57 protein-coding genes (2 of these 57 only partly in view) are annotated in these 55,642 nt (G+C 67.2%); 30 read left to right on the top strand and 27 right to left on the bottom strand.

The genetic code is table 11. The features are described from left to right. From L2D01_02010 to thpR, 4 genes are all read right to left on the bottom strand, one after another. Window positions 1–312, bottom strand: the beginning of a protein-coding gene (locus L2D01_02010; GenBank protein WBQ10561.1) for a cytochrome c1. The gene continues 510 nt to the left of window position 1, outside the view; the window shows 312 of its 822 coding nt (coding positions 1–312); the start codon lies at window positions 310–312; its stop codon lies beyond the left edge, outside the window. A gap of 10 nt (window positions 313–322) precedes the next feature. After that, window positions 323–1,627 (bottom strand): cytochrome b/b6, encoded by a 1,305-nt coding sequence (locus tag L2D01_02005; protein WBQ10560.1) that lies wholly within the window; start codon window positions 1,625–1,627, stop codon window positions 323–325. 11 nt (window positions 1,628–1,638) lie between these two features. Beyond that, on the bottom strand, window positions 1,639–2,250 hold the full coding sequence (gene petA / locus L2D01_02000) for a ubiquinol-cytochrome c reductase iron-sulfur subunit (GenBank protein ID WBQ10559.1): 612 nt from the start codon (window positions 2,248–2,250) through the stop codon (window positions 1,639–1,641). Between the two features lie 245 nt (window positions 2,251–2,495). Continuing rightward, the gene (gene thpR / locus L2D01_01995; protein ID WBQ10558.1) at window positions 2,496–3,044 is read right to left on the bottom strand and encodes an RNA 2',3'-cyclic phosphodiesterase; all 549 of its coding nucleotides are present in this window, start codon (window positions 3,042–3,044) and stop codon (window positions 2,496–2,498) included. 205 nt (window positions 3,045–3,249) lie between these two features. On the opposite strand from thpR, the gene L2D01_01990 reads away from it, so the two are divergent. Then, a complete protein-coding gene (locus L2D01_01990) occupies window positions 3,250–4,011 on the top strand; it encodes a Bax inhibitor-1/YccA family protein (GenBank protein WBQ10557.1) in 762 nt (253 codons plus the stop codon). A gap of 58 nt (window positions 4,012–4,069) precedes the next feature. Here the strand turns inward: L2D01_01990 and L2D01_01985 are convergent, their stop codons facing one another. From L2D01_01985 to mutM, 10 genes are all read right to left on the bottom strand, one after another. Beyond that, window positions 4,070–4,858 carry a dienelactone hydrolase family protein gene (locus L2D01_01985; GenBank protein WBQ10556.1) on the bottom strand — a complete coding sequence of 263 codons (789 nt, stop codon included), beginning with the start codon at window positions 4,856–4,858 and terminating at the stop codon, window positions 4,070–4,072. A gap of 2 nt (window positions 4,859–4,860) precedes the next feature. Beyond that, complete coding sequence (gene purH / locus L2D01_01980) at window positions 4,861–6,438, bottom strand: bifunctional phosphoribosylaminoimidazolecarboxamide formyltransferase/IMP cyclohydrolase (protein WBQ11614.1); 1,578 nt, start codon at window positions 6,436–6,438, stop codon at window positions 4,861–4,863. Between the two features lie 85 nt (window positions 6,439–6,523). Continuing rightward, window positions 6,524–8,266 carry a heparinase II/III family protein gene (locus tag L2D01_01975; GenBank protein ID WBQ10555.1) on the bottom strand — a complete coding sequence of 581 codons (1,743 nt, stop codon included), beginning with the start codon at window positions 8,264–8,266 and terminating at the stop codon, window positions 6,524–6,526. 29 nt (window positions 8,267–8,295) lie between these two features. Next, window positions 8,296–8,958, bottom strand: coding sequence for a ribulose-phosphate 3-epimerase (rpe, locus tag L2D01_01970; protein WBQ10554.1), 663 nt, complete (start codon window positions 8,956–8,958; stop codon window positions 8,296–8,298). A gap of 46 nt (window positions 8,959–9,004) precedes the next feature. Continuing rightward, entirely contained in the window at window positions 9,005–10,354 is a 1,350-nt protein-coding gene (locus tag L2D01_01965) for an RsmB/NOP family class I SAM-dependent RNA methyltransferase (protein ID WBQ10553.1), read from the bottom strand. Between the two features lie 61 nt (window positions 10,355–10,415). After that, window positions 10,416–11,825, bottom strand: coding sequence for a chromosomal replication initiator protein DnaA (gene dnaA, locus L2D01_01960; protein WBQ10552.1), 1,410 nt, complete (start codon window positions 11,823–11,825; stop codon window positions 10,416–10,418). Between the two features lie 507 nt (window positions 11,826–12,332). Further along, window positions 12,333–12,602 (bottom strand): 30S ribosomal protein S20, encoded by a 270-nt coding sequence (rpsT, locus tag L2D01_01955; GenBank protein ID WBQ10551.1) that lies wholly within the window; start codon window positions 12,600–12,602, stop codon window positions 12,333–12,335. Window positions 12,603–12,735: 133 nt separating this feature from the next. Further along, window positions 12,736–13,512, bottom strand: coding sequence for an enoyl-CoA hydratase (locus tag L2D01_01950; GenBank protein ID WBQ10550.1), 777 nt, complete (start codon window positions 13,510–13,512; stop codon window positions 12,736–12,738). 143 nt (window positions 13,513–13,655) lie between these two features. After that, window positions 13,656–14,591 carry a TraB/GumN family protein gene (locus L2D01_01945; protein ID WBQ10549.1) on the bottom strand — a complete coding sequence of 312 codons (936 nt, stop codon included), beginning with the start codon at window positions 14,589–14,591 and terminating at the stop codon, window positions 13,656–13,658. A 183-nt stretch (window positions 14,592–14,774) separates the two neighbouring features. Further along, entirely contained in the window at window positions 14,775–15,635 is an 861-nt protein-coding gene (gene mutM, locus L2D01_01940) for a bifunctional DNA-formamidopyrimidine glycosylase/DNA-(apurinic or apyrimidinic site) lyase (protein ID WBQ10548.1), read from the bottom strand. Between the two features lie 140 nt (window positions 15,636–15,775). Here mutM and L2D01_01935 point away from each other — a divergent pair, with 140 nt between their 5' ends. Both L2D01_01935 and L2D01_01930 read left to right on the top strand, forming a co-directional pair. Continuing rightward, on the top strand, window positions 15,776–16,129 hold the full coding sequence (locus L2D01_01935) for an MliC family protein (protein ID WBQ10547.1): 354 nt from the start codon (window positions 15,776–15,778) through the stop codon (window positions 16,127–16,129). A 52-nt stretch (window positions 16,130–16,181) separates the two neighbouring features. After that, entirely contained in the window at window positions 16,182–16,949 is a 768-nt protein-coding gene (locus tag L2D01_01930; protein WBQ10546.1) for a class I SAM-dependent methyltransferase, read from the top strand. Window positions 16,950–17,005: 56 nt separating this feature from the next. Here the strand turns inward: L2D01_01930 and L2D01_01925 are convergent, their stop codons facing one another. Continuing rightward, complete coding sequence (locus tag L2D01_01925) at window positions 17,006–17,176, bottom strand: hypothetical protein (GenBank protein ID WBQ10545.1); 171 nt, start codon at window positions 17,174–17,176, stop codon at window positions 17,006–17,008. Between the two features lie 257 nt (window positions 17,177–17,433). On the opposite strand from L2D01_01925, the gene L2D01_01920 reads away from it, so the two are divergent. The 18 genes from L2D01_01920 (at window position 17,434) to recF (ending at window position 31,541) form a co-directional block, all read left to right on the top strand. Beyond that, the gene (locus tag L2D01_01920; protein ID WBQ10544.1) at window positions 17,434–17,787 is read left to right on the top strand and encodes a YciI family protein; all 354 of its coding nucleotides are present in this window, start codon (window positions 17,434–17,436) and stop codon (window positions 17,785–17,787) included. Between the two features lie 3 nt (window positions 17,788–17,790). Next, window positions 17,791–18,132: a YciI family protein gene (locus L2D01_01915; protein ID WBQ10543.1), complete on the top strand. Its 342-nt coding sequence runs from the start codon at window positions 17,791–17,793 to the stop codon at window positions 18,130–18,132. After that, a complete protein-coding gene (locus L2D01_01910) occupies window positions 18,122–19,357 on the top strand; it encodes a hypothetical protein (protein ID WBQ10542.1) in 1,236 nt (411 codons plus the stop codon). Before L2D01_01915 ends, L2D01_01910 begins: the two co-directional genes overlap by 11 nt. A gap of 50 nt (window positions 19,358–19,407) precedes the next feature. Continuing rightward, on the top strand, window positions 19,408–20,949 hold the full coding sequence (ubiB, locus tag L2D01_01905) for a 2-polyprenylphenol 6-hydroxylase (protein ID WBQ10541.1): 1,542 nt from the start codon (window positions 19,408–19,410) through the stop codon (window positions 20,947–20,949). Window positions 20,950–20,987: 38 nt separating this feature from the next. Continuing rightward, on the top strand, window positions 20,988–21,278 hold the full coding sequence (locus L2D01_01900; GenBank protein WBQ10540.1) for a hypothetical protein: 291 nt from the start codon (window positions 20,988–20,990) through the stop codon (window positions 21,276–21,278). Continuing rightward, window positions 21,275–21,694 (top strand): Fic family protein, encoded by a 420-nt coding sequence (locus tag L2D01_01895; protein ID WBQ10539.1) that lies wholly within the window; start codon window positions 21,275–21,277, stop codon window positions 21,692–21,694. The genes L2D01_01900 and L2D01_01895 overlap by 4 nt, the downstream gene beginning before the upstream one ends. 44 nt (window positions 21,695–21,738) lie before the next feature. After that, on the top strand, window positions 21,739–22,281 hold the full coding sequence (locus L2D01_01890; GenBank protein ID WBQ10538.1) for a phosphopantothenoylcysteine decarboxylase: 543 nt from the start codon (window positions 21,739–21,741) through the stop codon (window positions 22,279–22,281). Continuing rightward, the gene (locus tag L2D01_01885) at window positions 22,281–22,916 is read left to right on the top strand and encodes a hypothetical protein (GenBank protein ID WBQ10537.1); all 636 of its coding nucleotides are present in this window, start codon (window positions 22,281–22,283) and stop codon (window positions 22,914–22,916) included. Before L2D01_01890 ends, L2D01_01885 begins: the two co-directional genes overlap by 1 nt. A gap of 69 nt (window positions 22,917–22,985) precedes the next feature. Next, the gene (locus tag L2D01_01880; GenBank protein ID WBQ10536.1) at window positions 22,986–23,429 is read left to right on the top strand and encodes a hypothetical protein; all 444 of its coding nucleotides are present in this window, start codon (window positions 22,986–22,988) and stop codon (window positions 23,427–23,429) included. Between the two features lie 76 nt (window positions 23,430–23,505). Then, window positions 23,506–23,952: a dUTP diphosphatase gene (gene dut / locus L2D01_01875; protein ID WBQ10535.1), complete on the top strand. Its 447-nt coding sequence runs from the start codon at window positions 23,506–23,508 to the stop codon at window positions 23,950–23,952. Between the two features lie 93 nt (window positions 23,953–24,045). Next, window positions 24,046–24,807 (top strand): hypothetical protein, encoded by a 762-nt coding sequence (locus tag L2D01_01870; GenBank protein WBQ10534.1) that lies wholly within the window; start codon window positions 24,046–24,048, stop codon window positions 24,805–24,807. Window positions 24,808–24,882: 75 nt separating this feature from the next. Further along, the gene (locus L2D01_01865) at window positions 24,883–25,077 is read left to right on the top strand and encodes a hypothetical protein (GenBank protein ID WBQ10533.1); all 195 of its coding nucleotides are present in this window, start codon (window positions 24,883–24,885) and stop codon (window positions 25,075–25,077) included. 145 nt (window positions 25,078–25,222) lie between these two features. Beyond that, window positions 25,223–25,606 (top strand): 30S ribosome-binding factor RbfA, encoded by a 384-nt coding sequence (gene rbfA / locus L2D01_01860; protein ID WBQ10532.1) that lies wholly within the window; start codon window positions 25,223–25,225, stop codon window positions 25,604–25,606. Next, complete coding sequence (gene truB / locus L2D01_01855) at window positions 25,606–26,571, top strand: tRNA pseudouridine(55) synthase TruB (GenBank protein ID WBQ10531.1); 966 nt, start codon at window positions 25,606–25,608, stop codon at window positions 26,569–26,571. The genes rbfA and truB overlap by 1 nt, the downstream gene beginning before the upstream one ends. Window positions 26,572–26,574: 3 nt before the next feature. Then, complete coding sequence (rpsO, locus tag L2D01_01850) at window positions 26,575–26,844, top strand: 30S ribosomal protein S15 (GenBank protein ID WBQ10530.1); 270 nt, start codon at window positions 26,575–26,577, stop codon at window positions 26,842–26,844. A gap of 103 nt (window positions 26,845–26,947) precedes the next feature. Then, a complete protein-coding gene (gene pnp / locus L2D01_01845; GenBank protein ID WBQ10529.1) occupies window positions 26,948–29,071 on the top strand; it encodes a polyribonucleotide nucleotidyltransferase in 2,124 nt (707 codons plus the stop codon). A gap of 179 nt (window positions 29,072–29,250) precedes the next feature. Beyond that, window positions 29,251–30,369: a DNA polymerase III subunit beta gene (gene dnaN / locus L2D01_01840; protein WBQ10528.1), complete on the top strand. Its 1,119-nt coding sequence runs from the start codon at window positions 29,251–29,253 to the stop codon at window positions 30,367–30,369. Continuing rightward, window positions 30,366–31,541 carry a DNA replication/repair protein RecF gene (recF, locus tag L2D01_01835; protein ID WBQ10527.1) on the top strand — a complete coding sequence of 392 codons (1,176 nt, stop codon included), beginning with the start codon at window positions 30,366–30,368 and terminating at the stop codon, window positions 31,539–31,541. The genes dnaN and recF overlap by 4 nt, the downstream gene beginning before the upstream one ends. 21 nt (window positions 31,542–31,562) lie before the next feature. Here the strand turns inward: recF and L2D01_01830 are convergent, their stop codons facing one another. Together L2D01_01830 and L2D01_01825 are read right to left on the bottom strand one after the other, a co-directional pair. Beyond that, window positions 31,563–33,611 carry an ATP-binding protein gene (locus L2D01_01830; GenBank protein WBQ10526.1) on the bottom strand — a complete coding sequence of 683 codons (2,049 nt, stop codon included), beginning with the start codon at window positions 33,609–33,611 and terminating at the stop codon, window positions 31,563–31,565. A gap of 127 nt (window positions 33,612–33,738) precedes the next feature. Next, window positions 33,739–34,200, bottom strand: a complete 462-nt coding sequence (locus tag L2D01_01825; protein WBQ10525.1) for a metallopeptidase family protein — start codon at window positions 34,198–34,200, stop codon at window positions 33,739–33,741. A gap of 86 nt (window positions 34,201–34,286) precedes the next feature. On the opposite strand from L2D01_01825, the gene L2D01_01820 reads away from it, so the two are divergent. Further along, complete coding sequence (locus tag L2D01_01820) at window positions 34,287–34,793, top strand: MmcB family DNA repair protein (GenBank protein WBQ10524.1); 507 nt, start codon at window positions 34,287–34,289, stop codon at window positions 34,791–34,793. 198 nt (window positions 34,794–34,991) lie between these two features. Here the strand turns inward: L2D01_01820 and L2D01_01815 are convergent, their stop codons facing one another. Continuing rightward, window positions 34,992–35,330, bottom strand: coding sequence for a hypothetical protein (locus L2D01_01815; GenBank protein WBQ10523.1), 339 nt, complete (start codon window positions 35,328–35,330; stop codon window positions 34,992–34,994). Next, entirely contained in the window at window positions 35,330–38,473 is a 3,144-nt protein-coding gene (locus L2D01_01810) for a hypothetical protein (protein WBQ10522.1), read from the bottom strand. Before L2D01_01810 ends, L2D01_01815 begins: the two co-directional genes overlap by 1 nt. A 183-nt stretch (window positions 38,474–38,656) precedes the next feature. Here L2D01_01810 and L2D01_01805 point away from each other — a divergent pair, with 183 nt between their 5' ends. Further along, a complete protein-coding gene (locus tag L2D01_01805; protein WBQ10521.1) occupies window positions 38,657–40,798 on the top strand; it encodes a DUF3857 domain-containing protein in 2,142 nt (713 codons plus the stop codon). A gap of 4 nt (window positions 40,799–40,802) precedes the next feature. Here L2D01_01805 and L2D01_01800 read toward each other — a convergent pair whose 3' ends face one another. Next, window positions 40,803–41,435, bottom strand: coding sequence for a hypothetical protein (locus L2D01_01800; protein WBQ10520.1), 633 nt, complete (start codon window positions 41,433–41,435; stop codon window positions 40,803–40,805). A 611-nt stretch (window positions 41,436–42,046) separates the two neighbouring features. Here L2D01_01800 and L2D01_01795 point away from each other — a divergent pair. Beyond that, window positions 42,047–43,513 (top strand): PH domain-containing protein, encoded by a 1,467-nt coding sequence (locus tag L2D01_01795; protein ID WBQ10519.1) that lies wholly within the window; start codon window positions 42,047–42,049, stop codon window positions 43,511–43,513. Window positions 43,514–43,521: 8 nt separating this feature from the next. Here L2D01_01795 and L2D01_01790 read toward each other — a convergent pair whose 3' ends face one another. Next, window positions 43,522–44,067: an ActR/PrrA/RegA family redox response regulator transcription factor gene (locus L2D01_01790; GenBank protein WBQ10518.1), complete on the bottom strand. Its 546-nt coding sequence runs from the start codon at window positions 44,065–44,067 to the stop codon at window positions 43,522–43,524. Window positions 44,068–44,178: 111 nt separating this feature from the next. Next, entirely contained in the window at window positions 44,179–45,516 is a 1,338-nt protein-coding gene (locus L2D01_01785; protein ID WBQ10517.1) for an ActS/PrrB/RegB family redox-sensitive histidine kinase, read from the bottom strand. A gap of 264 nt (window positions 45,517–45,780) precedes the next feature. Here L2D01_01785 and L2D01_01780 point away from each other — a divergent pair, with 264 nt between their 5' ends. From L2D01_01780 to L2D01_01770, 3 genes are all read left to right on the top strand, one after another. After that, complete coding sequence (locus tag L2D01_01780) at window positions 45,781–46,449, top strand: SCO family protein (protein WBQ10516.1); 669 nt, start codon at window positions 45,781–45,783, stop codon at window positions 46,447–46,449. Window positions 46,450–46,506: 57 nt separating this feature from the next. After that, window positions 46,507–47,790 (top strand): polyhydroxyalkanoate depolymerase, encoded by a 1,284-nt coding sequence (phaZ, locus tag L2D01_01775; GenBank protein ID WBQ10515.1) that lies wholly within the window; start codon window positions 46,507–46,509, stop codon window positions 47,788–47,790. Window positions 47,791–47,902: 112 nt separating this feature from the next. Further along, window positions 47,903–48,478, top strand: coding sequence for a sel1 repeat family protein (locus tag L2D01_01770; protein ID WBQ10514.1), 576 nt, complete (start codon window positions 47,903–47,905; stop codon window positions 48,476–48,478). Between the two features lie 163 nt (window positions 48,479–48,641). Here the strand turns inward: L2D01_01770 and L2D01_01765 are convergent, their stop codons facing one another. The 5 genes from L2D01_01765 to L2D01_01745 form a co-directional block, all read right to left on the bottom strand. Then, a complete protein-coding gene (locus L2D01_01765; GenBank protein WBQ10513.1) occupies window positions 48,642–49,487 on the bottom strand; it encodes a restriction endonuclease in 846 nt (281 codons plus the stop codon). A 220-nt stretch (window positions 49,488–49,707) separates the two neighbouring features. After that, the gene (locus tag L2D01_01760; GenBank protein ID WBQ10512.1) at window positions 49,708–51,339 is read right to left on the bottom strand and encodes a hypothetical protein; all 1,632 of its coding nucleotides are present in this window, start codon (window positions 51,337–51,339) and stop codon (window positions 49,708–49,710) included. A gap of 81 nt (window positions 51,340–51,420) precedes the next feature. Beyond that, window positions 51,421–53,394 (bottom strand): PBP1A family penicillin-binding protein, encoded by a 1,974-nt coding sequence (locus L2D01_01755; GenBank protein WBQ10511.1) that lies wholly within the window; start codon window positions 53,392–53,394, stop codon window positions 51,421–51,423. Window positions 53,395–53,493: 99 nt separating this feature from the next. After that, window positions 53,494–53,688, bottom strand: a complete 195-nt coding sequence (locus tag L2D01_01750; GenBank protein ID WBQ10510.1) for a type II toxin-antitoxin system HicA family toxin — start codon at window positions 53,686–53,688, stop codon at window positions 53,494–53,496. Window positions 53,689–53,697: 9 nt separating this feature from the next. Beyond that, a complete protein-coding gene (locus L2D01_01745; GenBank protein ID WBQ10509.1) occupies window positions 53,698–53,967 on the bottom strand; it encodes a DUF1902 domain-containing protein in 270 nt (89 codons plus the stop codon). A 159-nt stretch (window positions 53,968–54,126) separates the two neighbouring features. Between L2D01_01745 and L2D01_01740 the strand changes: the two genes are divergently transcribed. The 3 genes from L2D01_01740 to L2D01_01730 all read left to right on the top strand — a co-directional run. Beyond that, window positions 54,127–54,369, top strand: a complete 243-nt coding sequence (locus L2D01_01740; GenBank protein ID WBQ10508.1) for a hypothetical protein — start codon at window positions 54,127–54,129, stop codon at window positions 54,367–54,369. 104 nt (window positions 54,370–54,473) lie between these two features. Further along, the gene (locus L2D01_01735) at window positions 54,474–54,710 is read left to right on the top strand and encodes a hypothetical protein (protein ID WBQ10507.1); all 237 of its coding nucleotides are present in this window, start codon (window positions 54,474–54,476) and stop codon (window positions 54,708–54,710) included. A 108-nt stretch (window positions 54,711–54,818) separates the two neighbouring features. Then, on the top strand, window positions 54,819–55,642 hold the 5' portion of the coding sequence (locus L2D01_01730; protein WBQ10506.1) for a hypothetical protein. 208 nt of this gene lie beyond the right edge of the window; only the first 824 of its 1,032 coding nucleotides appear in the window; the start codon lies at window positions 54,819–54,821; its stop codon lies off the right edge, out of view.

Raw genomic sequence — 55,642 nt, 5'->3', positions numbered from 1 at the left:
CGCGGCCACGACCGGATTGTCGTTGGGATTGTCGAAGCGCTGCACTTCGCCGTCAATCGTCACTTCCTCGAACGGCCCGCCGGGCTGGCCAAGGTGACGGAAAGCGAGGTGTTTCAGGCCGTGACAGGCCGAGCAGACCTGCTGGTAGACTTGGAAGCCGCGCTGGACGGCCTGACGGTCGTATTCGCCGAACGGGCCGTCGAAGGACCACTCGTGCTGCTCGGGCGTGCGGTAATAGCTCGCGGCCAGAACCGGCGCTGCGATCATGACGGCCAGTGTGGCGGCGGCGAGGAGCCTGGTGGTGGTTTTCATCGTCATGCTCCTATTCAGCCGGTTGCGCCGCAGGCGCTGCGCCGGACCCGGTTTTCACCGGTTTGTCGCCGTGCAGCACCGCATCCTCGATGGAGGCCGGCCGGGCGGTCGGCTTTTCGACAAAGCCCAGCACCGGCAGGATCACGAGGAAATAGGCGAAGTAGTAAAGGGTCAGCACCCGGCCCAGCAGCAGGAAGTCAACGCCGATCGCGCCCAGCACCGGCACTTTGGTGTCGGGCAGTTCCGCGCCGGCCCAGCCCAGACCCAGGCAGGCGACCACGAAGAAGCCGAAGAACCAGCGCGCCATCGGACGGTAGCGCATGGAGCGCACTTTGGAGGTGTCCAGCCAGGGCAGCACGAACAGCACGCCGATGGCGGCGAACATCAGGATGACCCCGCCCAGCTTGTCCGGCACGGCGCGCAGGATGGCGTAGAAGGGCAGGAGATACCATTCGGGCACGATCATCGCCGGGGTCACCAGCGCGTTGGCCTCGATATAGTTGTCGGCATGGCCCAACACGTCGGGGGCGTAGAACACGAAGCCGGCGAAGATCAGCAGGAACACCACGATCGCGAAGCCGTCCTTCACCGTGTAGTACGGGTGGAAGGGCAAGGTGTCGGCGGCGGTCTTCACGCTGATGCCGGTCGGGTTGTTATTGCCCGGCACATGCAGCGCCCAGACGTGCAGGCCCACGACGCCCGCGATCAGGAACGGGATCAGATAGTGCAGCGAGAAGAAGCGGTTCAGCGTTTCGTTGCCGACCGTGAACCCGCCCCACAGCCATTGGGTCACCGGCTCGCCGATCAGCGGCAGGGCGCCGAACAGATTGGTGATCACCATGGCGCCCCAGAAGGACATCTGGCCCCAGGGCAGCACATAGCCGAGGAAGGCCGCGGCCATCATCAGCAGGTAGATCACCACGCCGAGGATCCACAGGATCTCGCGCGGCGCCTTGTAGGATCCGTAATACAGGCCCCGGAAAATGTGCATGTAGACGGCCAGGAAGAACATCGACGCGCCCACGGCGTGGATCGACCGGATCAGCCAGCCGAAATTCACGTCGCGGTCAATCCGCTGAACGCTGGCGAACGCGTAGTCGATATTGGGCACGTAGTGCATGGCCAGCACGATGCCGGTGATGATCTGCACCATCAGGCAGACGGTGAGAATGCCGCCGAACGTGTACCAGTAGTTCAGGTTCCGCGGGGTCGGGAAATCGATGAAGGAGTCCGAGGCCAGGCGCACGATCGGAAGGCGCGCATCGAGCCAGCGTGTGAACGCCGTTTTCGGTTCGTAAGTGCTGTTGCCGCTCATCGTCTACGCTCCTAGCCAAGCCGAAGGGTGGTGGCCGAGATGAAAGTCATCGGCGGGACGGGCAGGTTTTCCGGGGCCGGACCCCGGCGGATGCGGCCCGACGAGTCATAGTGCGAGCCGTGGCACGGGCAGAACCAGGCGCCGTAATCGCCCGAGCCTTCCGTGGGCACGCAGCCCAGATGGGTGCAGTTGGCGCTGGTCACCAAAAGGGCGGCGCGCAGGCCGGCGTCGATGGACTGTCCTTCTGCGACCGCGGCGCTCATGGCCGACCGGTTTTCGTCGGTCGCCGGCGCGCTGTCTTCCAGATTGGCGTTGCGGGCCATGCGGTCCGGCAGGCTGGCCACGTTCACGTCGCGCGCCGCCGTCACTTCCGACTCGGTGCGCATGCGCACGAAATGCGGGCGGTTGCGGAACATCACGGTGATCTCGTCGCCCGGGCTGAGCTGGTTGAGCTCCACATCCGTGGTGCCCAGCGCCAGCGTGTCGGCGGCCGGGTTCATCTGGTCGATGAAAGGCCACAGCACCGCCGCGCCGCCGAGCGCGGCCATGCCGGCCGCGGCGATGTGGATGAAATCCCGGCGGGTTTCGCCGCCCTCGTCGGGATTGGAATTATTGTCCGTCACGTGCCGACCTCATAATTCTCGCCGCCGTCCGGCCACGCCCGGCTGGAACGTGGCGGCGGCGGCAGCCTGACAAGACTTAGCGCGGAATGTCTGCACGTCCGTGCGTCGCGCTGACGCATACGGAATCGCAATGACACACCCCGTCAGGAGGCGGGAGTAATCCGCCCCCCTTCATTTTTCAACCGGATTATCCGCTTTGCGACGTGATAGCGCAGGCAGGACTGCAGTTTGCGGACGGCCCGGCCTCAGGGATAAAGCGGGTACTCCGCCTCAACCTGATAGATATTGGGCCGGCCCGGCTGGGTCTGGAGGCTGGAATACAGATAGAAGCGGTCGTTCAGCATGGGCGCAGACCGGTAGAGATTGAGGCGCTGCTCATACCGGGCAAGACGCACCGGATCGGTCCAGGGCTTGAGATAGGCCAGCGTCAGGTGCGGGGTGAAGACGCGGCGCTCAGGTTCCACGCCCACGCGCCGCGCCGCCTGGACGCACCCCTTCGCCAGAGCCGACAGCGCCGGATTATCCTCGACCCCGAGCCAGAGCGAACTGGGCTCGGCCCTGCCGAAATGATTGACGCCCTTGAACACCAGATCGAACGGCGCGCAGCGTATGCGGGCGAGCTCAGCGTCCAGTTCTGCGATCACGGCTTCGTCGAGCTCGCCGTAGAAGGCCAGTGTGACGTGGAAATTCTCCAGCGGGCGCCAAGCCGCGCCGGGCACGCCCTTCATCAAAGGCTCAATGCGCTGCGCGATGGCGGGGTCGACAGGCAGGGCGGCGAACACGCGAAGGGTCATGGGCCCAGCATGTCCGCATGCCGCCCCGGCCCGTCAAGAGGCCGGGCCCGGCGCCTCATCTGCGCATCCGCACCGGTTTTGCTTGAACGCACGGCCCTGAATCCTCATATATGGTTGCGAAATCCGGCACGGTCATACCGTCCGGGCGAAGTGACCTGCCGGTTCGACACAGGGCCGCAGGGTTGCAGAACTCAGGAAGGAAGACATGAACCAGCTTAATCGCACCGCCTATGGCGCGCGCACGCTCGACACCTCGGTGGATGCGGGCCTGCGCAGCTTCATGCTTGGCGTCTACAACAAGATGGGCCTCGGCCTCGTGCTCTCGGCCGCGCTCGCCTACATCGTCGGCACCGTCGCGCCCGTCAGCGCCATCGTCCTGACCGCGCCGGTCATCTATATCGTCCAGTTCGGACCGCTGGTCTTGCTGTTCGGCTCCATGTTCTTCATGCGCAACCCCTCGCCCATGGGCGCGGCGGTGCTGTACTGGTCGGTGGTGACGCTGATCGGCTCCGGCCTCGGCGTCTGGGTCTACATCGCCGCCAACGCGGCGACCGTGAGCGCGCTGACCGGCGATATCAGCCTGACCTTCGGCACCATCGCCCAGGCGTTCGTGATCACGGCGGCGGCCTTCTTCGGCCTGTCGATCTGGGGCTATACGACGAAGACCAATCTGCAGCCGATCGGCTCCTTCCTGATCATGGCCGTGATCGGGATCGTGGCGATCAGCCTGATCAACGTCTTCTTCGTGGAATCCTCGGGCCTGCAGTGGCTCATCCAGTTCGCGATCCTCGGCCTGATGGCCGGCATCGTGGCCTGGCAGACCCAGGGCCTCAAGCTGATGTACGCTGACATCGCGGGCGACCAGCGCTCGATGGCCGTGATGACCTATTACGGCGCGCTGAACCTCTACATCGCCTTCGTGAACATGTTCCAGGTCATCCTGATGATGCTGGGCAATCGCGAGTAACACCCGGTCTGATCGCCGGACCAAAAACCCCCGGAGCCCCTGGCTCCGGGGGTTTTTCTTATTCGGCGGCGGCTGATAACCGGCGCAGGAAGCGGCGGAACAGGGCGTGCGCCTCGGCGGCCTGGCCGGCGTCATAGCGCATGCGCGGGTCCCAGGGCTGGTCCTGCGCGTCGAAGGCATGGGTGGCCTCGCTCAGCAGCACAGACGGACGGATGACCGCGCCCGAGGCCCGCTGACGCTCGAACAGGCGCTCGCAGGCCCGGTGGTCGGCAATCGCGTCGCGGCCCGCCAGAATGCTCTCCACGGGGAAGGACGCGCCGATAGGGTCGCGCCGGGCGCGGATGACCGGCCCGCAATAGGGGTAGATGAGGAAGGCCCCGCGCACGCCCTCGAACGGGGCGGCGCCCTGCTCGCCCGCCTGCGCCGACGCCATGGCGTCCAGCACGGTCCAGCCGCCATGGCTCCAGCCGGTCAGGGCCAGACGCTGCGCGTCAATGCGCGGATCGGCGCGCAGCAGCTCCAGCGCCGCGAACACATCGGCGGCGCGGTCCTGCCCGCGCATGGACAGGCCGGTGCATACCAGCAGGCGCGAACCGGTCGGGCCGATGCCGCGGGCGGCATGGGAATCCACGATCAGCGCCGCCCAGCCTTGAGCATTGGCCTCACGCGCATAGACGTCCTGCACCTCGCGCACGCCGCCGCAGCCCGACAGAAAGATCACAGCCGGGACCGGGCCCTCTGTGCCGTCGGGCAGGCGCAACGTGCTGTGAGCGGTGATGTCCACCTGCGCGGGCGCGCCAGCGGCCAAAGTCAGCGCCGCCATCAGCCCTGTGACCAGCGTCCGCATGGTCAGTGCCGGAAATGGCGCATGCCGGTGAACACCATGGCGAGCCCGGCCTCGTCGGCCGCGGCGATCACCTCTTCGTCCCGTACCGAGCCGCCCGGCTGGATGATGCAGCGCGCCCCGGCCTTGGCCGCTTCGCGCACACCGTCAGGGAAGGGGAAGAAGGCGTCCGACGCGCAGGCCGAGCCTTCCGTGCGCGGGGCGTCCCAGCCGTTTTCCTTGGCCGCATCCTTGGCCTTGCGCACGGCCAGGCGCACGGCTTCCACCCGGCTGGTCTGGCCCATGCCGATCCCGGCCGAGCGGCCGTCGCGGGCGAACACGATGGCATTGGACTTCACATGTTTGACCAGGCGCCAGGCGAACAGGAGGTCAGCCATTTCGCCTTCGTCGGGCGCCCGGGCGGTGACGACTTTGAGCTGGGATTCGGTGATCCTGCCCGTGTCGCGCGACTGCACTAAGAGCCCGCCCGCCACCGATTTGAGCGTCCAGCCCGGGCCTGACGGGTCGGCCAGCGCGCCGGTGAGCAGCACGCGCACATTCTTCTTCGCCGACAAAATGTCCAGCGCCGCGTCTTCAGCGTCCGGCGCAATGACGACCTCGGTGAAATTGCGGCTGATGGCGTCGGCGGTGGCGGCGTCGAGAGGGCGGTTGAACGCCGCGATGCCGCCAAAGGCCGAGAGGGGATCGGCGGCGAAGGCGCGCTCATAGGCGGCGGCCAGAGACTCGCCTTGCGCCGCGCCGCACGGATTGGCGTGCTTGATGATTACGGCCGCGGCGCAATCTTCGGGATCAAACTCGCTGACCAGTTCGAACGCCGCGTCGGCGTCGGCGATATTGTTGTAGGACAATTCCTTGCCCTGGACCTGGCGCGCTGACGCGACGCCGGCGCGCGCTTCCGGCGTGGCGTAGAGCGCCGCGTCCTGGTGCGGGTTCTCGCCATAGCGCAGCTTCTGCAGGCGCGGCCCGCCCAGCGTGAACCAGCTGCGCGCAGGCTTTTCCGCCTCCGCTTCCAGCCGCCCGGCGATGGCGCTGTCATAGGCGGCGGTGCGCGCAAACGCCTTGGCCGCCAGATGACGGCGCACCGACAGCGGCGTGGCGCCGTCATGGCGGCCCATCGCCTCGAGCACCTTGTCGAGATCGCGCATGTCGACGCACACCGCGACATAGCGATGGTTCTTGGCGGCGGCGCGGATCATGGCGGGGCCGCCCACATCGATCTTCTCGATACAGGCCTCGATCCCGGCGCCGGAACGCGCGGTTTCCTCGAACGGGTAGAGATTGACCACCAGAAGGTCGATGCCGGGAATGCCATGAGCCTCCATGGCCGCCAGATCATCCTCGCGCTCGCGGCGGGCCAAGAGGCCGCCATGGACGCGTGGATGCAGGGTCTTGACCCGTCCGTCCATCATTTCGGGATAGCCTGTGATGTCGGCGACGTCGCGCGCCTCCAGGCCCGCATCGCGCAGCGCCTGCAGCGTGCCGCCGGTGGACACCAGCTCCACGCCGGAATCGGTCAGCGCCTTGGCGCGTTCGGCGAGGCCCGCCTTGTCGGACACCGAGATCAGCGCGCGCCGGATCGGCACAAGGTCTGTGTCGGCCATGAGGGGAAGCTCCTGCAGGAAACAAAAGGGACCATGGCGCCGCGCGCCGGGTTGAAACAGGTCTCGGTCAGCCGCTCGCGGCGCCGACACGGCCCAGGCGCTGGAACGCCCAGCGCACGCGATTGGGCGGACGATCACCGCCGCCGAAGGGTTCCGCCTCGCCCGCCACCACCAGCTGGGTCGAACGGCGCGGCGGCGCCCCGGCGGCCAGATACACCGACCGGTCCAATCTTACAGGTCCGCCGTCGGTTCGGAAACGCCAACCGTCGCCGCTGGGCAGCACGAGCAGCGCGCTCAAGGAGTCGCGCGACAGCGAGGCGCGCACATCGGGATGCAGGTGAAAGCGGATGGAGAAGCTCAGGCGCGCTTCGGGATTGGCGGGCGGGCCGTCCTCCACCGGACGGAACAGACCGTCCTCGCCGCGCAGATCCGCCCCGTCCATGGCCAGGAAAATCCGGCGGCGCAGGCTGAGGCCAAACGCCTTGCGGTAGCCGTCATGGCTGGCTTCCAGCCAGACGCCGAGATCTTCCTCATTGCGCCGCACGCGCACAGGGTCCGGCCCGTGCGCCATGCGCGGCCCCACCAGATTGCGCCGCCAGCCCGGCTCCAGAAGCCGCGCCGAGGAGGTCTCCTCCAGCGTCAACGCCGAATGGGCGGCCGTGGCGCGCACCGCCTCGCGCCAGCGCGCGCCCTGATCGGACGACCAGCCGCAGCTGACCACGATGCGCGCGCCCGAGGCCGCAAACTCGAAGGCCAGCGCGCTGGCGTGGCTTTCTGCGCCATGCAGACCTGCCGGCGGCTCGGCGGCGTCCACAATGACGACGCTGCCGCCCGCTTCAGCCCGGTGGTATCCGGTGTGGGGCGCGACGTTGAAGACCTTGCCTGTGGGCGCCTTGCCGCCGCCGGCATGGGCCAGGGCTGCGTCCAGGGCGCGCCGGTCGCCCTCTCCCCCGCCATGAAACCCGGGCAATGCGCCGCCGGGCAGGCGCGCAAAACGGACAAATCCGGTGAGCCGGTCCATGGCCCGGCGCACTTCGGCCGGCAGAGCCGCGCCGCCCGCTGCCGCCGCGGCGTCCAGCTCGCACAGCGCGATGAGGATGTCGGCTGCGGCTTGCGGACTGCGGCTGACATGGCCGCCATCGGGCAGAATCTGGGCTTTGAGGGCCGCTTCCAGCGCCGCGCCTGCGCGGGTCTTGAGTGACCCGGGCAGGTCGAGGCACACCGCCGCCAGCGCCAGGGCGATCGCCGCGTCAAGGCGGGTACGGTCGGCCGGGGCCACGTTCAAGGCCCGCGCCAGCCGGCGCGCCTGACGTCCCAGAGACGCGATGCGCGGCGCCGCGTCATCGCCGGATAGCAAGGCGGGACCGGCCAGCATCCAGGCGTGCAGACGCGCCGCCAGCACGCCCGGCTCCCAGCTGAAGAAATTCCACGCCCCGAAACGGGCGATCCAGTCGTCCACGAGGGCGCCCGCCGCGGCGGGCGCATCGGGTTCATCAACCGCCAGCAGATCAGCCAGCCAGTCAAACCCGTGCAGCGCCTCGGCGAAGCGGCGTGAGGGCGCGGTGAGGTCCCAGGGTGAATCGCCCACCGGCACGGCGAGGGTTTCGCCGGCCAGAGCGAAGCGGCCCGCCAGCATGGCGGCGCCGCGCGCCTTGTCGCCGCGGCGCAGCGGGCGCGGGGTCACGACGAAACCCTGCGGCGGCCGTCCGCCGAGCGTCAGCGCCCTGTAGGGGCCAAAGGCGTTGGCGAAGTCGGAGATTTCGCGCTGTGTGCGCCGCGCCAGGGCGGCGGCGATGTCAGCCGGTGTCACATGCCGCGCCATGACGCCCCGCACATCGGCTACTGACCCCGCAGAGCAGCGATATTGGCGCCGTACTGGTCCGGTCCGCCCTTGAATACGGCCGAGCCGGCGACCAGCGCATGGGCGCCGGCATTCACGCAGGCGCGCGCCGTGACCGGATTCACCCCGCCATCCACCTCGATCAGCGTGGACAGGCCGCGCGCATCAATCGATTTGCGCAGCGCCTCGATTTTCCTCAGCTGGCTGTCGATGAAGCTCTGGCCGCCAAAGCCGGGATTGACGCTCATCACCAGCACCAGATCGAGCTCATCGAGCACGTAATCCAGCACGGTCTCCGGCGTGGACGGGTTGAGCGCCGCGCCGGCCTTTTTGCCCAGCGTCCGGATCGCCTGGACAGTGCGGTGGAAATGCGGTCCGGCTTCGGGGTGGGCGGTGATCATGTCGGCGCCCGCCTCGGCATAGGCGGCGAGGAAGGAATCGACGGGGCTGATCATCAGGTGCACGTCGAACGGCTTGTCCGACCAGGACCGGATCGACGCGATCACGCCGGGGCCAATGGTCAAATTGGGCACAAAATGCCCGTCCATCACATCCACATGGATCCAGTCCGCGCCGGCCGCGTCGACAGCGCGCACTTCTTCACCCAGGCGGGCGAAGTCTGCAGAGAGAATCGATGGCGAAATGAGGGGGGCGCTGGCCATGCTGTCTGCGATACCAGCGCAGGCAAAACGGAGCAAGCGCGCCGGCTCAGGCCGTGCGCACCAGCCGGGCGATAAAGAACCCGTCCAACCCGCCTTCTTCGGCCCACATGTCCGGACGGGTGCGCACCCAGCCCTGCGGCGCCAGCGCCTCGGAGAGACCGGGCAGTTCCTCGGCCCGCACCGGGTCCAGCGCCGCACCCGGGTTGCGCGCCAGGAAGGCCGGGATCTGATCCTCGCCCTCTTCACGCTCCAGCGAGCAGGTGCAGAACACCAGCCGCCCGCCGGGCTTCAGCATCGCATACGCGGCGTCCAGCAGCCTGGCCTGAATGCGCGCGAGCGCCGTCACGTCCTCTTCGCGCTTGGACCAGGCCGCGTCCGGGCGCCGGCGAAGCGTGCCGGTGGCGGTGCAGGGCGCGTCCAGCAGCACGGCGTCCAGCGGGGCGTCCGGGCGCCAGTCGGCGGCGTCGGCGGCGACCAGGCGCGCGGTGAGCCGGGCGCGGGCCAGATTGGCCTCGACGCGCTTGAGCCGCCGGGCATTGAGCTCCACCGCGATGACGTCAGCGCCCGTGGCGGCCAGCTGCAAGGTCTTGCCGCCGGGCGCGGCGCACAGATCGGCGACCGTCTCGCCCCGGCGCGCGGCCAGCAGCCGGGCCGGCAAGGCAGCCGCCGCATCCTGAACCCACCAGTCCCCGCTCTTGTAGCCGGCGATGTCCTCCACCAGGCCGATCGCGGTGCGCCGGATCGTGCCGGTGGGCAGAACCACACCGCCAATTTCAGACGCGATGCGGGCCGGGTCGGCTTCGTGACGCGCTGTCAGATCCAGCGGCGGTGGTCCGGACCGGGCTGCGGCCATGGCGCGGGCCGCGGGCGCGCCCCAGGCATTCGACCAGCGTGCCGCCAGCCAGTCGGGCAGATCGCCCAGCGGATCGGCGCGGGCAAAGATCGAAGCGCCCTTCTCGGACACGCGGCGCAGCACGGCGTTGGACAGTTTGCGGAAGCCCGCGCTTTCCGGGCTGGCGCCCATCAGCTCCACCCAGGCGTCCACGGCGGCGTGGGGCGGAGTGGAGAGGATGAGCAGCTCGGCCGTCCCGCAGCGCAGCGCCAGGCGGGCGCGCAGGGCGGTGTCGGGCAGCGGGCGATCAAGATTGGCGCCGACCGCCGCGTCCAGCGCGCCGGGCTGGCGGATCACCGCGGCGGCCAGGGCGCGGGCGAAGGCGCGGTCGCGTACATCCATCTGAGCCCATTCGGGCCGGCCGGCGAGGCCCGCATCCAGGGGCGTGCCGGTGTCGAACACGCCGCGCACGGCGGCCAGCGCTGCAGCGCGGGCATGCAGATGCGCCGGCAGGGCGGCGGGGCGGACAGGACGGGCGGGGCGGCGGGCGGGGCTATCGGTCATGGAGCGCCCCGTATCACACGCGCACCCGTGGAGCGAGCGCCCACGCCAGCGCGGCGGGACTTCAACTGCGCAGGCGCCGGCGGATCGCCTCCACATCATCGGCCAGGGCCGCATCCCCGGGCAGAGCCGCCGCGATCTTGCTGACCGCGTGGATCACCGTGGAATGGTCACGCCCGCCAAAACGCCGCCCGATATCGGGGAAGGACCGCGTGGTCATGGTCTTGGCCAGATACATGGCGATGTGGCGGGGGCGCACCAGCGCCTTGGTGCGGCTCTTGGAGACGAGATCCTCCATGGTGATGGAGAAATACGCCGCGGCGGCCTTCTGGATGTCGTCCACCGTGATGCGCTTTTCCGCCTTCACCGGCAGTTCGCCCAGGGCTTCCTCCACCGTCTCCATGGTCACGGCGCGGTTCATGTAGGCAGTGCGCACGATGATGTTGTTGAGCACGCCTTCCAGCTCGCGCGCCGAGCTGGTCACACGGGCGGCGAGGAAGTCGCGCACGGCTTCGGGCACTTCCAGATCCGGGCAATGCCGGCGCGCCTGGGCGATCTTGCAGTCGAGGATTTTCCGGCGCAGGTCGAGATCGGGTCCCGCCATCGGGCAGGCGAAGCCGCCGGCCAGAATGTCGCGCAGACGCGGATCGGATACGCCGAGCTGCGCGGGCGGACAATGGGAGGCGAGCACCACCTGCTTGTCGGCGGCCATGAGGGCGGCGACCGTCTGCAGGAATTCCAGCTCGGTGGCCGTCTTGCCGGAGATGAAGTGGATGTCGTCGATCAGCAGCACGTCGCAATCGCGCACCTGGTCCTTGAACGGCTGGACATCGCGGGCGCGCAGGGCCGACTGGAAGCCGTTGAGGAATTCTTCTGCGGTCAGGTACAGCGCCTTGCGTCCCGACTCGCCCAGACCCACAGCATGGGCGATAGCGGCCAGGAGATGGGTTTTGCCCACGCCATAATCGCCGTGGAAATAGACCGGGTTGAACGGCGGGGCGTCGGCATTGGCCACGGCCCGCGCGGCGGTGGCGGCCATCATGTTGGCCGAGCCGACCATGAAGGTGTCGAAGGTAAAGCGCGGCTCGCGGCTTTCGCTCTGGACCACGCCCGAGGATGACCCCAGAGCGGCGCGCGAGGCGCCCGTCCGCAAGGCCGCCGGGTTGAACGGGCCTTTGGCGTCGGCCGGAACCGGCTCGGCGCCCTGACGGGCCAGAGCGGCCTCGGTGGTGATGACGATCTCGCGCGGCGCCGCCTCGACCGAGGCCCAGATGGCGCGCAGGCGCTTGCCCAGATTGTCTTCCGCCCAGGCCCGCCCGAATGCATTGGGGCAGATCACGAACACACGGCCCGCCGGGTCTTCCTCCACGCGCAAACGCGCAATTTCGGCGGCGTAGAGAATGTCGCCATACTCAACACGCAGGCGCGCACGCACGGCGCGCCAGATATCCAGCACACAATCCGATCCGTTCATATCCATCCCCGTGGCACGGACCGCCGCACTCGCTGTTGTATGAAACCCCATGGCCCCGGTCCTTGCTTGCCCGCCACGGTATGAACCGTGGTCAAACTCTTGATTTTGGACGCACTTCTCTCGCACGGAGCTTTCCCCGTCTTTGGGGCCCGTTATCTCAGGATGGTCCGTATGGAGAGGACTGTCGTCGAGGCCCACAGAGTACTCAGGGCCGAGCACGAATCAACCGCATTAACCTTGTTCCGGCGCCGATTTGAGGTCTTGACAGACCGATTCACTAACCAGCTTGGAGGCTTGCGAACTGAAAAAAATTTTTGCGCGTTTCGCATCTTGCCAGCCCCCTTAAAATCGGTATGGGCGCCGTCGGGACGTGGCGCGGGTGCATGAACGGGTTCACCTTTCCTGCAAGGCGTACACGAGCCTTGCCGGCGGGCTCCAAACGCACGAAAAACGCCTGCAGCGAGCGCTGCAGGCGTTCACGAATTTTGTCCGTTCAGGGAGGTATTTCTACTTAGACGCCATCGCCTTGACCCGGGCGGTCATGCGCGAAACCTTGCGCGAGCCCGTGTTCTTGTGGATGACCCCTTTGGACACCGCTTTCATGACCTCGGATTCGGCCGTGTGAAGCGCCGTTTTCGCCGCCGCCTCGTCTCCGGCGGCCACCGCCAGCTCCAGCTTCTTCACGAATGTGCGCATGCGCGACCGGCGGGCCTTGTTGAGGGCCGTGCGGCGCTCGAGCTTGCGCACCATCTTCTTCGCGGAGGCTGTATTCGCCATGGATCGTTCCAAACCTTGTCTTGAGCACGCGCGACGCCATGCGGCGGCTCGAAATTCCGTGAGGCGCGGCGTATAGCCCCGGCGCGGGCGGGCGTCAATCCTTGGCCGGGGCGAGAGTCAGCATGCGGCGGGTCTAGCGGTGTTTGAAATGGGCGGCCCGCTTGTCGGCGAAAGCGGCCATGCCCTCGCGCCGGTCTTCGGTGGCGAACTGGGACTGGAACACCCGGCGCTCGAAACGCACCCCTTCGCTGAGGCCCATCTCGAAGGCCATGTTGATGGCTTCCTTGGTCATCATGGCGATGGGCAGGGATTTCGACGCGATGGTCTGAGCGGCCTCCATGGCCACGTCCAGCAGGTCGTCAGCCGGCACCACGCGGGCCACCAGGCCGGCGCGCTCGGCTTCTTCTGCGCCCATCATGCGCCCGGTCAGGCATAGGTCCATGGCCTTGGCCTTGCCCACGGCGCGCGGCAGGCGCTGGGTGCCCCCTGCGCCCGGCATGACCCCCAGATTGATCTCGGGCTGGCCGAACTTGGCGGTGTTGGAGGCGATGATGAAGTCGCACATCATGGCGATCTCGCAGCCCCCGCCCAGCGCATAGCCCGACACCGCCGCGATGATCGGCTTGCGGAAGCGCGCGACGGATTCCCACGTCTTCTCGAACGGGTCGTGGCGGTACAGGGAGATGAAGTCCTTCTCCTGCAGCTCCTTAATGTCGGCGCCCGCGGCGAACGCCTTGGCCGAGCCCGTCAGCACCACGCAGCCGATGGCGTCATCTGACTCGAAATCGGCCAGCGCCTCGGTCAGTTCGGCGGTGAGCGCGTCGCACAGGGCGTTGAGCGCGCCGGGCCGGTCCAGCGTGATGACGCCGACACGGCCTTCGGTCTTGGTCTGAATGGTGGAGTAGGCCATGGGGCCTCCGCAGAACTGGGTGGGGCGCGCCAGAGGTCTTCACTGGCGGCGCGGACGTCAGGCGATCGGCGCGCTACATACATGAAGCCCGCGCCGGGGTCGACACCCCGGCGCGGGCCAGACCCATTCACCTGAAGGCAAGGCTAGGGATTGATGCGCTCCACCGTATGGCCGCGCGCCTCCAAAAGGCTGATCACGCCCTGCGGTCCCGTGACATGCCCGGCGCCCACGGCGATGAAGGCCGACTCGCCGCTGTCAAGAATGTCCTCGATGAGCGGGATCCAGTTCTGATTGCGCTGCACGATCAGCACGTCATAGAGGTCGGCTGACGTATCGCGCATGCCCTCATTCATGATCGTGTCCAGCCCGTCCGTGTCGCCCACGGCCCAGGCCTGCACCATCCGGTCCAGCATGCCGGGATCTTCCAGCGCCTGAGCCAGGTTGATCTCGAAGTCAGCGATCTGGGTTTCGATCGGCATGTCGGCGAAGAAGCGCAATTGCTGTTCGACGGTTTCGAAATAGCCGTAGGACGCGCCCGCTTCATCGCCAGCCGCCTTGAGCCGGTACTCGACGCCCGACGTGGGATCATAGCCGGCGGCCTGGATCTGCAAGATTGCGACGGTGAGCCCCGCGAGCCAGGGCTGCAGCGGGTCCAGGGAGCTCTCCAGCGCGCCCGCAGGGGCGCCCAGCTGTGCGGCCATGCGCGCCAGATTGGCCTGCGCCTGTTCGCTGATCAGCGAGCTGAGGGTGACGCCGGCCGCGTTCATGCCCAGCTGCGGGACGAGAGCGGTCATTTCCGCCTGCGATTCCGGGCTCAGGACATCGGCTTCGAAATAGATGCGATCGGCGCTGGCCAGCGCCGTATCGATCGCGTCCGTGCGCCAGTCGAGCTGCGGCGGCAGGATGTGAACCGTGCCGAACAGGTAGACATCGCCGCCGTCCGACGCGATGCGCCAGATGGCGGGATCGGCCTCGAGGGCCGCGAAATCGGTTTCGGCCAGCGCCGGCGCCGTCAGGGCGCCCAGCCAGGCCAGGCCGGCCGCAAGGGCGCCGGCGAGCCGTGAAATGCGTCGTGTCATGGTCTGTCTCCATCAGTGTCAGTCAGTCGCCTGGCGCCAAATGGCGCGTGTCCGGGGAGGACGCACTGCATCGGCTGTTCAGCCCATCGCAGCCCGTCCTCACTATCGTATGTTTTGTTGCGTGTACACAACAAATCAATCAACATGTACAAAGTTTCATGCACGCGCCCCCTCGATCCGGCGTCATCTCTGGCAGACCGGACAGTAAAAACTCGACCGGCTCGACTGCAGGATGCGACGAATACGCGTCTGTCCGCAAGCGCACGGCTCCCCTTCGCGGCCATAGACATCAAAGCTGTGCTGAAAATATCCCATCGCCCAGTCGGCGCCGGCATAGTCGCGCAAGGTCGATCCGCCCGCCTCTATGGCTTCTGCGATGACGGCGCGCACCGCCGCCGCCAGCCGCTCGGCGCGCACGCCCGCCACGCTGGCGCACAGGCGCTTGGGACTGATGCGCGCCCGCCAGAGCGCCTCGCACACATAGATATTGCCCAGCCCCGCCACGACGCTCTGATCCAGCAGGCCCGCCTTCACCGGCGAGCGCCGCCCGGCGAAGGCTTCGGCGAGATAGGCGCCGGAAAACCGGTTGGAATCCGGCTCCGGCCCCAGCGATTTCAGGAAAGGCTGATCGTCTTCGCCCGCCGTGGCGAACAGCGTCATGAAGCCGAAGCGGCGCGGATCATTGTAGGTGACGGTGATCGCGCCCTCGATATCCAGAACCACGTGGTCGTGGCGCGGGTCGGCCGCCGGCGCATAGACGAAGGCGCCTGGCCTCGCCTTTGCGCCAGGACCGGCGCCGATGGAGAACCGGCCGGACATGCCCAGATGCATGAGCAGGGTCTCGCCGGTGTCCAGCCGCACCAGCAAATACTTCGCGCGCCGGTCGATCCGCGTCACCCGGGCGCCGGTCAGGCGCTCGGAAAAACCGGCTGGGAAGGGGAATCGCAAGTCCGGACGGGCCAGCCGCACCGCCACGATCCGGCGTCCTTCCATGGCGGGAGCGAGCCCCCGGCGCACTGTCTCCACCTCAGGCAATTCAGGCATGGGCGCACTCCAGGCTCGCAGCGCGGTGCAGACTATCGCGGCGCTGTGGCGCGGCGCGCCCCTTTTCAGCAGAGCCCCGCCGGTCCAGTGTAGGGCGTCACTGCGTCATACTGACCGCTCGCATTGAGGAGATGAATTTCATGCGCACCGCTCTCGCCGTTACGGGCCTCGCCTGTCTCGCTCTCGCCGCGTGTTCCGAGCGCGAAGGCACGGGCGAGCTGCCGCCGCCCGCGCCGGTCAATCCCTTCGCCGAGGCCGAACGGGTGAGCTATCAGTGCGGCGAGCTCGACGTGACCGCGCAGTTCATCGAAGGCCGCGCCCGGCTGGTGGCGGACAGCCAGACCATTGATCTGGTGCAGGTGGAGGCCGAGACCGGAACCCGCTACGAAGCCGTCGGCGATCCGCGCACCGTGTTCACCCGTGAGGGCGAGCGCGCCCGCTTCACCCTGTCGGGGGAGGACTACCCGGCGTGCGACGCCACCAGCGGCGAATAGGCGCGGCACTGCGTGCTGGCGCGCCCCGGTGGGCCGGTCTAACTTGACGCCCATGACTGATCACCAGACCGATACCGCCTCTTTCGGCTTCCGCGAGGTGCCCCGCACCGCCAAGGTCGGCCTCGTGCGCGAGGTGTTTGACCGCTCGGCGCGGCGCTATGATCTGATGAATGATCTGATGAGCCTGGGCGTTCATCGGGTCTGGAAGGACATCACCATTACGCGCGCCGCGCCGCGCCCCGGCGCCCGGCTGATCGACGTGGCCGGCGGCACAGGCGATCTGGCGCGCGCCTTTCTCGACCGCGCCGATGCGCTGCAGGCACGCCGAGGCGGCGCCCCGGCGCAGGCGATTGTCGCTGATATCAACGCCCAGATGCTGGGCGCGGGCCTCAAGCGCGGCGCGCGTCCGCATCTTGACTGGGTGTGCGCCAACGCCGAAAGCCTGCCCTTCCCGGACGCTCACGCCGATGCGGTGACCATCGGCTTCGGCATCCGCAATGTGACCGAACGCGTCACGGCGCTCAAAGAGATGCGCCGCGTGCTGCGGCCCGGCGGGCGGTTTGTCTGCCTGGAGTTTTCAAGGCCCACCACGCGGGCGCTGGAACGCGTCTACGACGCTTGGTCCTTCAACGTCATTCCGTGGCTGGGTGAAAAGGTCGCGCGCGATCGCGACAGTTATCAGTATCTGGTGGAATCCATCCGCAAATTCCCCCACCAGAGCGCCTTCGCCGCCGAGATGGAGGGTGCCGGCTTCTCCCGCGTCTCCGTCACCAATCTCTCCGGCGGCATCGCCGCCATCCATGTAGGGTGGAACCGATAGGCGCTGCACGGACCTCCGGGTTCACGCGTTAAATCAGGATCATCAATGACGGGCGGTCACTCGCGCGCGCTGAGGGCGGCTTTGCTGGCCTGCATGCGCCGGTGGACCGACACGCCCGCTGCGCCCGCCCCGACGCCGGCGAGCGCCGCAGCGATGCCGAGCGGCCAGCCGAATGCGGCGACCACTACGGCGGCCAGAAGGCCTGTGAATATGCCGGCTGTGATCATGACCAGGGTCACTCTGATGACTGCGCTCACGTTTTGAACCTCTCTGGGGCTGACAAGGCGCAGGAACTAGCGCGGCGCTACAGCCAGGCGGCGCCGCGCGACCACACGCCGCAGGGCCGGACCAGCCGCGAGGCGTCGCGCGCCGCAACCCGGCGCCAAAACAAATTCTCATCACTTTGTCGAAGCGCGCCGGGCTCAGCCGTCATAGGATCGAGCCTGCGGGATTCGCCCGCGGCCTCCTGGAGCGGAGACCGAGCATGAAATTCGCGATTATCTTCCATGAAACCCCCGAGGCGTTCGCCCGGCGCACCGGGCCGGATGCGGCCGCCTACTGGTCGGCCTGGAGCGGCTATTTTGGCGCGCTGGGACAGCGCACCACGTCCGGCGCCTGCCTTCAGGGGCCCGAGACCGGCGCTGTGGTGCGGGTGACCGCCAAGGGCCGTGAGGTCCAGGACGGACCCTACGCAGACTCCAAAGAGCAGCTGGGCGGGTTCGCCATCATCGAGGCTGACAGCCTTGAAGACGCGCTGGAATGGGCCGAGCGTTGCCCGGGCGCCTCGGATGGGGCCGTCGAAGTCCGTCCGGTGCTGCCGATGCAGGCGGAGGGTTGAGCCATGAAATTCATGCTGATCCTGCATGACGACGAAGCCGCCTGGCTGTCCCTGAGCGAGGCCGAACAGGGCGCGGTCGTCGGCGAACACATGGCCTATGTGGACGCGCTGGTGACAGCCGGCGCCCTGGTGTCCGGCGAGCCGCTGGCCGAGGCGGCCAGCGCCAGAATCCTGCGCGGCGGCGCGGTGCAGGACGGGCCCTATGCCGACACCAAGGAACAGATCGGCGGCTTCTACGTGATCGAAGCTGACAGCATGGACGCCGCGCTGGAGTGGGCGCGGCGGTGTCCCAAGACGCCGCAGGGCGCCATCGAGGTGCGTCCGGTCCCGGACTATGGCGGCTGACGCCGCATCGGGCGCGCGGGCGGCGGCGGACGCCGCCGCCCGCAACGCCTATGGGAAGCTGGTGGCGATCCTGGCGCGGCGGTGCGGCGATCTCGCCGCAGCGGAAGACGCGCTGGCCGACGCCTTCACCAAGGCGCTGGACGCCTGGCCGCACAGTGGCGTGCCGGACCGGCCTGAGGCCTGGCTGCTCACGACGGCGCGCCGTCGCCTCACCGATCTGGCGCGCAAGGCCGCCGTGCGCGCCCGGGCCGAGCCGGAGCTGGCCGTGTTGATGGATCGTGTGGGCGAGGCGGCGGAACAAAGCCCGTTGCCGGATGAACGCCTGGCGCTGCTGCTGGCCTGCGCCGATCCGCAGATCGATCCCGCGCTGCATACGCCGCTCATGTTGCAAGCGGCGCTGGGGCTGGACGCTGCACGCATCGACTCGGCCTTCCTCACATCCCCCGCCGCCATGGGCCAGCGGCTCGCCCGGGGCAAGGCGAAGCTGCGCGCGGCGGGCCTGCGCTATGAGACGCCCGTGCCTGCCGATCTGCCCGCCCGGCTGGCCCCGGTGCTGCAGGCGATCTATGCGGCCTATACCGCCGGGTTTGATCTGACCGGGGAGGACCCGGCCAAGGCCCGCGACCTGTCCGGCGAGGCGCTGTTCCTGGCCCGCCTGGTGGCGCATCTGGCCCCGGAGGCGGCTGAAGCCTGCGCGCTCCAGGCCCTGATCGCCCATTGCGAGGCGCGCGCGCCGGCCCGGCGCGGCCCGGACGGCGTGTTCATCCCGCTGGCGCAGCAGGACCCGGCATTGTGGGACGCGGCCCTGATCGACGAGGCGGAATCGGCGCTGCGCCGCGCGCTGGCCCTCGCCCCGCCAGGCCGGTTTGCGCTGGAGGCCGCGATCCAGTCGGTGCATGCCGAACGGCGCCGGACCGGGACCACACACTGGCGGGCGGCCGCCGCGCTCTATGACCGGCTGGTGGAGACCGGCGCCGGGCTGGGCGCCCATATCGCCCGCGCCTGCGCCCATGGCGAAGCGTTCGGAGCGGGCGTGGCGCTCGATCAGCTGGAGGCGCTTCAGGCCGGCGCAGGCGAGCATCAGCCCTATTTCGCTGCGCGCGCGCACTGGCTGGCGGCGGCGGGACGTAGCGGCGAGGCGCGCGCGGCCTATACCCGGGCGGCAGCCCTGAGCGCGGACCCTGCGCTGCGGGCGTTTCTCCAGGGCCGCGCGGCGCAGCTTTAACGCCGCATCCCCCTCGCCAAGCCTGCCCTTGCGCCCTAAACACCATCCCCGTGTTTGCAACCGTTTCCCATCTCGCCCGGCTGGCCCGGGTCGCCTGGACGCTGGCGCGTCATGACGCGATCTTTCCGGCGGAGTATCAGGCTGTGTTTCCGGCGCCCGCGCGCTGGATGGGCCGGTTTGCGCGCCTGATCGCCATCCGCGACCGCGCCGCCAATCCCGGCGTCCGGCTGGCCAATGCGCTCGAAGCCCTTGGCCCCGCCTATGTGAAGTTCGGCCAGGTGCTGGCGACGCGCGCCGACGTGATCGGGGCGGAGTTTGCGCAAGGTCTGGCGCGGCTTCAGGATCGGATGGCGCCCTTCCCCGATGCGCAGGCGCGCGCCATCATCGCGGCCGAGCTGGGCGCCCCGGTGGAACAGCTCTTCGCCGAGCTGGGCCCGTCTGTCGCCGCCGCCTCCATCGCGCAGGTGCACAAGGCGGTGACGCCCGACGGGCGGACGGTGGCGGTGAAAATCCTGCGCCCGGGCATCGACCAGCGCATCGCCCGCGACATCGCCGCCCTGCGTCTTGGCGCGAGGCTAGCCGAAGGCCTGTTCCCGCAATCGCGGCGCATGGAGCCGCGCGCCTTTGTGGAGACAGTGTCGCGCTCGCTGGTGCTGGAACTGGACCTGCGTCTGGAGGCGGCTTCGGCCAGCGAGCTCGCCGAAGCGTCTCTGGCGGCGGAAAATTTCTCGGTGCCCGAAGTCGACTGGGCGCGCACCGCCAAGCGGGTGCTGACCCTGCAATGGGTCGACGCCATCCCCCTGACTGACATCGCCGCCATCGAGGCGGCCGGTGTGGACCGGGTCAAGCTGGCGCGCGACCTGACCGACGCCTTCCTGTCCACCGCGCTGGAGCGCGGCGTGTTCCACGCGGACATGCATGCGGGCAATCTGTTCGTGGGCGCCGATGGACGCCTGTGGGCAGTGGATTTCGGGATTATGGGCCGGCTGGGGCGCGCCGAGCGGCGCTATCTCGCCCTGATCCTCAACGGGTTTCTGACCCGCGATTATGACGGCGCAGCCGAAGCCCATTTCCAGGCCGGCTATGTGCCCGGGCGCCATTCACGCGCCGACTTCGCCAGCGCCCTGCGCGCCGTGGCCGAGCCGATTTTCGGAAAGAGCGCCAATGAAGTGGCCATGAGCCGGGTGCTCTTGCAGCTGTTTGACATCACCGATCTGTTTGACATGCATCTTCAGCCCCAGCTGGTGCTGCTTCAAAAGACCATGGTGCAGGCTGAAGGCGTGTGCCGGCTGTTGAGCCATGAGCATAATATGTGGGAGGCCTCCGCCCCGGCGGTGACGCGCTTCATGCGCCGCGAGCTGGGCCCCGAGGGGCTGGCGCGCGATTTCGTGCGCGATCTGGAAGCCCTGCGCACATCGGTGATGGCCTTGCCAGCCACGCTGGAGCGCCTGACCCTGGCCGCCGAACGCCTGCACGCCGGCCCGCCCGAGACGGCAAGGCGGCGCGACTGGGTGCTGGTGCTGGCCATCGCGTCCACCACGCTTATGGGCGCGGCCATCGGCGCGTGGGCCTGGGCGAGCCTTGCGTCGTAAGCACGGCTGTGCTTATATCTCCGTCATGGAGAAATGACATGCGCGAAATCGGCAATCCTGCGTTCGAACACGAGCCTCGGGCTGGCGGCGCCGAGCCTTCGGTGACCGAGACCCGCAAGCTGCGCAAAACCGGCAACAGCTACGGCGTGACCCTGTCGCGCCGGGCGCTGGACGCCGCCGGTTTCTCACCGGACGAACCCGTCTCAATCAGCGTGACAGCGGGCTGCGTGACCATTCGCGCCGCCGGTGGCGATTATGACGCGACGGTCGAGGCCGGGCGCGAGGCGCTGGCGCAGTACCGCTTCGCGCTTGAACGCCTGGGCCGATGACCGGGCCGGTCCTGCCGGACTATGCGGGGTTTCTGGCCGTGCTGTCGGATATCCTGATGGAGACGGCCGGCACGCCGCTGCAGCTACGTGATGAAGGCCTTTTGCGCTCGGCTTTCGCCCGGCCACGGCATCTGGCGGCCTATGGACCAGAGCCGCATGCGTGCGAGGCGGCGGCGGCGCTGGCTGTCGGGATCTCCCGCAACCATCCGCTGGTGGACGGCAACAAGCGGGCGGCGGCGGCGGCCTTCCTGATCACACTGTTGCTCAACGGGCTGCGGCTCGACGTCACCCAGGCCGATCTGGCCGAAACATTTGAGTCTTTGGCCGATGGCGCGCTGGACGAAGCGGGGCTGGCTCAATGGGCGCGGGACAACACGGTGAGTGACTACCGGTTTTCCAAACCATCCGGGGCGTGACCCCGGGCGCGGGGCGTATTATGGACTTGCATCAGGAGGCCGGCATGAAAACCCCGCGCATATTGTTGATCATCGGCGGCGGCATCGCGGCCTATAAATCGCTGGAGCTGATCCGCACGCTGGGGCGGGCGGGGGTGGCCTCGCGCTGTATCCTGACGCGGGCAGGCCACCAGTTCGTCACGCCGATGAGCGTGGCGGCCCTGTCGGGCGAGAAGGTCTATGACGATCTGTTCTCCCTGACCGATGAGGCGGAGATGGGCCATATCGAGCTGTCGCGCTCGGCCGATCTGGTGGTGGTGTGCCCCGCCACCGCCGATCTGATGGCCAAGGCCGCTCATGGACTGGCCGATGATCTGGCCTCCACTGCGCTTCTGGCCACCGACAAGCCGGTGCTGATGGCGCCGGCGATGAATGTGCGCATGTGGCAGCACCCGGCGACACAGGCCAATCTGGCCACGCTGCGCTCGCGCGGCGTGACGGTGCTGGACCCGGACGAGGGCGAGATGGCGTGCGGCGAGTTCGGACCGGGGCGCCTGCCCGAGCCGGAGCGTATCGCGCAGGCCGTGCATGAGGCGCTGAAAGCCTGATGCGCGCCGTCCTCACCGCCGGGCCGACGCTGGAGCCGATTGATCCGGTGCGCTTTCTGTCCAACCGCTCCTCGGGCAAGCAGGGTTATGCGCTGGCCGAGGCGCTGGCGGCGGTGGGGTTTGAGGTCACGCTGGTGTCCGGGCCCACGGCGCTGAACGATCCGCCGGGCGTGCAAACCGTGCGCGTGGAGACGGCGCGCGAGATGCTGACGGCGGTGGAGCGCGCCCTGCCCGCCGACGTGTTCATCGCGGTGGCCGCCGTGGCCGACTGGCGCCCCGCCGAGCCGTCCGCCACCAAGCTGAAACTCGACAAGTCCGGCCACGGCGCGCTGAAGCTTGCCGAGAACCCGGACATTCTCAAAAACATTGCGGGCCTTGACCCGGAGGCGCGTCCGCGCCTGGTGATCGGGTTCGCCGCCGAGACCCATGACGTGCTCGAGCATGCGCGGGCCAAGCGCGTGCGCAAGGGCTGCGACTGGATCATCGCCAACGACGTGTCAGGCTCGGCCATGGGCGGCGCGAACAATGCGGTCACGCTGATCACGCGCGATGGCGAGGAGAGCCTGGCTGAGGCGCCCAAATCTGAAATCGCGCGCCAGATCGCCCAGCGAATCGCGGCGGCTTTCAAAACCTGATTTGCACCGCGCGCACCGGGCTTGTTAGGCTGACCGGGTATGATCTCAGCCATCGGAGCCTTGCGATCCATGAAAACCCTTCTGACTTGCGCCGCCCTGTCCCTCGCGACGGGAGCCGCGTCCGCCCAGTGCTACAGCCTCAACGCAGACGGCGACGCCGCGCTGATGGCGGGCTATTCCGTCACCGACGCGGCCGCCGGCCCTGAGCTTATGGCGCGTCCGCCGGTGGGCGAGGACGCCATCGCCGTGCTGTGTGAACGCGACGCGCCGGAATTCCGCGAAAAGGACTTCGAGCTGCTGCATCACGGCCTGTCGCTTTATGTGCGGTCGGGCAGCGATGACGGCGTAACCCTGATTTCGCTGAGCTTGCGCGATGGCAATGAATACGCCGTCCAACTTCATGACGGCGAGCTCAGCGAGGCTGATGTGGCCGCGATCACCGCCGTGCTTGAGGGCTTTGACGCAGGCGAGGCCGCGCTGGCGCGCCATTATCAGGACCAGCAGGACGGCTGACGCGCCGCGCGGCGCGCGTTAAGGAACGGTGATCGTCCTCCGGCGTGAGTCGCGCCGTCAATCAGGATTACCGCCCATGCAGCTGCGCGTCCGGACGCTGGACCATTTCAACGGGCTCGACCTGCCCGCTTATCAGACGCCGGGTTCGGCAGGGCTGGACCTGCCCGCCGCCGTGGCCGAGGACGTGCCGGTGACCATACCGCCGGGCGAATGGCGCCTGATCCCCACAGGCATTTGCATCGCTCTGCCCGAAGGCTACGAGGCGCAGGTGCGCCCGCGTTCAGGCCTGGCGGCGAAGTTCGCCGTCACCTGCCTGAACACGCCGGGCACAGTGGACGCCGACTATCGCGGCGAAATTCGCGTCAATCTGATCAATCACGGCCCTGAGCCCTTCATCGTGAAGCGCGGCGAGCGCATCGCGCAGATGATCATTGCCCCCGTCATGCAAATCGTCTGGGCGCCGGTCGACGAACTGGACGAGACGGCGCGCGGCGCGGGCGGGTTCGGCTCCACCGGCGTTTGACCGGCGTCTTAACGCTTCCCTAAGCGGCGCCGGTTTCAGGTGTCGCGCACACCGCGCCGGACGGGCGCACGATTCGCGCATCTGGAGCCGTTCATGCATCAGGCAGGCATCGACGATATGGAGGCCGGGCCCGGCGAGGCGGGATTCCTCCTGCAGCTGCGCCCGCCGCCGGCCGCCGATCCCGCCGCTCTGGCCGATCAGATCGACCTGTTCACCGCCCGCTTTCTGGCGGCGCGCGGCCCGGAGGCCGGACGTTTTGCCCGGCTGGGCCCGCTGACCTGGGCGCTGGCCGCCCCGGACGCCGGCTGCGACGCAGTGCACGAGGCCGCCCAGGCGCTGGGCGTGACGGTTTTCGGAACCGATGAGGACACCGTCTGGCTGATCGAGCGCGGGCCGGACAAGCAGCCGAGCGTGTCTGAAGACACCGGCTCTGACGATGTCTGGAACATCGACGAGGGTCCCCGCCTCGATCTTGAGGACGCGGCGTTTGACCTCGACAGTCTCACCGAGGCGCCGGCGCGGGCGGGCGCGCCGGATATCGCGGGCGAGCTGGCGGCGTTCCGCATTGAGATGCGGGCGATCGCCCGCGCCATCCCCGATGCCGCCGACCGCGAGCGCGAGGCGCTGGGCGCGTTTCGCGAGGAGTTGCAACAGCTCACCAGCGCAGCGGGCGACCGCTTCGACGCGGCGGCCGGGCGCATCGAGACCGCCACGGCATCCCTGCCCGACGCCGCCGCACGGGTCGAGGCCAGCGCCTTCCTCATGGAAACAAGCGTGCGCGAGGCTCTGGAAGCCCTGACGCGCGCCTGCGCCGCCATGGGCGCAAGCCGGGATGGCGCCAGCCGGGCGGGCTGACCTGCCCTGATTTCGCCTTGTTTGTTACATCGCGTTAATGTTAAGCTTCCCCCATAACAGCCTGGGGAGGCGATCATGAAGCTGGCGCTTGGCATAGGCGCTGCGGGTTTGCTCGCGGCAAGTGCATGGCAGGTCGGGCCAGAACGCGCCCTGACCATCGGCCTTGAGGCCCTGACCCCAACGCCCGAGATCGTTCAGGACGTACGCTCGGCCATTGATGCGCTGATCGAGCAGTTCAAAGGCCCCGGCGACGTCTCCCCGCAAGACTGACCCCCAGCCCATGGCGTGACGAATCCGGCGCCCGCAGGCGGGCGCCTTGCTTTCGCGCGGCCTCCCCTGTACATCCCGCCCCCTTACGCGAGGAGGGTGCGTCCGGTTCAAGTCCGGCGGATCCGGGCGCAGAGAGGTTTTTTCGATGAAAGCGCAATCCCAACGCCAGCTGCGTGCGGGCGAGCTTGTGCGCCGCGCCGTCGCCGACATCCTGCTGGAAGGTCATGTGCGCGAGCCCGCTCTGACAGGCGTGCCGGTGACCATCAGCGAGGCGCGCGTCAGTCCCGACCTGCGCCATGCCACCGTCTATGTCTCCGGCCTGACTGTGGCGGATCCCGAGGCTGTGGCCGCAGCGCTGAACAAGGCGGCGGGCTTCCTGCAGAAGGAGCTGGGCCGCCGGGTTGAGATGCGCTTTACGCCCAAGCTGCGCTTCGAGGCCGACAGCCGGTTTGATGACGCGGTGGAGGTCAACGAGATGCTGTCCCGCCCGGGCGTCAAGCGCGACCTGACCGGTCCGGGACAGGACTGATGGGGCGGCGCAAGAAGGGCGACGCGGTTCATGGCTGGGTGGTGCTGGACAAGCCGCTGGACATGACCTCCACCCAGGCGGTGTCCGTGGTGCGCCGCCTGTTCAACGCCCAGAAGGCCGGCCATGCCGGCACGCTGGACCCGCTGGCGTCGGGTGTGCTGCCGATTGCTCTGGGTGAAGCCACCAAAACCGTGCCCTTCGCCCAGGAAGCGGGCAAGACTTACCGCTTCACCCTGCGCTGGGGTCAATCGACCACCACCCAGGACGCCGAAGGTGAGGTCATCGCCGAGAGCAATGTCCGCCCGTCGCCGGACGCCGTGCGCGCCGCACTTGAAGCCTTCGTCGGCGATATCGACCAGGTGCCGCCGCAGTTTTCAGCCGTGAAGGTGGATGGCGAGCGCGCTTATGATCTGGCCCGTGCGGGCGAGACGGTGGAGCTCAAAGCCCGTCCTATCCGCATCGACGGCCTGGCCCTTCTGGACGCGCCGTCGAGCGATCTGTGCGTGATCGAAATGCGCTGCGGCAAGGGCGCCTATGTGCGCGGCCTGGCGCGGGATCTGGCTGCTGCGCTGGGCGCCGAGGGCCATGTTGCGGCGCTGCGGCGCACGCAGGTCGGAGCGTTCACCACGGCGGAGGCCGTCACACTGGACGCGCTGAAGGATTTGGTGCATAGAAACGCCGCGCTGGAAGCCCTCAAACCGGTCGAGACCGCGCTGGACGACATCCCGGCCCTGGCCGTGACCGAGGACGAGGCATTTCAGTTGAGGCAAGGACGGCCGATCGTGCTGCCTCCCCGGCGAGCTTCAGAGCTACGCGACCTTCGACGCCCCCGCGATATCGGGGGCAAGGACTATTCGAAGGCAGTTGTGGCAATGGGGCGTGACCGGGCAGTTGCGATCGGCGAGGCGCGCGCGGGAAAACTCTCCCCGGTGCGCGTGTTTCAATGGGAACAGGAGCCCAGATAGACGATGTCGATTACGATTGAACGCAAGGCCGAGCTGATCAAAGAGCATGGCCGTACTGACAACGACACCGGGTCTGCCGAAGTCCAGATCGCCGTGCTCACCGAGCGGATTGCGAACCTGACCGAGCACTTCAAGACCCACAAGAAAGACAACCACTCGCGCCGCGGCCTCCTGAAAATGGTGTCGCAGCGCCGCCGTCTTCTCGATTATCTCGCGAATACGGAACGCGATCGCTACACGGCGATCGTCCAGAAGCTGGGCCTTCGCCGCTAGGCGGGCCTGACGGAGCGCCGGCCGCCACGAGGCGAGCCGGCGTTTCCATATCCAAGGCCTGCGCAATCCGGTGCAGGTCTCACGTACGTACGAATGGAAAATCATGTTCGATATACAGACCGAAACCATCGAATGGGCGGGCCGCACGCTCACCCTGGAAACCGGCCGCATGGCGCGCCAGGCCACCGGCGCCGTGCTCGCCACCTATGGCGAGACCACCGTGCTGGCCACAGCCGTGGCCATGAAAGAGGTGAAGCCGGGGATGGATTTCTTCCCGCTCACCGTGAATTACCAGGAAAAATACTTCGCCGCCGGCAAGATTCCAGGCGGCTTCTTCAAGCGCGAAGGCCGACCCACCGATAAAGAGACGCTGACCTCGCGCCTCATCGACCGGCCGATCCGCCCGCTTTTCCCCAAAGGCTTCAAGAACGACACCCAGGTGATGATCACCGTGCTGTCGCATGATCTGGAGAACGATCCGGACGTGCTGGGCATGGTGGCCGCCTCGGCCGCGCTGTGCCTGTCCGGCCTGCCCTTCCTGGGCCCGATCGGCGCGGCGCGCGTAGGCTATATTGACGGCGAATACGTCATCAACCCGAGCGTGGTGGAGCTGGAAGACAGCGCCCTCGATCTGGTGGTCGCCGGCACGGCCGACGCCGTGATGATGGTGGAATCCGAAGCCAAGGAGTTGTCTGAAGAAATCATGCTCGGCGCCGTGATGGCGGGCCATGAGAGCTTCCAGCCGGTGATCGACGCGATCATCCGCCTGGCCGAGCGCGCCGCCAAGGACCCGTGGAACTTCATCCCGGAAGATCATTCCGAGGTCGAGGCCCAGGTCCGCAAGCTGATCGCCAAGGATATCGAGAAAGCCTACACGATCACCAACAAGACCGAGCGCGTTGCGGCGCTTTCGACCGCCAAGGCGAAAGTGGTCGAGGCGCTGGGCGCCAGCGAGGAACGCCCCGAAGGCTTGCCCGTCAGCGTCCTCAAGGACGTGCTGAAGGGCGTGGAAGCCTCGGTGGTGCGCGGGTCGATCATCAAGACCGGCAAGCGCATAGACGGCCGCAAGCTCGATCAGGTCCGCGCCATCGTGTCGGAAGCAGGCATCCTGCCGCGGACCCACGGTTCGGCCCTGTTCACCCGCGGCGAGACGCAAGCGCTGTGCGTGACCACGCTGGGCACGGGCGAAGACGAGCAGTTCATTGACGCGCTGACCGGCACGTACAAAGAACGCTTCATGCTGCACTACAACTTCCCGCCCTATTCGGTGGGCGAGACCAGCTTCCGCCTGGCCCCGGGCCGGCGCGAAATCGGTCACGGAAAGCTGGCCTGGCGCGCGCTTCACGCCGTCATGCCGACCGCCGAGCAATTCCCCTACACCATCCGCCTGGTTTCGGAGATCACCGAGTCCAACGGCTCGTCCTCCATGGCGACGGTGTGCGGTGGATCGCTGGCGCTGATGGATGCCGGCGTGCCGATCACCCGTCCGGTGTCCGGCATCGCGATGGGCCTGATCAAGGACCCGGAAGGCGTGGCCGTGCTGTCCGACATTCTGGGTGACGAAGATCACCTGGGCGACATGGACTTCAAGGTGGCCGGCACCGAGATGGGCATCACCTCGCTGCAGATGGACATCAAGATCGCGGGCATCACCCAGGACATCATGCACACCGCGCTGGAACAGGCGAAAGCCGGGCGCGCGCACATTCTGGATGAAATGACCAAGGCGCTGGGCTCCAGCCGTTCGGGCCTCGCCGCCCACGCGCCCAAGATCGAGACCATGCAGATCCCCACCGACAAGATCCGTGACGTCATCGGCACGGGCGGCAAGGTGATCCGCCAGATCGTTGAAGAGACCGGCGCCAAGCTGGACGTCAACGATGACGGTCTGATCAAGATCTCCGCCGTGGACCAGGGCGCCATCGATGCGGCGCGCGACTGGGTGTACTCCCTGACGGCCGAGCCGGAAGTGGGCAAGGTCTACAAGGGCAAGGTCGTGAAAGTGGTCGATTTCGGCGCCTTCGTGAACTTCTTCGGGGCCAAGGACGGGCTTGTGCACGTCTCCCAGATGAAGTCCGAGCGGGTGAACCACCCCTCCGACGTGGTGTCCGAAGGCCAGCAGGTCTGGGTCAAGCTGATGGGCATGGATGATCGCGGCAAGTTCAAGCTGGCGATGAAAGTGCTCGATCAGGAGACCGGCGCCGAACTGACCGGCGACGACGACTAGAGCGCACAAACACGCGCTGACTGACCGGAAAGCCCCGGCTGCTGCTGCAGCCGGGGCTTTTTGCATCCCGCCATGCGCAACAGGCCCCTTCTTGCTGTGGTTTTTTTTGGTTTATGGTGGCTTTTGATATTCAGGCGATTCTGATCCGGTCGATTCGCCCTGCGCAATTGAGGCGAGACATGAAGCTGATCATTGAACGGGCTGCCCTGCTCAAAGCGCTCGGACACGTCCAGGCGGTGGTGGAGCGCCGCAACACCATTCCGATCCTGTCCAACGTGCTGGTCAAGGCCGAGGAGGGCTTCGTGCGCTTCACCGCGACCGATCTCGATATGGAGATCGTGGAGGAGGCCGAAGCGCGCACCGAACGGCCCGGCATGGTCACCGCGCCGGCCCACACGCTGTACGAAATCGCGCGCAAGCTGCCCGAAGGCTCGCAGGTGACGCTGGAGCTGGGCGGGGAAGACCCGCGCATGACGCTGTCGGCCGGGCGTTCGCGCTTCAACCTGCCGGTCCTGCCGCCGGGCGATTTCCCGGTCATGCCCAGCGAGGACCTGGCGGTGACGTTCGCCTGCCCGGCGCGCGAGCTGGCGCGGCTGATCGACAAGACGCGCTTCGCCATCTCCACCGAAGAAACGCGTTATTACCTTAACGGCATTCACATGCACGCCGCCGAGCGCAATGGCCGCAAGACCCTGCGCGCCGTGGCCACGGATGGTCACCGTCTGGCGCTGGCCGAAACCGATCTGCCCGACGGCGCGGCGGGCATGCCCGCCGTCATCGTGCCGCGCAAGCCGATCCAGGAATTGCGCCGCCTGCTGGAAGACCTCGACGGCGACGTGAATGTGTCGGTGTCTGACGGCAAGATCCGCTTCCAGCTGGGCGCTGCGGTGCTGACGTCCAAGCTCATTGACGGGTCCTTCCCCGATTATGAGCGGGTCATCCCGCGCGGCAATGACAAGATCCTGCGCGTGGACCGCGCGCCGTTCGCCCAGGCCGTGGACCGCGTCGCGACCATCAGCCAGGAAAAGTCCCGCTCGGTGAAGCTCGCCCTGTCCGACGGCCAGCTGGTGCTGACGGTCAATAATCCCGAAAGCGGCGCGGCCAGCGAGGAATTGTCAGCCGACTATAGCGCCGAGGCGATCTCCATCGGCTTCAATGCGCGCTATCTGCTGGACGTGGCCGGCCAGATCGAGGGCGATGAAGCCGTGTTCGAGTTTGCTGATTCCGGTTCGCCCACCCGGGTGACGGACTCAGGCGACCCGGACGCCGAATATGTTCTGATGCCGCTGCGGGTGTGATCGGCGCGCCCGGCCCCCATCCCGCAGCCGGCAGCCCGGCGGTCACCCGGCTGAAACTCACCGGGTTTCGCAATTACGCCCAGCTCGATCTGACGCTGGACGCCCGCCCGGTGGCGCTGTTCGGCCCCAACGGGGCGGGCAAGACCAATCTGGTCGAGGCGGTCAGCTTTCTGGGCCCCGGACGCGGCGTGCGCGCCGCCGGGGCCGACGCTGTGCGCATGAAGACGGCCGATGGCCCGACACCTGTCTGGGCGGTCTATGCCGAAGCCATGACGCGCGACGGCGCGGTGAGCCTGGCCACCGGCTCCGACCCCGCCGAACCCTCCAGGCGGCGCACGCGGCTTGATGGCGCGGCGGCGACCCAGGGAGAGTTGGCGCGGCTGTTTCCCATGGTCTGGCTGACCCCGCGCGAGGACCGGCTGTGGGCCGGGCCGCGCGCGGACCGGTTGAGATTCCTGGATCGCCTCGTGCTCGCCGGCGCGCCGGACCACGCCGCGGCGGCCACAGCCTATGACAAGGCCCAGCGCGAGCGCCAGCGCCTGCTGGACCGGCTGGAGCAGGGCGGGCGCGTCGACCCCGCCTGGCTGGACGCGCTGGAAGCGGAGATGGCCCAGCATGGCGTGGCGCTGGCCGCGGCGCGCCTGGACGCATTGACCCGGCTGCAGGCGGAGATCGATGCGCGGCCTGACAACGCCTTTCCCAAGGCCGATCTGGCGCTGGACGGGGTGGTGGAGGCCCGCCTGGCCGAAGGCATGAAGGCCGGCGAGGCCGAAGACTGGTTCGCCGCCACCCTGAAAGCCGCCAGACGCCGGGACGGCGCGGCAGGGCGCGCCCTCACCGGCCCCCACCGCACCGAGCTGGCCGCCCGCCACCGGGGCAAGCAACAGCCGGCGGCTCATTGCTCCACGGGTGAACAGAAAGCGCTGGTGCTGGGGCTGGCGCTGGCCCAGGCGGGAGCGGTGCGACGGAGTCTGGGCGCGGCGCCGGTGCTGATTTTCGACGAAGCCTGCGCCCATCTGGATGCCGCCCGGCGCGAGGGTCTGGCCGAAGCGATCCTGGCGCTGGAGGCGCAGGCCTGGCTGACAGGGGTGGAGGCGTCGCTGTTCGCCGCCTTCGGCGCCGGCGCGCAACACTATCGCATTGAAGCCGGCACGGCGGCCCTCGCCGACTAGGGCGGGCGCGCCAATGCCAGCCTAGCTGGCGGCGCGAGCCTGCGCGCGCGGCGCAGCGATGAGGCGGGCGCAGGTGGTCAGCAGCACATCCTTGCTCACCGGCTTGGCGACATAGCCGTCCATGCCCATCGCGCGGTAGCGGGCTTCATCGCCCTGCATGGCGTCGGCCGTCAGGGCGATCACCGGCGCATCGCCGCCGGGCAGGCGGCGCAGGCGGTGCAAGGTCTCCTCCCCGCCCATCACCGGCATGTGCGCGTCGAGAAGCACAAGGTCAAACCGCCCGGCTGCGAACAGCTCCAGCGCCTCGCCACCTCTTTCTGCTTCGGTCACCAGCGCGCCTGTGGTTTCTAGGAAGGACCGCGCCACCAGACGGTTGATGGCGTTGTCGTCGACAAGAAGGACCGATGCGCCGTAGAGCGCCGCATGATCAGACGGGGCGCCGCTGGCCGTGAGCGAGCCGGTATCCGCGGCGGCGAGGAAGGACAGGACGAAGCGCGACCCGGCGCCCTGGGTGCTGTCAATGATCACGTCGCCGCCCATGCGCCGGGCCAGTTCGCGCGCAATGACAAGGCCCAGGCCGGCGCCGCCGTGGCGGCGGGCCGACGAGCAGTCGGCCTGGCTGAAGCGCTGGAACAGGCGGGCCTGGACCTCGGGAGAGATGCCGGGGCCGGTGTCGGTGACAGCCATCTCGAGACGCCAGCCCTCGATCCCTGCGGGCAGGGCGCGCGCGGCCACGTGGACCGATCCTGTGCTGGTGAATTTCACGGCGTTGGCGATGAGGTTGGACAGGCACTGGCGCACCCGCACCGGATCGAGCCGCACGCTGGCCGGCAGGGCCTCCAGATCACAATCCAGCCGCAAGCCCTTGGCCGCGGCGCCCGCGCGGAACAGATCGCACGTGGCGCTGACCAGCGCGCCCGGATCGGTGGGCTCGGGCGTGATGTCCACGCGCCCTGCCTCGATCTTGGACAGGTCCAGCACGTCATTGAGCACGCCGAGCAATTGCTGGCCGGATTCGATAATCGTCCCGACCTTCTCCTGATCGGAATAGCCAAGATGGGGCCCGGCCAGCGCCTGGGCCATGCCCAGCACGCCGTTGAGCGGCGTGCGCAGCTCATGGGACATGTTGGCCAGGAAGGCCGATTTGGCGGCGCTGGCGCTGCGCGCTTCGGCCAGCGCGGCTTTCAGCTCCTGCGCCAGCGTCTCGGCGTTATCCGCCAGTTCCGAGACCGCGATATACTGCGCCACAGAGGCCGCGAGCGAGACTTCCTCCGGCGTCCAGGCCCGGGTCTCGCCCACATGCTCGCAGCACAACACGCCGCGCACGCCCCGCCCGGTGCGGATCGGCGCATCCAGCAAGGCGCGCACGCCCAGCGGGGCCAGATAATCCTTGCCAAAGGCGGCGGTCACCGGGTCGGACCAGGCATCCGCCACACACACGGTGCGCCCGGTCTGAATCGCGTCGAAATAGGCCGGGTTGAGGTCCCGCTCGACGCGCTGGGCGGGCGCCATGGCGCCGTTCTGCGCGTCGAACAGGTGCAGGCAGGTCAGACCCTGGCCGTCTTCGTCCAGGCGCCAGACGCCGACGCGGCGCACATCCAGCAGCCGGCTCAACCGCTCGGCCGCCTCGGCCATCAGGCGCTCGGCGGACCAGCGCTCCACCATGTGGGCGCGGCCCAGCGATTCCAGTCCGGCATTGAACTGGCGCGAGCGCTCCAGCGCGCTTTGCAGGCCGGCTTCTGCAACGCCGCGCGCTTCGACTTCCTGGTCCAGCCGGCCAATCATCGAAATCCAGCGCACGAAGCCGTAGATCATCACGAGGATGCTCAGCGTGTAGCCTGAATAGACCACCACCTCGAGCTGGCCCTGGCTGACGCCCATGCCGGCATGCACTGACGCGGCGAAATGCTTGCTGGCGTCCAGGCTTGCCGAGACGGCGATGCCCAGCTGGCCGATCAGGAACAGGCGCGCCCGGTCCTGAATCCGTTTCAGCTTGCGGGTCACCAGCCAGAACAGGGCCGCCATGACGATGGCGACCGCCATGAGGGTGACATCACCGATGACTTCCATGGGCAGGCGCTCCTCGCTTTGGCGCAGTCTGGCGCAGCGGGAGTAAAGGGGGCGTTGACGGGCGGGCGCGGCGGCGAAGTATTTTCCTATTCCGGGCGTCCGCCGGCAGGCCCGGTTTCATTGAAAATCAGTCGCTTGCCGCGTCTTCGATGGCGTGCATGGCCTCGTCGGACAGGCCGAAATGATGGCCGATCTCGTGCACCAGGACATGGGCGATGAGCTCGCGCAAGGTGACGTCGCCGCGCTCGCACCATTCCATCAGGATGGGCAGGCGGTAGAGGAAGACATGGTCCGGCCCGCCCATGGGGTCGGCGATGGATTTATGGGTCAAATCCACGCCGTGATACAGGCCGGTGAGCTCGTACGGGCTCTCCATCCCGAATGTCGCAAGCGTCTCTTCGTCTGCAAAATCAGTGATTTGAATGACCACATTCCGGCACATGGCCCGGAAGGCGTCCGGCAGGCCGGCGAAGGCGTCTTCGGCGATGGCCAGGAAATCCTCCCCCGACGGCGCGCAGGCCGGGGCGAAGCGGGCGGCGGAGCCGGTCAAGGCAGATAGGGGGGCGGCGGGGTCATCGGCTTGTGTCATGGCACGCAGGTAGGCGCGCGGGCCTGCGGTGTCGAGGGCGAAATTCGCGCTTGCGCTGCGAATGAAAGGTGAACATGATAGCGGTCATGGCCCTATCCGAAACCCATGGCAGCGCCCCGGACAGCGCCCCTGACAGCGCCGAGGCGCGCGCCCGCAAGGCTTTGGCGCGGGCCGGGAATCCGGCGATTGACGATGCCCGCGCCCTGGCCCGCGGGGCGGCGCGCCTGCTGGCGGATCTGGGCGTTTCGGCCATGCCTGAATTCACCCTGCCCTGCGGCCGGAGGGCCGATCTGGCGGGGCTGGGCCGCAAGGGCGAAGTGATCATCGTCGAGATCAAATCGGGCCTGGCGGACTTTCGCGCCGACGCCAAATATCCCGACTATTTCGCCTGGTGCGACCGGTTCTACTTCGCTGTATCACAACGCTTTCCGGCCTCGGTCCTGCCCCAGGAATGCGGGCTTATCATCGCCGATCCGTTCGGCGGCGCGGTGGTGCGCGACAGCCCCGTCCAGCCGCTGGCCCCCGCCCGGCGCAAGGCCCTGACCCTGCGCTTTGCCCGCTGCGCCGCGGAACGGGCGCTGCGGACGCTTTAGGCGGGCGGGGATAGAGGCGGGGATAGCGCGTGTCCGACGGCGCGTGTTGCGTGACATGACCACGCCGTGAGGGGACATGAGCGGCCCCTGTGGGGACATGACCGGTCCCGTTTGGGGACATGGACGCGCCTCGGACGTCCCGAGGCCCCTCAATGGCGATGGCGGGCGCGAAAATGGCGGGGCGATCACGCGCGCCCCTCACTCGCGGTCGTCAATCGACCCGTGTCGGGCGAAGCCGGGATGATCCTCTGCAAACTGGACGAGGCCCGGTCCATCAAGCCGCCTGAGGGAGCGGTCGGGCTGAAGTTCGAATATCAGACCTTCCGCAATCGCCACGTCATTCGCCGGCCCAAAAACAAGCGCCGAGCGAATGGCGACGTAGGTCCGCGACCGGGGCGCGGGAGGCACACACGACTCGCCGCGTAATTGCGCCGCACGGGTTTGATGCTCATGCGCCCGGTCCGGCTCGGTCTCGGCCAGATCCTCCAGGGTCTTGGCCATGGCAAGATGCAGCGCCGTCGGCGCCGTTTGCGTCATCACGCCGCTCCCGGCAGCGGCAGTTCGATTTCGGCCATGATGCGGTCGGTCTCGGTCAGCACCTTGATGATGCGCTGGTAGTGCTGGATGTCGGCGAAGGTGAGCGCGCGGCCCTTGCGGTCCTTGAGCCATTTCTGGGCCGGCTGGTAGCCGCCGATATAGAAGTCCCAAGCGATCTGCGGCACGCTCTCAAAGCGCTGCCCGCCATTGATCCAGACCGACCCGGCGTCAAAGTGCGGCTTGTCCACCACGCCGTCACCGTCGCCCGTGAACGGGTAGGGCGCCGCGCCCACGGCGCCCCGCTCCATCAGGTGCAGACGGCGCAACGCCCCGCCCTTTTCGCTGACATGCCAGAACACGTCCGGCGAGGCGGGCCAGGGAATGCGCGGGAAGTCGGTTTTGAGAAACTCGGCGAAGGTCTCGCGGTAATCGGGGCTGTGCAGCACGCCATAGATGTAATCGAAAACCGCGATTTCATCGGGCTCGCCACGGGCGGCGTCTTTGGCGAGCTCGCGGATTTTGCGCCAGATTTTCGGATCGAAATTGACCCGCCGGGTTTGATCGAGGGAGTCCTCTTCGGGGTAGAGGTAAAGGGGGGCGAGGTAGTTGACTTCTTTCAGAGAAAGCGAGTGGTGTTGGATCATCTCGTCGAAAACGAAAACATCCGTGTAATCTCTTTTTTCCTCAACCGATCTATTAAAAGAAACCCCCAAATTTCTTTGAGAAAAGTTTCGCATTATTGCCTTTACAGTCCTCCATGTAAAATCGTCATGGTATATAATTTGTCTTTTATCGAATGGCCTATATTGTATATTTTTGATTATGGAATTATAATCTTCAATTGATTGAATTGAGGAGTGGGCATCTAAGATGCTCCAGCCCTTTTTCCGTTCAACGGGAAACCGCGAATGCAGAAAAGCTTCATCCGCCAACGAACTTTTAAAACGACCAAGCATTTCAGCTAGCTCACTTCGGTCGCCAACAACAAATTTGTCTCGTGCTGTTACCATTCCAACACCGTAGACCGGCATCAGCTCCTGCACGCCGAAGCCGTCCAGATAGGTTTCCTCCAGCGCGTAATCGCGCCTTGTCATCACGTATTGCGGCGCCTGAAGGCTCAGCGGTTCGAAATGCTTCGCTTCCAATCCGGCCTTCTCAAGCGCTTCGTATTTGCCGGCGCGCGCGCCCCACAGATCGCCATGGAACACGCTGGCCAGCGGCTTGTCCTTGCCTGGCTTGGCCTGTTTCTTCACCGCAATGATGATCGCCACGCCCTGCTGGATGTCGAACACATTCTTGTCCGCCGAACCGTCGGGCGAGATTTCCTTTTTCTTGGCGTTGCCGTGCAGGTCGAGCACGTAGATGGCGTCAAACGTGTTCAGCAAATGCCAGCGCATGCCCCGGAAGGTGGGGTTGTCGAGATAGCCGTGATTGGTGATGAAGCCGAGCACGCCCTCGCCATTCTTTTCGATCATGTGCTCGCCGAAACGGATGAATTTGACGTAGTCGTCATTGATCCATTTCGGATTGCGCTCTTTCAGCTTCTCCTTGCCGCCCGGCTCCTTCTTGTAAGCGTCCATCAGGCCCATGATCCAATGGCCCTTGTTGGCGCTTTCGCCCGAATAGGGCGGGTTGCCGATCACGCACATGATGGGCATGTCGCGCTTGATCTTGCTGGCCTCGCGCGCCTCTTCGGCGAGCCAGCGGGCGAACAGGACCTGCTCCACGCGCTCGCCCTCTTCCAGCGAGTTGGTGAGGTAGACCGACAGGCGCGGCGGCGCGCCGGAAGGGCGATAGCCCATCTCGGTCAGGATCATGTCCAGCTTCATGTGGCACATGGCGTAGCTGGCCATCAAAAGCTCGAACCCGTGAATGCGCGGGATCAGCTCGGCCTCCACATAGGATGACCAGTGGCCGGGGGCGGAGGCCTTCACCCGGGCGCCAATCTGCTTGATCACCTCGGCCAGAAACGTGCCGGTGCCGGTGGCGGGATCAAGAATCTGGACCCGGTGCACCTCGCGTTTCTCGGTGATCGCCTTGCCCTTCTTGTCGGTCTGACCGGTGTCGAAATCGATGGTGATCTTCGAGGTGTCGGCCAGGCCGTCGGGCAGGCCGAACTCGGTCTTGAGCACCTCATCCACGGCGCGCACGATGAAATTGACCACGGGCTCGGGCGTGTACCAGACGCCGCGGGCCTTGCGCTTGGCCGGGTTATAGGCGGCCAGGAAGGTTTCGTAGAAATGCAGGAAGGGATCGTTCTGGCCGGTCAGCTGGCCGAAATCGGCCATGATGCGCTTGAGGTCGCAGGCCAGGAAAATCTTGGTCAGATCATCGATGATCCACGCCATGCGGGCGTCCAGATCGGCGCCGGCGATATAGCTGAACAGGCGGCGCAGGAAGGGATTGGATTTGGGCAGAAGCTCCAGCGCTTCCTGACGCGAGAAACTGTCCGGTGAAGGATCGTGCAGGCGCGCGGCGAACAGGCCATAGGCGATGGTTTCAGCATAGATGTCGGCAAAATCGGCCGCCGTGATGTCGTGGATCAGGTGCTCGCGAAACGCATGGTATTGCGCGGTGAGGTCGGTGTCGGCGTTCTGCTCCAGATCGGCCACCAGGGCGCGGCCCATAACGTCCTTGATCAGCACCGCCTTGGCCGCCATCAGCTCGGCGAGGCGCCGCGATGAATTGATGGTGCGCGGGGTCTGGGCGACGAAGTCCTTGAGCTGGGCTTCCAGCTCGGCGAAGGCTTCGGGCTTTGGTTGAAGCCCCATCAGCACCTCGCCGATGGAGACGGTGCGGATGCGCTCGCCCTCGCGCCAGAATTCAAAATCCAGCCCGTTGGTATAGAGAAGATTGGGGAAGCCCTTGAGATAGCGCTGTTTCTGCTCGACGCTATAGCCTTTGAGGCCCTTCAGATCCGCGCCGACATCCTTGGCCTCGCAATGGCCCACCGGCACATCGCCGCGCATGAAGATGAAATCCGGCGCGCCCGCCGAGACCCGGCGGGGCTCGTTGGTCACGGTCACCTGGTCATTCAGGCTGCTGAACAGATCATAAAGCGCCGGGCGGTAGCTGTGCTCGGTGGCCTGCCCGCCCTTCCAGGTCGCGGCGATGGCGTCGAAATAGGCGGCGATATCGGTCATAAAGCGGCCCCCGGCGAAATCCGCCTTGAGGCTAGCCGCAGTCGCGAGTTTGCGCCAACCGGGCCGCGCATCATGGCCGGGCGTCATCCCGCCCCCTCTGCGCCCGCCACGCGCGAATTGGCGCTTGCGCCGGACACGCTGGCCTTTCATTCTGGGGGGTGAGGGACATGAGGGGTGTGGGTGATGGTGGCTTGGCTGCGCGCAGGCCTGGCGGGCGTCCTTGCGGCGGCGGCGGCGCTGGGCGTGCTGTGGCTGGCGGGAGAAGCCGGTTTCGAGGATGCCCGCCACGCATCGGCGCCGGGCGTGGTGTTTGCGCGCGACGGCCAGGCGGTCCTGTATCACGCCCCGGTTCCAGACTGGGTTCCCGCTGCGCGCGACGGCGATGCGGCCGGCAGCCCGCATCAGCCGGGCGTGGCGGTCACGTTCTGGGAACAGCACGCCTTGTTGACCGGGCCCCGGCCTGTGGTGACCACGCGCTACCGCGCGGTGGCGCAGACCCAGGGCGGCGCCGACGCGCTGGCGCTGGCCCAGCACGCCTTCTCGCCCTCCCAGCAGCAGGTGGTGCTGCACGAGGTGCTGTTCGGGCGCAATGACGCCTGGATCGATATCACGCACGAGGTGGCGGTGACGTTCAGCCAGTCCGGTCTGGATCTGGCGAGCCGGGTGCTGAGCGATCAGACCCATGTGCTGATGCGCCTGCCGCGCGTGCGGCGCGGCGACACGGTGCAGTTGACCCTGTCGCGGGTCGGCAATCACCGGCTGGGCGACCGGTTTCATGACAGCGCATTTCTGGAGGGCAACCCGCTGAGCGCGGGCCGGCTGCGCCTGACCGCCACGGGGGAGCGCGGCGCGCTGCAATTCTCTCACGGCGATCCGGTGCGGCGCGAGCGCGCCGGGCCGGATCTGGAGCGGCTGATCCTGTATGACGGTCCCACGCCCGGCCGGGTGATGGAGTCCTATCGCGCGCCCTGGAGCCTGGACGACGGGTTCGCCCTGGTGAGCCGCACGGCGTCCTATGAGCGGCTGGCGGGCTGGACCGGGCGGCTCTACCGCCCGGAGATCACGCCGGAAGTGTCCGCCATCGCCGCCACCATCGCCGGCGCCCATCCCGACCGGGCCGGGCGCATCACCGCGGCGCTGCGCTATGTGCAGCGCGAGATCCGCTATTTCGCCCTGGCGCTGGGCGATGGCGGCTATGTGCCCCAGAGCGTGCGCGAGACGCTGCGCCTGAGTGAGGGCGACTGCAAGGCCAAGACCCTGCTGCTGATTTCCATCCTCGCAGCGCTGGAGGTGGAGGCGGCGCCGGTGCTGGTCAATGGCCGGCTGGGCCCCGGGCTCGACACCCTGCCGCACTCGCTTCTGCTGTTCGACCATGTGATCGCCGGCGTGGAGCATGAGGGCGCGTGGTACTGGCTGGACCCGACCCGGCGCGAGCAGCCCGGCGCCCTGCAGTCGCTGGGTCAGCACCCGTTCGGCTGGGGCCTGATCGGGCGCGAGGGCGAGGCGGCCCTGACCTGGATGACCGTGCCGGACCCGGCCATTTCCATGCTCGATGTGGCCGAGCATCTGGCGCTGGAGGCGGACGGAACGGCGGCGTTCAGCGCGGTGTGGACCTTTGGCGGGCTGTGGGCCGAAAGCCAGCGCGACCGGGTCAACGAGTTCGGGCGCGACATGCTGGCGGGCGACATCACCGGCGTCTACCAGACCCAGTTCGCCGGAGCGAAACTGAACCCGGAGTCCCGCATCAATGACCGGCGCGCCGCCAACCAGATGGTGGTTGAAACCTCGGGCGAGGTGCGCCTGCACGATGTGCGCGAGCAGGCCGCGGCCGATGACGGCGAGGCTGAACCGGACGCAGGCGCGCCGGTGCTGGTGATCACGCCCCATGCCGCGCTGGAGCCGGTGGGGCTCGTCAGCGCGCATAATCGCTCCACTCCGGTCTACCTGCCGGATTCGCGCCGCGTGCGCCACACGATCGAAGTGCGCCTGCCCGAAGGCTGGGCCGCGCCTGAACCGTTCGAGCAGACCGTCTCCAATCCGGGTTTTGACGCTGTGGTCAGCCTTCAGGCCATTGAGGGCGGCTTTATCCTGACCAAGGAATACCGGGTCTCCGCCGGCGCGCTGGCGCCGGACGCGCTGGGCGCGGTGGTCAGCGACCTCAAGCAGGTGCGGCGCGCCGCCCTGATCTGGCTGCCGGACGGCGAACAGCCCGGCCTGGCCGCAGATGCCGGAAACCTGAACGCCGCCGTGGAGCCCAGCGTCCCGGCCGCCGCCGACCCCGGCGCCGCACACAGGACGCAGGTCATGACGGGACCGGCGGGCTGACCGGTCAGGACAGCGCCGGGCAATGCCCCAGGCGCAGCGGTCCGGCCTCGTCCCCGGCGTGGACGGTGCGCGGCGCATCCCAGCGCGCGCGCCAATGGAAGCGCAGGATCGTGATGTCGCCATCGGGTTCGAGGTGCAGGTGCAGCTCGCCCTCGCCGCGCGTATGGCAGCCGAGCCCCGCGCAGAACCAGCGGCTGATATCGGTGATGTGTGTGGCGCCGTCCCACAAATCCTCGCCCATGTAGAACCAGCTGCCGCTCAGGCCGTAGCGCACGCGCTCGCGGCTGCGGGGCGGACCGGGCAGGAGGACGTTGATCTCGCCGAAATCCACCTCCTCGACCCCGTCCGTCTCGCCCAGTATGTCGCCGGTGAAATGCACGCGCAGCGCCTCGCCATCGGGGCTGCAGTCCAGCGATCCGTCCTCGGCGCGCGCCACATAGGCGCCGTGAAAGGCGAGCCCGAAATAGGACGGGCCGGCGGGCGGGGTTTCTGATCGCGCAGCGAGGTCCTCGCCAAGGGATTCGGGTGCGGGGGTTCCTGCCACCGGCGCCGGGGCGTCCGGTTCAGGCGCAGCCAGCGCCGGGCTGGCGCCCGCCAGCAGGGCCAGCGCCAGAAGGGTCTGGATGGATCGGGTCATGCCGTATGCTCCCCATTTCAGAATCCGGTTTGAGCATGGGCCGCGAGACTGGCGCGCACCAGCCCCCTGTTTTGGGGGGGGGAAGCCGACCGGCCAAGAGGACGGACGGAGAGGCCAACCAGCGGCGTCTCCCATGCCCGCCTTCGCTCCGCCCCCTCACCCTACCCTCTCCCCCATAGCTGGGGGAGAGGAGGCTTCTCGCTTTGCGCTTCTATCGGTTGGTTCAGGCGATGGCTTTTCCAGATTGAACGCCCCGTTCCAGCCTCCTCTCCCCTCCTTGAGGGGGGGTATAGATAACTCCAACGTAAAATATGTCGGCGTTGCCAGGCTCAGGTCACAAATTAATGGGTCCTGAGCCTAGGTGGTCGGTCGAGAAATCCAAGAGCTCCGCTCCCGTCAGGCTCGCCAAACCTCAAACCATGGGCTATTCAGGGTTGACGCGTACGAAACAACCGACGGGCATAGGGGTCTTAGGTCGCGGACCCTACGGCACGTCTGTTCGTCTTGGAAAAGGACAGAATGAGCCCACGCCACACTTGGGTCGGTCGGCGTGGACAGAGTGTGTCGAGCAAATGAGGCTTCACGACAATTGCGCGAAGGGGGCGGACATCATGCAAAACTTTGATTTTATAAGGGAGAATGGGCGGGAGATTTATCGTACTCGCCCGGCATGGCGCTCTTATTGGGGCAGCTGGATTGTACTCGGCGTTACCATTGCCCTGTGTATTCGCTTCTACTCGGAAATTCCGCAACAGGCCTACCCCTACATCGCGGGCTGGCTCATTGCAGTATCACTGTTCATGGCCGGTCGACGCCAAATGGAAGCCTTTGACCTTATCGATGGGCAAGTGATCCGCGCCCACAAAGGGTTGGTGGTGCGAAAGCGGCGCGATGTAACGCTGAGCCCCCAAGTCCATGTTGACATGGAACAGGGTGTAATGGGGCGCACACTTAATTATGCGACCTTATCCTTCTGGACGGGTGATGATAGATCAACGGCAAACTGGAGCCGCATTACAAACCCAGAACGTGTCATCCAGGAGTTAGAGGCGCTAAAGACAAAACCTGTAGCGGGCAGTGAAGTCCGTGTTGCGGAGACTGACAACAATCAGCCGCCCAGAGAACAACAAAACATAAGTGACCTGCCCTTTCAATTGGTTGAGGAAGGCGATCTTCGACCAATAGCAGATTTTCATTTTTCCCAACCCATAGCGAAAGACGCGGCAGGTAGCGACAGTTCGGACCCCGTATCTTCCTCGCGTGAGGGCAATGCTCCGCGAAGCGGTTACCACGCGGGAGGAGGAGGCACTGGGTACGTCCAAGTTACCCATCAGCCATCCGGCCAAATTTATCACTTCAACGCTGGCGGGTATGTTTGGAAGATCGCCATCGACGAGTCGGGCATGAATCTATACGTGAGCACGACACCCTTCATATCAAACCGTCACAACGTTGGCGATATAGCCATGGTCACGCATTATACGCGGGCAAAAAAACAGCTTGGCAGCGGTTTCAAATATATCTTTGCGGAAGCATGTAGCCTTCCCGGCGTATCCAAAGGGATCGTCGCTTTTAAGGTGCTTAAAAATGGTGGCTTCGTAGCCATGATCAATAAAGCGTTTAGAGAAAGCTCGCGCAACAACATGGGGCCTGGCTATCTGCTATATGCCGCGCCTGGAAACTCCTTCGCGAAAGTACAAACCGTTGCCTCAGGATCATTCAACGAAGGCGAACGCTCTCCTGATTATCTCGGGAGTGTGGCGATCAACCATTCCCAGAGCCTACTCGCGCAATTGAGCTACGTAGAGAACGGGACCTTCAGCCATATTTCTGAACAGTTTGGACATAAGAAGGAGCCGTTCTTCAGGGCTCAGATCCAGGTCTACGATCTAAAATCCTTAGCGCTTATTGCTTTGCACCAGCTCGATGAAACCTACGCTCATGTAGAACAAGAGGGTTACATGAGCATCAATCCTTACATGCGGGTCGGCTTTGAATCCGGAAGCGACACCACACTTGGCATTAATGTTGGTATGAAGGCGGTGAGGGCCTTCAATCTGCGCCAATCACCCCCCTGAACGGGGGATCAGCGCGGCGCGCGCTTCGCCAATATCCGCTGCAGCGTCCGCCGGTGCATGTTCAGGCGGCGGGCGGTTTCGGAGACATTGTGGTCGCACAGCTCGAACACGCGCTGGATATGCTCCCAGCGCACGCGGTCGGCGCTCATGGGGTTTTCCGGCGGTTCGGGCTTGGCGTTGGGCAGGGCCAGCAGCGCCTTGGCCACATCATCGGCGTCGGCGGGCTTGGACAGATAGTCGATGGCGCCCGATTTCACCGCGGCCACGGCGGTGGCGATATTGCCGTAGCCGGTCAGCATCACCACGCGGCAATCGGGGCGCTCGGCATAGAGGGTGCGCACCACGTCCAGCCCGTCGCCGTCGTCCAGGCGCAGATCCACCACGGCGAAGGCGGGCGGGGCGCTGCGGGCGCGGGCCTTGGCCTCGGCCACGCTGCCCACGGCGGTCACGTCAAACCCGCGCGCGGTCATGGCGCGGCTGAGGCGGTTGAGGAAGGGCGCGTCATCATCGACGAGGAGCAGGGTGGCGTCGTCCGGCAAAACCAGATCAGACATGGGGTTGGGCCTCCGGCCAAAACAAAAGTCCTGGAGACTTAACTAGACGATGCCTGACTGATTTCGAAGGCTTTGTGGTGAAAACGCCGCAGACGGCGGGCGCAGGCCCCCTTAATCCTCGATCTCCAGCCCCGCGCGGGGCAAGGTGATTTCCACCCGCGCGCCGCCGCCCGGCGCATTGGACAGGGTCACCTTGCCCTGGACCCGCTGGGCCAGGGTCATGGCGATGAAAACGCCCAGGCCCAGCCCGCCATGGCCCGGTTCGGCCTGGCGGGTGGTGACATAGGGCTCGCCCAGCTTGGCCAGAATGTCGGGCGGGAAGCCCGGCCCGTCATCCTCCACGGTGAAGGTGACATGGCGCGCCGTCCAGGCGCCGGTGACGATGACGCGGGTGGCGGCGAAATCCACCGCGTTCTCGATGAAGTTGCCCAGCGCATAGATCAGCTCCACCCGGCGGCGCAGCACCGGCGCGCGCGCCTCGCCCAGGGGGGCGGAGAGCCGCACGGAGATGGGCGCGCCCACGCCCTGAAGGGGCGCGGCGGCCTCCTCCATGGCTTCGCTCAGGCCCAGCCGGTCATGCATGCGGTCGCCGGCATCACGCATCTGGGACAGGCGCTGGAGGATCTCCCGGCAGCGCTGGGCCTGAGACACCAGCAGTTCGGCGTCTTCTTTCAGTTCGGGATCGGTGGCGGCGCGCAGCATTTCCTTGGCGGTGAGCTGGATGGTGGCCAGCGGCGTGCCCAGCTCATGGGCGGCGGAGGCGGCCAGGGCGCCCAGCGCCGACAGGCGCTGCTCGCGCGCCAGCACGCCTTGAGTCGCCGCCAGCGCCGCGCCCATGCGCTGCGCCTCGCCCGCCACACGCCAGGCGTAGATGGCGGTGAAGGCGATGGCGATCACCAGCGCCAGCCCCGTGGCGGCCAGATAGAGCGGCGGCAGGGAGAACACTTCACCGGGAATCCAGGGCATGGGCAGGTGCCAGACCGCCAGCGCGCTGGTCCCGGCCAGCGCCAGCGCGCCCAGCGACAACCACCAGCGCGGCGGCAGGGCGGCCACGGAGATCACCACCGGGCCGACAATCATCACCGCGAACGGATTGGCCAGCCCGCCGGTGAGCGCCAGCAGCGCCATGAGCTGGATGAGGTCGAACGCGAGCTGGCCAAACGCCTCGCCGTCACGGGCCAGGCGCTGGGTGGAGACGAACACCGGCAGCAGCGCATTGAGCGCGGCGCTGGCGCCGATGAGGGCGAAGCAGGCGGGCAGCGGCAGCGCGAACCCCAGACCGAAATGCACGCCCAGGACCGTCGCGGTCTGGCCCGCCACCGCCAGCCAGCGCAGGAAGATCAGCGTGCGCAGACGCACCCGGCCGAACACCGGCGCCAGGTCGCCGCCATCCACCGGATCGTCCGGCGCGCCGATCGCGGCGCGGGCGGGGCTGAAGCTGTCAGTCATGGGCGGCGCGCTCCTGCTGGACGGCGACGGCGAGAGTTGGGGGCGGGCGGGATCGGCGCCCCGCCGCCTCGACACCGCCACACGGGCGGGCCATGTAAGGCGTGAACCGCGCCCAGCAAGCGGGAGCGCACGGCCTGCGTCAAGCGGACCCTTGGCCGCACGGGCCGCTCGTGCGTTAGGATGGCGCGCGACCGGTGCGCCCTCACGGCGCGTCGGCATGCACAGACGCACACAGAGACGCACTCAAAGACGAATGAGGACAAGATGAGTTTCAAGACACGCCCGGTCTGGTTCATTCCGGTGGTGGCCTTTGCGGCAGCCCTGCTGGCCGCAGCGGTGATGGTGGGCGCCGCGCTCTTGCGCGGTCCGGCGCCAGTGGACCCGGACGCCCCGCCCGCGCCCGCGGCGGTGCGCTCCAGCGGCGAGGCGCAGGTGGGCGGGCCCTTCACCCTGGTCAATCATCGCGGCGAGACCGTCACCGACGCCGATTTCGCCGGCCGGCCCATGCTGATCTATTTCGGCTTCACCTATTGTCCCGACGTGTGCCCGGCCTCGCTGCAGGTGATGGGCGCGGCACTGGAGCAGCTGAGCGAGGACGAGCGGGCGCAGTTCCAGCCGATCCTGATCAGCGTGGATCCCGAGCGCGATACGCCCGAATTGCTGGCGCAATACATCACCGCGCCGGCCTTTCCGGAAAACCTCACGGGCTTGACGGGAACGCTGGATCAGGTACGCAATGCTGCACGTGCTTACAGGGTGTTTTTTGCCCGGGTGGAGGATGACGGCGTGTCGTCGGACTACACGGTGGATCACAGTTCGATCATCTATCTCATGGACCGTGAGGGGCGGTTCGTGGAGATTTTCCCCCACGGCGCGGCGCCGGCCCATGTTGCGGCGCGTCTGAAAGCCTTCCTTGAGACCTCTCCGGCATAATCGAGACCAGACTATTTAAGGCCGCGGCCCGCGGCGCAATGGAGCCCGTTCGCGTCCATGTTCTATTCCTTCCTTGAAATGTCGCGTGCGGCCATGCTGCCCTGGCGCGCCGCCGCCAACATGACGCGGCGGTCCTTGCGCAATCCGCTCAATCCGGCTGGCGAGACGCTGGCCGGACGCGCCATGGCGGCGTCGGCGGATCTGTTTGAAAGCCTGACGCGCCAGTACGGCAAGCCCGAATGGGCGCTGGACCCGCTGGTGGTGGACGGGGAAACCGTCCCCGTCGAGATCGAGACGGTGTGGTCCAAGCCGTTCTGCCGACTCTTGCACTTCAAACGCAATGCGGCCGCGCTCGCCAGGGCGCGCGGCGTGAAGCCGGGCGCGCTCAGCGATCCCAAAGTCCTGCTGGTGGCGCCCATGTCGGGCCATTTCGCCACCCTGCTGCGCGGCACAGTGGAAGCCTTCCTGCCCGATTCCGAGGTGTACATCACCGACTGGTCGGACGCGCGCATGGTCGCGCTCAATGAGGGCCGGTTCGATCTGGAAGACTACACGCTCTATGTGCGCGAGATGATCAGCGCCATCGGCGCGGGCGTGCATGTGGTGGCGGTGTGCCAGCCCGGCCCGCCGACCCTGGCCGCCATCGCCCTGATGGCCGAGGACCAGGACCCGATGCGTCCGGCGTCCATGACCTTCATGGGCTCGCCCATTGATGCGCGCAAATCGCCCACCGTGCCCAACAAGCTGGCCGAAGAGCGCCCGTACTCCTGGTTCCGGGACAATCTGATCCAGACCGTGCCGGTCTTCTATCCCGGCGGGCTGCGCCGGGTGTATCCGGGCTTCCTGCAGCTCACCGGCTTCATCAACATGAATTACGAGCGGCACGTGGACGCGCACTACCGCTATTTCAACCAGATGATTGACGGCGATGGCGACAGCGCCGACCGGCACCGCGCCTTCTATGACGAATATCTCTCGGTGATGGACCTGACCGAAGAATTCTACCTGCAGACCATCCACGACGTGTTCCAGGAGCACAAGCTGGCGCGCGGCCTGCTCACCGTCCATGGCCGCCCGGTGCGGCCCGAAGCCATCACCGACATCGCCCTGATGACGGTGGAGGGCGAGAACGACGACATTTCCGGCATCGGCCAGACCCAGGCCGCCCACACGCTGTGCACCGGCATTCCCGATGCGATGCGCCTCGATCACGTTCAGCCAGACGTGGGCCATTACGGCGTCTTCAACGGCCGCCGCTTCCGCGAAGAGATCGCGCCCAAGATGAAGGCGTTCATGGCCGAGCACGCGGCGAAGGCGGCGCGCAAGGGGAAGGCGGCTTAGGGGGCTGGGCCCTCGCCACGGACGCGCGCCTTTATTCTCGTGTCAGGCGTATTTTGATGCTATGGTTGCAGCTCATGTCATGTGACGCGATATCATAGCGGAGGGTCAAGCCATGAATATACAAGCGTGTATGGCCGGTGCGGCGCTGAGCGCCGGGCTGTTGCTGGCCGGCCTTCCGGGTCCGGCGCAGGCAGCCGGGGATGCGCCCTCCCGCTCGCAGTTGGACCGCCTGGGCTGCGCCTACAACGATGTGTCCTGCAGCGCTGGGGCCATGGTGTTCCGGAACCATCGGCATGCTGGCCGCAATCGCGCCATCACGGTCGCGCGGTATGTGCAGGCCTGCGAGCGCGGCACGGCCGAGGCCTGCAATGAGCTTGGCTTCATGTACGAGATCGGACGGTATGTCAGCCAGAATCGATCCCAGGCCGCCGCTCTGTACCGTCTGGCGTGCGAAGGCGGCAGCGCCACAGGCTGCAGCAATTACGGCGTGATGTACGCCAATGGGGACGGGGTCGCCCAGGACGATGTGCGCGCCCTGGCCTGGTTCAGCCTGGCGGCCATGGCCGGCGATGAGACGGGCGTGCAATACGGCGACCTGATCGCCGGCCGGATGACCGAAACCCAGGTCGCCAGCGCCCGCGCCCTGGCCCAGCGCTGCGAAGCGAGCCGCTACGCCGATTGCGGCTGAGGCTGGGAAGGCGGGCGGACGCCGGAGCGCCGCTCGCGCGCCCTCACCCGATCTGGAAGCGCCGCTGCAGGGCGAGCGCGGCCAGGAAGACATGTATAGCGCAGTCGCATGCAGCGACTCTGGCGACGATCTGGAGTGATTGGCACAGTTGACGGACCTGTGCTCATATCTCCGCAAGATCGCTGGCTGAAACCTCCACTTCCTCAACCATCCTGACGCGGACACCCAGGCGGATTTCCTTGAGCAATTCGCAGAAGTCCTCACCATCAACGAGGTCAATCGCCGGGGCCCCGTCGCGCGTCGCCTCGCGGCTGGCCTCGGTGGTAAACCGCGCCGTCGTCATGATCAGGCCTTTGTCGGCCCGTCCGATCATTGCGCCCCGAAAATCGCGAACCACGCTGGCACCGACCGAGCCCTTCCAGCGCTTGGCCTGAAAGATCACCTGGAAGGACAGGAGATTGACGCGCAGCACGCCCTGACCGTCGATGCCCCCATCGCCGCCGCGCCCTGTCACTTCGACCTTGGTGAAGCCCTTTTCACGCAAGACGCGCTGACACAGGCGCTCAAAGGCCTCCGGGGCCATCTGCCCCAGATGGTCCAGCAGCTCCTCCTTCCAGTCGCGTGCGTCCGAAATTGCCTCATCAAGGCCAGGCGCCTCTTTGGCCTTGCGCCGGTTGTAATCTGTCACCACGCGCCTCGGGACCTGTGCGATATCCTCAAGGCTTGCCTGACGGCCTTCCGGCGTGATGGTCCAGACCCCGCGCTGGGAGTTGTCGACGTACCCACCCTGCTTGAGATAGCTACGCGCCCAGCTCACGCGATCACGAAACACGTAATCGCCTGACTTTGGATAGGTGATCTCCAACTCGGCCTCGCTGAGTTGCAGTCTGGAGGCCACCCACTCATTGAGCTCGTCAATCGAGGCCGATCCGCCGAGCGCCTGCAGCGCCTCGATGACCAGAGGCATCAGCTCGGAAAACTTTGGCAGATCATTCGGTGTGCCCGTCATGGTGCAGTATGTCCCTCACCGGCCCTGATCGTCGTGATCACGTACGTTATACGTGAGCGCGGGCAGTGCGCCCAACGCCTCCCCGCAACCTTCACCCCTCAGGAGAGCCGGACTCGCGCTCACGTGCAAGACACAACGCTAAACGCCCGCCCGGCTCCAGGCCGGACGGGCGCAATGTCGGCTCCAAGTCTCGCGGTCGGCGGGGCCTACCCCCCCTCCCCTACTCCGCCGGAATGTGCCGGACGGAGAGGCCGAGATCGGCGATGACGCTCATGTCTTCGGCGACATTCATCAGCCGGTCCATGCCCACGGGGGCGGCAGGGGCCATGGCGATCTCCACCGCGCCGCCCTGGTTGATGAAGGCGCTGAGCGCGGCGCCCATCTCGATGGCGAGGCCCTCGGGCAGCATGCCGCCGCCCATGGCGATGCCGAGGCCCATCATGGTGGCGGCCTGCATGCGCGCTTCCTCCGGCGTGACGCCCTGCATCTGGGCGTTCAGCGTCATGGCGCGTTCGAGCAGGTTCAGGTCATCGATGCGCAGGGTCATGGAGTGGATCTGCAGCGCGCCATAGGCTTCCATCAGGCGCATTTCGACGGCCTCGGGCAGCTCGCCGGCGGCCCCGTCCGGATCCGCCTCGATCTGAGCGAACATTTCGCTCATCACCGCGGCGGTTTGGTCGGCATAGGCCTGCAGGCCGGAGACGTCCTGGGCGAGGGAGATGCGCAGTCCGTCCTTCAGCTCGAACCAGTAATCCTCCAGCGCGACGGTGGCGCGGTCGGTGGCCGGGTTGTAGCGCGTGCGGCTGTAGAGCGAGAACTCCAGCATCTCATAGCCCATGGAGGCGAGCATCTGCGCGCCCTGGGCGGTTTCGGGCGTGTCGGAGGACAGCGCCACGGTGAGCTGCGGCATCTCGGCGATGATGTCGATCGTGTCGTCGCGCCGGGTTTCGTAGCGCATGTCCAGCGTGGGCATGGCGATACGGGCGCCGCCGGCGCGCACCTCCATGCCGCGCATGGCGAGGCTCTCGAACGCGCCGGTGGGGCGCATCCAGCGGGTCATGGCTTCGGAGAACTGGTCGCCCATGGCGATCGCGCCGTCCTCACCCTCGTCTTCAATGTTCAGCAGAACATCGATGAACAGGGCGTCGAGCCCGGTCATGGAGAACTCGTCCAGGCGCATCACGAGCTCGCCGGCGTCTTCGTCGTCGCCGGTGATGGACAGGCCCTCAATCACGGCGCGGCCCAGCCGCTCGCCGTCGAACGCTTCCAGCGCCGCACGCGCGAGCGCGCCGCCGACGGGGGCTTCATCGCCGCCGTCCGCCGTGAAGCTCAGGCCCGACATGGACAATTCGGCGAAGGTGTAGTCAGCCGCCGCGCGCGAGGGCAGCTCGTAATCATCCTCGTCCGCGCGGCCATTGATCAGATCGGAAATGAGCTGGGACAAGGCGGCGCCCGGGCGGTCGGCGCGCAGGCGGGCGATGCGGGCGACGCCCTCGCCACCCTCGCCATCCTCGCCGCCGGCGAGCAGGTCTTCAGCCTCCAGCCAGTCAAAACGGGCGACGCCATCCTCGACCCGCGGCGCGGCGATGGACAGACGTCCCACGCGTCCGGGCGCCTCGCCGTCAGCGCTGGTCAGGCCAGTATAGACCGCGACCCCGTCCTCCATCTCCGCCTCGGCTGAGGCGAACAGGTCCGAGCGCGCAAAGCCCAGCGCGTCCAGCCCCTCTTCCATCTGGGCTTCGGAGACGGCGGTGCGGGGCCCTTCACCGGGCTCGTCCGGGCCACAGGCGGCGAGCGCCAGGGCCAGAGCGGCGGCGGAGGCATAGGCTGACATGCGGGCGAGTTTGGTCACGGAAAGCGTCCCCTGTATTCGTGAGTGAGGCGCAAGTCTAGCGGGCGGCGCGCACGCGCGCACCCCCAAAATCGCGCCGCCTCAGTTGCCGTCCATGCGGCCGAGCAGGGCGGCGATGGGGTCAGAGGCGGGCTCTTCCTCGCGCGCAGGCGCCGGGGCCGGCGCGGGACCGGAGGGCTCGAGCAGCGCCGCGATGGGGTCATCGGGGCGGGCGGGCTGGACCAGCAAGGCGTCCAGCGGCGCCGGCCAGGCCGGGGCGGCGTTGATGAAGCGGGCGAAAATGCGCGCCGGCCCGGCGCCGCCCAGCGCGTCGTCAGTGGGGGTGAAATCGTCATTGCCCATCCACACCACGGCGGCCATGCCTTCAGACCAGCCCGCGAACCAGGCGTCGCGATGGCCATTGGTGGTGCCGGTCTTGCCGCGCACCGCCCGGCCTGGAACCCGCGCGCCGCGCCCGGTGCCGGTCTCCACGGCGGCTTCAAACACCCGGTCCATATCGATGACGACGCGTCCGGCCAGCACCAGCGGACCGGGCGCATCCTCGCGCCTCCAGAGCACCGTCCCGTCCGGCGCGGTGATGGACCCGATGGCGTAGGGCGCGGCGGCGCGCCCGCCATTCATGAAGGGCAGATAGGCGCCGATGAGCTCCAGCGGCGTGACTTCATAGGCGCCCAGCGCCGCCGAGGGCGTGTTGGCGATGGGGCTGGTGAGCCCCATGCGCGCCGCCGTGCGCAGCACCCAGCCGCGCCCGGTGGTTTCCGATACCTGCACCGCCACCGAGTTGGACGAGCGGGCGAAGGCCGTCTCCAGCGTCAGGGCGCCCTCATAGCGGTTGTTGAAATTCTCCGGCGCCCAGCCGCCATAGCTCACCGGCTGGTCCACGAACACATCGTCCGGGGTGAGCCCGCCTTCAAAGGCGGCGGCGTAGACAAAGGGCTTGAAGGCCGAGCCGGGCTGGCGGCGGGCGCTGACCGCCCGGTTGAAGGGCGAGCGGGCATAGTCCGCCCCGCCGGCCATGGCCGCCACGCCGCCGGTGTGATCCAGCGCCACCAGCGCACCCGCGCCTGCGCCCAAGGCCAGTTCGGGATCGGCCAGACCCTCGCTCAGCGCCGTTTCAGCGGCGCGCTGGGCGGCGATGTCCAGCGTGGTATGGACAATCAGATCGCCGGTATGCCCGGGCAGGCGCTCGCGCACCTGGGGCAGGACCCAGTCGGCGAACCAGCCCGCGCCGGGGCTGGCATTGCCGCGCGACACCCGGATGGGGGCTTCAGCGGCGGCGATACGTTCGGCTTCGGTGATCCGCCCCGTGGCCAGCATCAGGTCCAGCACCACGGTGGCGCGCACCGAGGCGCGCAGGGCGTCCGATGTCGGCGCATAGCGCGACGGCGCTTTCAGGAGGCCGGCCAGCAGGGCCGCTTCGCCGAGGCTCAGCTCGTCCGCGCTCTTGGAGAAATAGCGCCGCGCGGCGGCTTCGGCCCCCCAGGCGCCGGCGCCGAAATAGACCCGGTTGAGATAGAGGGCGAGAATTTCATCCTTGGTGAAGCGCTGCTCCAGCCACAAAGCCAGCATCATCTCCTGCGCCTTGCGGCGCAGGGTGCGGTCAGGCGTGAGGAACAGGTTCTTGGCCAGCTGCTGGGTGATGGTGGAGCCGCCCTGCACCACCCGGCCGGCGCGGATATTGGCCAGTGCGGCGCGCGCCGTGCCGATGAGATCGACGCCGAAATGGCTGTAGAAGCGCCGGTCTTCCACCGCGAGGACGGCCAGGGTCAGGGTTTCGGGCAGGGCTTCGGCGCGGATGGCGCCATGGCTGACCTCGCCGCGCCGCGCAATCGTGCGCCCGCTGCGGTCCAGCAGCACAATCTCGCCGGTGCGCGGCGCAGGCTCGAGCGCCGAGAGATCAGGCAGGCTGCGCGCCAGCCCGGCCAGCCAGGCCCCGCCCGCCAGCATGACCAGCACCATGGCCGCGGCGAACAGCCGGAACGCCGCCCCCCATGCCCCGCCCTTTCGCGGCGGGCGCGCGCGCGAATACGGGCGCGGGCTCTGATGCTGGGACATGGATGGACGCTCGCCCTGATGGTCTGAGTGCAGACCCTCCACAAAGCGCTTACGTGGTTAAGGGCGCGTGAATTGGGGGGCGTCAGGGGGCGGGGGACCCTAGAATTTGTGGTCTATGCCCGCGCCTTTCAAAATCGCGTTGGCGGTGTGGCGGCTGCGCGTGGATCGAGGCACCAAGTGCACGGAACCATCGGGGGCGACCCACTTTTCGTGACTGCCTTTGCCGCCTTTGACCTTCGTGAAGCCCGCCTCTTTGAGACGGCGGATGATGTCCTTGTAATCGCCCTCGGGCATAGGGGCCGCTTAAAGGCCAGCGGGCACAACGTCCGGCCGCTGCCAGACAATGCCAGGCACAAGCTTTCCCGACATCAAATCATCAATCGGACGTCGGCCCAGCTCAGGCTTGATATGATTTTCAAACACCAGAGCCCGTGCGTGCTCGAACACCACAGCCTCGAAGGCCTCAACTGTCTCGGCTTCGATGTGCAGGCCCTTGATGTCGCTCTGGGAGATGTAGACCTTCGCCTCATCATCCCAGACCGCCCGGACATGAAAGGTGCGATTATCGTTCATGGGCATCGGAAGCCTCCGCGCATCTGGCCAAGCCGGTCCGCCAGCCGCGCCATCATAGCAGCTCGACGGCGCAAGCCAAACGCCGTCAAGCGGAGCATTGATGAACACCCCGCCCCGAATCCCGCCTTGCCCGTACGCGCGCGGCGGGTGATCATGGGGATGAAGCAGTTTGAGGGGACTGATCTGATGGGTGGATACCGGATGGCGCGGCGCGCGGGCCTGATCGCGGCGGCGGCGGGGCTCGGCGTCATGGCGCTGGGCGCCTGTGCGCTGATGCCCGAGGGCGAAAGCGTGTGTCCCGATCGCGGGCCCAATACCGGCAGCTGGCCCTATTGCGGCTCGGCGCAGCCGGGCGGGCCGGGACCGGCGGATGAACCGATCAATCCGCGCGGCGGGCGCTGAGCGGATAAACCGGAGCTGAACACCGCCTTCAGCCTTCATTCGCCCGGCGCCGGGCGTGATAGGCGCGTGGGGCCAGGAGGGCCCGATAGTTTGGGGAGGGCGTGATGCTGGCGGCGTATCCTGCAGAGCTTGTGATGGTGGCCCTGGCCCTGACGGCCAGCCTGGCGATCGGCGTTCCGGTGCGCATTGTGGGCTGGCGGGCGACGCTGGCCGGCTTCACCCTGATGCGGCGCGGCATACGCGCCCACCGGTGGAAAATCCTTCTGGTGCTGGTGCTGGGCGCCATGGCGGGGTTGTGGAGCTTTGAGAATATCCGCGATCTGGCCTTCTCGCTGTTCTAGAGGCGTCTGCGAAGGTCCGGTTCTTCGTCACGAAATCATCACGCGCGGACGCGCGCCGGTTTGGCTAATCTGCCCGTCAGATTCGCGAGACCGGAGGGATTTTCCGTGATGATCCGCATGCTGATGCTGGCCGCCTCAACCCTGCTGGCCGCCTGCGCCGAGCCGGCGCCCGTCCCCGGTTCAACCGCCCCGGCAGCCCAGCGCGGGCCCGCTGCACAGTGGGCGACCTTGACCGGGGAGGCGCCGCTGGTGATCGCCCATCGCGGGGCGTCGGGCTACCGGCCCGAGCACAGCGAGAGCGCCTACCGTCTGGCGTTCGAGCAGGGCGCGGACATTCTGGAACCCGATCTGATGATGTCGTCGGACGGTCAGCTGATCGTGCGCCATGACCCGTACCTGTCCACCTCCACCGATATCGCGGAGCGTCCCGAGTTTGCTGACCGGCGCCGGTCCCTGATGGGCCGCGAGGACTGGTGGGTGATGGATTTCACCGCCGATGAGCTGCGCTCCCTGCGTGTGCGTCAGGTCTTCGAGGACCGCTCCACCGAATACAATGATCGCGACCCGGTCCTGACACTGGATGATTTCTTTGATCTGGTGGAAGAGCTGGAAGCCGAGTGCGGCTGCACCATCCCAACAGAGCCGGAAGTGAAACTGCCCGCCGAACATACAGCCATGGGGCTCGATCCCCTGCCCGTGCTGCTCGAGGTTCTGGAGCGGCGCGGGCTGAACCGCGCGGACGCCCCGATCATCATCCAGTGTTTTGATCCGGGTTTCCTGCAGCGCCTGCGCCCGCTGACGCCGGTGACGCTGGCCATGCTTTATGGCGGGCCGGACGATCCGGCGTCCAATGCGGGGGGCCTGCCGCTGGAGGAGATCGCGCAGTTCGCCGACGCGGTGGGGCCGTACAAGGCGGTGCTGCTGAACCCGGA

This window comes from Hyphomonadaceae bacterium ML37 (assembly GCA_027627685.1).
Taxonomy (GTDB): Bacteria; Pseudomonadota; Alphaproteobacteria; order Caulobacterales; family Maricaulaceae; genus Oceanicaulis.
Note: the sequence above shows the minus strand (reverse complement) of the source record. Positions and strands in the feature narration are given on the sequence as shown.

Excerpts from the sequence above, each read along its gene's own strand:
- dut (WBQ10535.1), top strand. The coding sequence starts at position 23,506 with ATGCAGCTGCGCGTCCGGACGCTGGACCATTTCAACGGGCTCGACCTG.
- mutM (WBQ10548.1), bottom strand. The coding sequence starts at position 15,635 with ATGCCTGAATTGCCTGAGGTGGAGACAGTGCGCCGGGGGCTCGCTCCC.
- L2D01_01825 (WBQ10525.1), bottom strand. The coding sequence starts at position 34,200 with ATGACACAAGCCGATGACCCCGCCGCCCCCCTATCTGCCTTGACCGGC.
- L2D01_01915 (WBQ10543.1), top strand. The coding sequence starts at position 17,791 with ATGAAATTCATGCTGATCCTGCATGACGACGAAGCCGCCTGGCTGTCC.
- L2D01_01985 (WBQ10556.1), bottom strand. The coding sequence starts at position 4,858 with ATGCGGACGCTGGTCACAGGGCTGATGGCGGCGCTGACTTTGGCCGCT.
- L2D01_01945 (WBQ10549.1), bottom strand. The coding sequence starts at position 14,591 with ATGACACGACGCATTTCACGGCTCGCCGGCGCCCTTGCGGCCGGCCTG.
- L2D01_01750 (WBQ10510.1), bottom strand. The coding sequence starts at position 53,688 with ATGCCCGAGGGCGATTACAAGGACATCATCCGCCGTCTCAAAGAGGCG.
- L2D01_01770 (WBQ10514.1), top strand. The coding sequence starts at position 47,903 with ATGAATATACAAGCGTGTATGGCCGGTGCGGCGCTGAGCGCCGGGCTG.
- L2D01_01935 (WBQ10547.1), top strand. The coding sequence starts at position 15,776 with ATGCGCACCGCTCTCGCCGTTACGGGCCTCGCCTGTCTCGCTCTCGCC.
- L2D01_01965 (WBQ10553.1), bottom strand. The coding sequence starts at position 10,354 with ATGACCGATAGCCCCGCCCGCCGCCCCGCCCGTCCTGTCCGCCCCGCC.
- rpe (WBQ10554.1), bottom strand. The coding sequence starts at position 8,958 with ATGGCCAGCGCCCCCCTCATTTCGCCATCGATTCTCTCTGCAGACTTC.
- L2D01_01810 (WBQ10522.1), bottom strand. The coding sequence starts at position 38,473 with ATGACCGATATCGCCGCCTATTTCGACGCCATCGCCGCGACCTGGAAG.
- L2D01_02005 (WBQ10560.1), bottom strand. The coding sequence starts at position 1,627 with ATGAGCGGCAACAGCACTTACGAACCGAAAACGGCGTTCACACGCTGG.
- L2D01_01880 (WBQ10536.1), top strand. The coding sequence starts at position 22,986 with ATGAAAACCCTTCTGACTTGCGCCGCCCTGTCCCTCGCGACGGGAGCC.
- L2D01_01930 (WBQ10546.1), top strand. The coding sequence starts at position 16,182 with ATGACTGATCACCAGACCGATACCGCCTCTTTCGGCTTCCGCGAGGTG.
- thpR (WBQ10558.1), bottom strand. The coding sequence starts at position 3,044 with ATGACCCTTCGCGTGTTCGCCGCCCTGCCTGTCGACCCCGCCATCGCG.
- L2D01_01815 (WBQ10523.1), bottom strand. The coding sequence starts at position 35,330 with ATGACGCAAACGGCGCCGACGGCGCTGCATCTTGCCATGGCCAAGACC.
- L2D01_01785 (WBQ10517.1), bottom strand. The coding sequence starts at position 45,516 with ATGACTGACAGCTTCAGCCCCGCCCGCGCCGCGATCGGCGCGCCGGAC.
- L2D01_01910 (WBQ10542.1), top strand. The coding sequence starts at position 18,122 with ATGGCGGCTGACGCCGCATCGGGCGCGCGGGCGGCGGCGGACGCCGCC.
- L2D01_01925 (WBQ10545.1), bottom strand. The coding sequence starts at position 17,176 with ATGATCACAGCCGGCATATTCACAGGCCTTCTGGCCGCCGTAGTGGTC.
- L2D01_01735 (WBQ10507.1), top strand. The coding sequence starts at position 54,474 with ATGCTGGCGGCGTATCCTGCAGAGCTTGTGATGGTGGCCCTGGCCCTG.
- L2D01_01805 (WBQ10521.1), top strand. The coding sequence starts at position 38,657 with ATGGTGGCTTGGCTGCGCGCAGGCCTGGCGGGCGTCCTTGCGGCGGCG.
- rbfA (WBQ10532.1), top strand. The coding sequence starts at position 25,223 with ATGAAAGCGCAATCCCAACGCCAGCTGCGTGCGGGCGAGCTTGTGCGC.
- L2D01_01950 (WBQ10550.1), bottom strand. The coding sequence starts at position 13,512 with ATGGCCTACTCCACCATTCAGACCAAGACCGAAGGCCGTGTCGGCGTC.
- L2D01_01800 (WBQ10520.1), bottom strand. The coding sequence starts at position 41,435 with ATGACCCGATCCATCCAGACCCTTCTGGCGCTGGCCCTGCTGGCGGGC.
- truB (WBQ10531.1), top strand. The coding sequence starts at position 25,606 with ATGGGGCGGCGCAAGAAGGGCGACGCGGTTCATGGCTGGGTGGTGCTG.
- L2D01_01755 (WBQ10511.1), bottom strand. The coding sequence starts at position 53,394 with ATGTCCCAGCATCAGAGCCCGCGCCCGTATTCGCGCGCGCGCCCGCCG.
- L2D01_01990 (WBQ10557.1), top strand. The coding sequence starts at position 3,250 with ATGAACCAGCTTAATCGCACCGCCTATGGCGCGCGCACGCTCGACACC.
- phaZ (WBQ10515.1), top strand. The coding sequence starts at position 46,507 with ATGTTCTATTCCTTCCTTGAAATGTCGCGTGCGGCCATGCTGCCCTGG.
- L2D01_01900 (WBQ10540.1), top strand. The coding sequence starts at position 20,988 with ATGCGCGAAATCGGCAATCCTGCGTTCGAACACGAGCCTCGGGCTGGC.
- L2D01_01885 (WBQ10537.1), top strand. The coding sequence starts at position 22,281 with ATGCGCGCCGTCCTCACCGCCGGGCCGACGCTGGAGCCGATTGATCCG.
- dnaA (WBQ10552.1), bottom strand. The coding sequence starts at position 11,825 with ATGAACGGATCGGATTGTGTGCTGGATATCTGGCGCGCCGTGCGTGCG.
- pnp (WBQ10529.1), top strand. The coding sequence starts at position 26,948 with ATGTTCGATATACAGACCGAAACCATCGAATGGGCGGGCCGCACGCTC.
- L2D01_01895 (WBQ10539.1), top strand. The coding sequence starts at position 21,275 with ATGACCGGGCCGGTCCTGCCGGACTATGCGGGGTTTCTGGCCGTGCTG.
- dnaN (WBQ10528.1), top strand. The coding sequence starts at position 29,251 with ATGAAGCTGATCATTGAACGGGCTGCCCTGCTCAAAGCGCTCGGACAC.
- L2D01_01795 (WBQ10519.1), top strand. The coding sequence starts at position 42,047 with ATGCAAAACTTTGATTTTATAAGGGAGAATGGGCGGGAGATTTATCGT.
- L2D01_01865 (WBQ10533.1), top strand. The coding sequence starts at position 24,883 with ATGAAGCTGGCGCTTGGCATAGGCGCTGCGGGTTTGCTCGCGGCAAGT.
- L2D01_01740 (WBQ10508.1), top strand. The coding sequence starts at position 54,127 with ATGAAGCAGTTTGAGGGGACTGATCTGATGGGTGGATACCGGATGGCG.
- L2D01_01745 (WBQ10509.1), bottom strand. The coding sequence starts at position 53,967 with ATGAACGATAATCGCACCTTTCATGTCCGGGCGGTCTGGGATGATGAG.
- rpsO (WBQ10530.1), top strand. The coding sequence starts at position 26,575 with ATGTCGATTACGATTGAACGCAAGGCCGAGCTGATCAAAGAGCATGGC.
- L2D01_01790 (WBQ10518.1), bottom strand. The coding sequence starts at position 44,067 with ATGTCTGATCTGGTTTTGCCGGACGACGCCACCCTGCTCCTCGTCGAT.
- L2D01_01780 (WBQ10516.1), top strand. The coding sequence starts at position 45,781 with ATGAGTTTCAAGACACGCCCGGTCTGGTTCATTCCGGTGGTGGCCTTT.
- L2D01_01920 (WBQ10544.1), top strand. The coding sequence starts at position 17,434 with ATGAAATTCGCGATTATCTTCCATGAAACCCCCGAGGCGTTCGCCCGG.
- L2D01_01870 (WBQ10534.1), top strand. The coding sequence starts at position 24,046 with ATGCATCAGGCAGGCATCGACGATATGGAGGCCGGGCCCGGCGAGGCG.
- L2D01_01830 (WBQ10526.1), bottom strand. The coding sequence starts at position 33,611 with ATGGAAGTCATCGGTGATGTCACCCTCATGGCGGTCGCCATCGTCATG.
- rpsT (WBQ10551.1), bottom strand. The coding sequence starts at position 12,602 with ATGGCGAATACAGCCTCCGCGAAGAAGATGGTGCGCAAGCTCGAGCGC.
- L2D01_01820 (WBQ10524.1), top strand. The coding sequence starts at position 34,287 with ATGGCCCTATCCGAAACCCATGGCAGCGCCCCGGACAGCGCCCCTGAC.
- L2D01_01765 (WBQ10513.1), bottom strand. The coding sequence starts at position 49,487 with ATGACGGGCACACCGAATGATCTGCCAAAGTTTTCCGAGCTGATGCCT.
- L2D01_01890 (WBQ10538.1), top strand. The coding sequence starts at position 21,739 with ATGAAAACCCCGCGCATATTGTTGATCATCGGCGGCGGCATCGCGGCC.